This window comes from Streptomyces sp. TRM70350 (assembly GCF_019219825.1).
Lineage (GTDB): Bacteria > Actinomycetota > Actinomycetes > Streptomycetales > Streptomycetaceae > Streptomyces.
In genome coordinates, this window is record NZ_JAHUXH010000016.1 from 112,572 (window position 1) to 161,121 (window position 48,550).

General features: G+C 71.3%; 50 protein-coding genes, 1 other RNA gene and 2 pseudogenes (1 of these 53 running past the window's edge). 26 read left to right on the forward strand and 27 right to left on the reverse strand.

The genetic code is table 11. The annotated features are described in order from the left end of the window. Positions 1-219: the 3' end of a prenyltransferase gene (locus tag KWI83_RS23385; protein ID WP_218516341.1), read on the forward strand. 852 nt of this gene lie to the left of the window's left edge; 219 of the gene's 1,071 nt are visible here — the last part of the coding sequence; its start codon lies beyond the left edge, outside the window; it ends in the stop codon at positions 217-219. A gap of 1 nt (position 220) precedes the next feature. Here KWI83_RS23385 and KWI83_RS23390 read toward each other — a convergent pair whose 3' ends face one another. Then, positions 221-517 (reverse strand): hypothetical protein, encoded by a 297-nt coding sequence (locus tag KWI83_RS23390; RefSeq protein WP_218516342.1) that lies wholly within the window; start codon positions 515-517, stop codon positions 221-223. A gap of 158 nt (positions 518-675) precedes the next feature. On the opposite strand from KWI83_RS23390, the gene KWI83_RS23395 reads away from it, so the two are divergent. The 3 genes from KWI83_RS23395 to KWI83_RS23405 are packed head-to-tail and all read left to right on the forward strand — an operon-like array spanning position 676 to position 4,260. Further along, complete coding sequence (locus KWI83_RS23395; RefSeq protein WP_218516343.1) at positions 676-1,947, forward strand: hypothetical protein; 1,272 nt, start codon at positions 676-678, stop codon at positions 1,945-1,947. After that, positions 1,944-3,521, forward strand: coding sequence for a VWA domain-containing protein (locus KWI83_RS23400; RefSeq protein WP_218516344.1), 1,578 nt, complete (start codon positions 1,944-1,946; stop codon positions 3,519-3,521). The genes KWI83_RS23395 and KWI83_RS23400 overlap by 4 nt, the downstream gene beginning before the upstream one ends. After that, positions 3,508-4,260: a hypothetical protein gene (locus KWI83_RS23405; protein WP_218516345.1), complete on the forward strand. Its 753-nt coding sequence runs from the start codon at positions 3,508-3,510 to the stop codon at positions 4,258-4,260. Before KWI83_RS23400 ends, KWI83_RS23405 begins: the two co-directional genes overlap by 14 nt. A 4-nt stretch (positions 4,261-4,264) precedes the next feature. Here the strand turns inward: KWI83_RS23405 and KWI83_RS23410 are convergent, their stop codons facing one another. The 6 genes from KWI83_RS23410 to KWI83_RS23435 form a co-directional block, all read right to left on the reverse strand. Beyond that, complete coding sequence (locus KWI83_RS23410; protein ID WP_218516346.1) at positions 4,265-5,275, reverse strand: LLM class F420-dependent oxidoreductase; 1,011 nt, start codon at positions 5,273-5,275, stop codon at positions 4,265-4,267. A 97-nt stretch (positions 5,276-5,372) separates the two neighbouring features. Further along, a complete protein-coding gene (locus tag KWI83_RS23415; RefSeq protein WP_218516347.1) occupies positions 5,373-6,176 on the reverse strand; it encodes a DUF5336 domain-containing protein in 804 nt (267 codons plus the stop codon). A 255-nt stretch (positions 6,177-6,431) separates the two neighbouring features. After that, complete coding sequence (locus KWI83_RS23420) at positions 6,432-7,397, reverse strand: N-acetylmuramoyl-L-alanine amidase (RefSeq protein WP_218516348.1); 966 nt, start codon at positions 7,395-7,397, stop codon at positions 6,432-6,434. Positions 7,398-7,446: 49 nt separating this feature from the next. Then, on the reverse strand, positions 7,447-8,115 hold the full coding sequence (locus KWI83_RS23425; RefSeq protein ID WP_218516349.1) for a class I SAM-dependent methyltransferase: 669 nt from the start codon (positions 8,113-8,115) through the stop codon (positions 7,447-7,449). Positions 8,116-8,665: 550 nt separating this feature from the next. Then, positions 8,666-9,868 (reverse strand): GDSL-type esterase/lipase family protein, encoded by a 1,203-nt coding sequence (locus KWI83_RS23430; RefSeq protein WP_218516350.1) that lies wholly within the window; start codon positions 9,866-9,868, stop codon positions 8,666-8,668. Positions 9,869-9,935: 67 nt separating this feature from the next. Continuing rightward, complete coding sequence (locus tag KWI83_RS23435) at positions 9,936-10,505, reverse strand: TetR/AcrR family transcriptional regulator (protein WP_218516351.1); 570 nt, start codon at positions 10,503-10,505, stop codon at positions 9,936-9,938. Positions 10,506-11,014: 509 nt separating this feature from the next. On the opposite strand from KWI83_RS23435, the gene KWI83_RS23440 reads away from it, so the two are divergent. The 3 genes from KWI83_RS23440 to KWI83_RS23450 are packed head-to-tail and all read left to right on the forward strand — an operon-like array spanning position 11,015 to position 13,923. After that, positions 11,015-11,872: a MaoC/PaaZ C-terminal domain-containing protein gene (locus tag KWI83_RS23440; protein ID WP_218516352.1), complete on the forward strand. Its 858-nt coding sequence runs from the start codon at positions 11,015-11,017 to the stop codon at positions 11,870-11,872. Positions 11,873-11,899: 27 nt separating this feature from the next. Then, positions 11,900-12,976: a Zn-dependent alcohol dehydrogenase gene (locus KWI83_RS23445; protein WP_218516353.1), complete on the forward strand. Its 1,077-nt coding sequence runs from the start codon at positions 11,900-11,902 to the stop codon at positions 12,974-12,976. A gap of 14 nt (positions 12,977-12,990) precedes the next feature. Beyond that, positions 12,991-13,923: a 3-oxoacyl-ACP reductase gene (locus KWI83_RS23450; RefSeq protein ID WP_218516354.1), complete on the forward strand. Its 933-nt coding sequence runs from the start codon at positions 12,991-12,993 to the stop codon at positions 13,921-13,923. Positions 13,924-13,992: 69 nt separating this feature from the next. On the opposite strand, the gene KWI83_RS23455 is transcribed toward KWI83_RS23450, so the two are convergent. Then, positions 13,993-14,148, reverse strand: a complete 156-nt coding sequence (locus tag KWI83_RS23455) for a hypothetical protein (RefSeq protein WP_218516355.1) — start codon at positions 14,146-14,148, stop codon at positions 13,993-13,995. Between the two features lie 107 nt (positions 14,149-14,255). Further along, positions 14,256-15,485 (reverse strand): hypothetical protein, encoded by a 1,230-nt coding sequence (locus KWI83_RS23460; RefSeq protein WP_218516356.1) that lies wholly within the window; start codon positions 15,483-15,485, stop codon positions 14,256-14,258. A gap of 267 nt (positions 15,486-15,752) precedes the next feature. Here KWI83_RS23460 and KWI83_RS23465 point away from each other — a divergent pair, with 267 nt between their 5' ends. Genes KWI83_RS23465 through KWI83_RS23475 form a run of 3 tightly spaced genes read left to right on the forward strand, consistent with a single transcriptional unit; the run spans position 15,753 to position 18,568 of the window. Continuing rightward, positions 15,753-16,610: a Nif3-like dinuclear metal center hexameric protein gene (locus tag KWI83_RS23465; RefSeq protein WP_218516357.1), complete on the forward strand. Its 858-nt coding sequence runs from the start codon at positions 15,753-15,755 to the stop codon at positions 16,608-16,610. Further along, the gene (locus KWI83_RS23470; RefSeq protein WP_218516391.1) at positions 16,607-17,350 is read left to right on the forward strand and encodes a zinc ribbon domain-containing protein; all 744 of its coding nucleotides are present in this window, start codon (positions 16,607-16,609) and stop codon (positions 17,348-17,350) included. The genes KWI83_RS23465 and KWI83_RS23470 overlap by 4 nt, the downstream gene beginning before the upstream one ends. Before the next feature lie 12 nt (positions 17,351-17,362). Then, positions 17,363-18,568, forward strand: coding sequence for a bifunctional RNase H/acid phosphatase (locus tag KWI83_RS23475; RefSeq protein ID WP_218516358.1), 1,206 nt, complete (start codon positions 17,363-17,365; stop codon positions 18,566-18,568). Here the strand turns inward: KWI83_RS23475 and eda are convergent. From eda to KWI83_RS23500, 5 genes are all read right to left on the reverse strand, one after another. Continuing rightward, on the reverse strand, positions 18,543-19,178 hold the full coding sequence (eda, locus tag KWI83_RS23480) for a bifunctional 4-hydroxy-2-oxoglutarate aldolase/2-dehydro-3-deoxy-phosphogluconate aldolase (RefSeq protein ID WP_218516359.1): 636 nt from the start codon (positions 19,176-19,178) through the stop codon (positions 18,543-18,545). The two genes, KWI83_RS23475 and eda, sit on opposite strands and share 26 nt — an antisense overlap. Positions 19,179-19,264: 86 nt before the next feature. Continuing rightward, positions 19,265-20,047, reverse strand: a complete 783-nt coding sequence (yaaA, locus tag KWI83_RS23485) for a peroxide stress protein YaaA (RefSeq protein WP_218516360.1) — start codon at positions 20,045-20,047, stop codon at positions 19,265-19,267. Positions 20,048-20,118: 71 nt separating this feature from the next. Then, positions 20,119-23,124: a CHAT domain-containing protein gene (locus tag KWI83_RS39790; RefSeq protein WP_218516361.1), complete on the reverse strand. Its 3,006-nt coding sequence runs from the start codon at positions 23,122-23,124 to the stop codon at positions 20,119-20,121. Positions 23,125-23,246: 122 nt separating this feature from the next. Then, entirely contained in the window at positions 23,247-23,849 is a 603-nt protein-coding gene (locus tag KWI83_RS23495) for a hypothetical protein (protein ID WP_218516362.1), read from the reverse strand. Beyond that, positions 23,846-24,595, reverse strand: a complete 750-nt coding sequence (locus KWI83_RS23500) for a MerR family transcriptional regulator (protein WP_218516363.1) — start codon at positions 24,593-24,595, stop codon at positions 23,846-23,848. Before KWI83_RS23500 ends, KWI83_RS23495 begins: the two co-directional genes overlap by 4 nt. 167 nt (positions 24,596-24,762) lie before the next feature. Between KWI83_RS23500 and KWI83_RS23505 the strand changes: the two genes are divergently transcribed. Then, complete coding sequence (locus KWI83_RS23505; RefSeq protein WP_218516364.1) at positions 24,763-25,341, forward strand: Uma2 family endonuclease; 579 nt, start codon at positions 24,763-24,765, stop codon at positions 25,339-25,341. A gap of 41 nt (positions 25,342-25,382) precedes the next feature. After that, positions 25,383-25,787: RNase P RNA component class A (rnpB, locus tag KWI83_RS23510), an RNA gene on the forward strand. A 508-nt stretch (positions 25,788-26,295) separates the two neighbouring features. On the opposite strand, the gene KWI83_RS23515 is transcribed toward rnpB, so the two are convergent. After that, positions 26,296-26,859: a transposase gene (locus tag KWI83_RS23515; protein WP_218516365.1), complete on the reverse strand. Its 564-nt coding sequence runs from the start codon at positions 26,857-26,859 to the stop codon at positions 26,296-26,298. Positions 26,860-27,129: 270 nt separating this feature from the next. Between KWI83_RS23515 and KWI83_RS23520 the strand changes: the two are divergent. Continuing rightward, positions 27,130-27,511 (forward strand): annotated as a pseudogene (locus KWI83_RS23520) (alpha/beta hydrolase family protein); the annotation flags it as partial. A 16-nt stretch (positions 27,512-27,527) separates the two neighbouring features. Here the strand turns inward: KWI83_RS23520 and KWI83_RS23525 are convergent. Together KWI83_RS23525 and KWI83_RS23530 are read right to left on the reverse strand one after the other, a co-directional pair. Continuing rightward, positions 27,528-28,130 (reverse strand): DUF1360 domain-containing protein, encoded by a 603-nt coding sequence (locus KWI83_RS23525; protein ID WP_218516366.1) that lies wholly within the window; start codon positions 28,128-28,130, stop codon positions 27,528-27,530. Beyond that, a complete protein-coding gene (locus KWI83_RS23530) occupies positions 28,105-29,061 on the reverse strand; it encodes a Rieske (2Fe-2S) protein (RefSeq protein ID WP_218516392.1) in 957 nt (318 codons plus the stop codon). The genes KWI83_RS23525 and KWI83_RS23530 overlap by 26 nt, the downstream gene beginning before the upstream one ends. A gap of 246 nt (positions 29,062-29,307) precedes the next feature. On the opposite strand from KWI83_RS23530, the gene KWI83_RS23535 reads away from it, so the two are divergent. The 4 genes from KWI83_RS23535 (at position 29,308) to KWI83_RS23550 (ending at position 31,232) form a co-directional block, all read left to right on the forward strand. Then, positions 29,308-29,448, forward strand: a complete 141-nt coding sequence (locus KWI83_RS23535; RefSeq protein ID WP_218516367.1) for a hypothetical protein — start codon at positions 29,308-29,310, stop codon at positions 29,446-29,448. Between the two features lie 20 nt (positions 29,449-29,468). Then, entirely contained in the window at positions 29,469-29,726 is a 258-nt protein-coding gene (locus tag KWI83_RS23540) for a hypothetical protein (protein WP_218516368.1), read from the forward strand. Positions 29,727-29,854: 128 nt separating this feature from the next. Then, a complete protein-coding gene (locus tag KWI83_RS23545; protein ID WP_218516369.1) occupies positions 29,855-30,589 on the forward strand; it encodes a YqjF family protein in 735 nt (244 codons plus the stop codon). A gap of 70 nt (positions 30,590-30,659) precedes the next feature. Beyond that, positions 30,660-31,232 (forward strand): hypothetical protein, encoded by a 573-nt coding sequence (locus KWI83_RS23550; protein WP_256362689.1) that lies wholly within the window; start codon positions 30,660-30,662, stop codon positions 31,230-31,232. Between the two features lie 519 nt (positions 31,233-31,751). On the opposite strand, the gene KWI83_RS23555 is transcribed toward KWI83_RS23550, so the two are convergent. Then, positions 31,752-32,285 carry a hypothetical protein gene (locus tag KWI83_RS23555; protein ID WP_218516371.1) on the reverse strand — a complete coding sequence of 178 codons (534 nt, stop codon included), beginning with the start codon at positions 32,283-32,285 and terminating at the stop codon, positions 31,752-31,754. A gap of 273 nt (positions 32,286-32,558) precedes the next feature. Between KWI83_RS23555 and KWI83_RS23560 the strand changes: the two genes are divergently transcribed. After that, positions 32,559-33,215 carry a Rho termination factor N-terminal domain-containing protein gene (locus KWI83_RS23560; protein ID WP_102910208.1) on the forward strand — a complete coding sequence of 219 codons (657 nt, stop codon included), beginning with the start codon at positions 32,559-32,561 and terminating at the stop codon, positions 33,213-33,215. Positions 33,216-33,416: 201 nt separating this feature from the next. Here the strand turns inward: KWI83_RS23560 and KWI83_RS23565 are convergent, their stop codons facing one another. Continuing rightward, positions 33,417-34,130 carry a GAF and ANTAR domain-containing protein gene (locus KWI83_RS23565; RefSeq protein WP_218516372.1) on the reverse strand — a complete coding sequence of 238 codons (714 nt, stop codon included), beginning with the start codon at positions 34,128-34,130 and terminating at the stop codon, positions 33,417-33,419. 833 nt (positions 34,131-34,963) lie between these two features. Here KWI83_RS23565 and KWI83_RS23570 point away from each other — a divergent pair. Then, positions 34,964-36,343: a cytochrome ubiquinol oxidase subunit I gene (locus tag KWI83_RS23570; protein WP_308122144.1), complete on the forward strand. Its 1,380-nt coding sequence runs from the start codon at positions 34,964-34,966 to the stop codon at positions 36,341-36,343. A gap of 29 nt (positions 36,344-36,372) precedes the next feature. Next, positions 36,373-37,419 (forward strand): cytochrome d ubiquinol oxidase subunit II, encoded by a 1,047-nt coding sequence (locus KWI83_RS23575; protein WP_218516373.1) that lies wholly within the window; start codon positions 36,373-36,375, stop codon positions 37,417-37,419. Positions 37,420-37,580: 161 nt separating this feature from the next. Here KWI83_RS23575 and KWI83_RS23580 read toward each other — a convergent pair whose 3' ends face one another. Continuing rightward, entirely contained in the window at positions 37,581-38,339 is a 759-nt protein-coding gene (locus KWI83_RS23580) for a succinate dehydrogenase iron-sulfur subunit (protein ID WP_218516374.1), read from the reverse strand. A 359-nt stretch (positions 38,340-38,698) separates the two neighbouring features. Between KWI83_RS23580 and KWI83_RS23585 the strand changes: the two genes are divergently transcribed. Then, positions 38,699-39,292, forward strand: a complete 594-nt coding sequence (locus KWI83_RS23585; RefSeq protein ID WP_218516375.1) for a hypothetical protein — start codon at positions 38,699-38,701, stop codon at positions 39,290-39,292. A 419-nt stretch (positions 39,293-39,711) separates the two neighbouring features. Here KWI83_RS23585 and KWI83_RS23590 read toward each other — a convergent pair whose 3' ends face one another. The 5 genes from KWI83_RS23590 to KWI83_RS23610 form a co-directional block, all read right to left on the reverse strand. Further along, a complete protein-coding gene (locus tag KWI83_RS23590; protein ID WP_218516376.1) occupies positions 39,712-40,542 on the reverse strand; it encodes a cytochrome c oxidase assembly protein in 831 nt (276 codons plus the stop codon). Next, entirely contained in the window at positions 40,539-40,964 is a 426-nt protein-coding gene (locus KWI83_RS23595; RefSeq protein WP_218516377.1) for a DUF2243 domain-containing protein, read from the reverse strand. The genes KWI83_RS23590 and KWI83_RS23595 overlap by 4 nt, the downstream gene beginning before the upstream one ends. A gap of 172 nt (positions 40,965-41,136) precedes the next feature. After that, positions 41,137-41,400, reverse strand: a complete 264-nt coding sequence (locus KWI83_RS23600; protein WP_218516378.1) for a hypothetical protein — start codon at positions 41,398-41,400, stop codon at positions 41,137-41,139. A gap of 83 nt (positions 41,401-41,483) precedes the next feature. Continuing rightward, complete coding sequence (locus KWI83_RS23605; protein WP_218516379.1) at positions 41,484-42,158, reverse strand: hemerythrin domain-containing protein; 675 nt, start codon at positions 42,156-42,158, stop codon at positions 41,484-41,486. Between the two features lie 153 nt (positions 42,159-42,311). After that, complete coding sequence (locus KWI83_RS23610; RefSeq protein WP_218516380.1) at positions 42,312-43,976, reverse strand: RecQ family ATP-dependent DNA helicase; 1,665 nt, start codon at positions 43,974-43,976, stop codon at positions 42,312-42,314. Positions 43,977-44,239: 263 nt separating this feature from the next. Between KWI83_RS23610 and KWI83_RS23615 the strand changes: the two genes are divergently transcribed. The 5 genes from KWI83_RS23615 (at position 44,240) to KWI83_RS38950 (ending at position 47,163) form a co-directional block, all read left to right on the forward strand. Further along, complete coding sequence (locus KWI83_RS23615; protein ID WP_218516394.1) at positions 44,240-44,815, forward strand: hemerythrin domain-containing protein; 576 nt, start codon at positions 44,240-44,242, stop codon at positions 44,813-44,815. 265 nt (positions 44,816-45,080) lie between these two features. After that, positions 45,081-45,548 carry a hypothetical protein gene (locus tag KWI83_RS23620; protein ID WP_218516381.1) on the forward strand — a complete coding sequence of 156 codons (468 nt, stop codon included), beginning with the start codon at positions 45,081-45,083 and terminating at the stop codon, positions 45,546-45,548. Further along, entirely contained in the window at positions 45,545-46,720 is a 1,176-nt protein-coding gene (locus KWI83_RS40040) for a zinc-dependent alcohol dehydrogenase (RefSeq protein WP_218516382.1), read from the forward strand. Before KWI83_RS23620 ends, KWI83_RS40040 begins: the two co-directional genes overlap by 4 nt. Before the next feature lie 66 nt (positions 46,721-46,786). Then, entirely contained in the window at positions 46,787-46,915 is a 129-nt protein-coding gene (locus tag KWI83_RS38945; RefSeq protein ID WP_256362690.1) for a hypothetical protein, read from the forward strand. Then, positions 46,903-47,163: a hypothetical protein gene (locus KWI83_RS38950; RefSeq protein WP_256362691.1), complete on the forward strand. Its 261-nt coding sequence runs from the start codon at positions 46,903-46,905 to the stop codon at positions 47,161-47,163. The genes KWI83_RS38945 and KWI83_RS38950 overlap by 13 nt, the downstream gene beginning before the upstream one ends. Positions 47,164-47,295: 132 nt before the next feature. On the opposite strand, the gene KWI83_RS23635 is transcribed toward KWI83_RS38950, so the two are convergent. Both KWI83_RS23635 and KWI83_RS23640 read right to left on the reverse strand, forming a co-directional pair. After that, positions 47,296-47,886, reverse strand: coding sequence for a hemerythrin domain-containing protein (locus KWI83_RS23635; protein ID WP_218516383.1), 591 nt, complete (start codon positions 47,884-47,886; stop codon positions 47,296-47,298). Between the two features lie 11 nt (positions 47,887-47,897). Further along, positions 47,898-48,482 (reverse strand): annotated as a pseudogene (locus KWI83_RS23640) (hypothetical protein); the annotation flags it as partial. Positions 48,483-48,550 lie beyond the last annotated feature (68 nt).

The following is a 48,550-nucleotide window of genomic DNA, read 5'->3' on the forward strand; positions in this document are numbered from 1 at the left end:
ATCCTGCAGTCGATCCAGCATCTGCGCGATCCGGCGACCGGCCTGTACTGGACGGGCTACGTGTTCGAGGACGACGCGATCTGGCCACGCGAGCTGACCACCTGGACGGCGGGTTCCCTGCTGCTCGCGGTCGCCGCGCTGGGCGGCCATGAGGCGACCTGCGCGGTGTTCGGCGGCGAGCTGCTGCCCACGGGACTCGACCCGGACTGCTGTACGTGAGTCAGTGCGGGCGGTGCATACGGCCCGCGATCGCGTGGCCCACGAACAGGTACACGACCGCCGCCAGCCCGTAGCCCGCGACGACGCGCGCCCAGGCCTCGTCGAAGGTGAACAGGTCGTGCGACCAGCCCGCCAGCCAGCGCGCGGCGTCGTGCACGAACTGCACGAAGTCGTTGCCGGGGTTGGCGTCCAGCAGGTACATCAGGATCCACAGGCCCAGGATGAGGGCCATGATGTCGGCGACGATCGCGATGACCGTCCCGGCCTGGTGCGCACCGTTGCGATATCTGGGGGACATGCCCTACGGGTTGCCGCTCGGACATGGCTGAAACCCGAAAGCCGCGCTCTCACAACAGGCGGCCGTTTGCCTCATGTTCGGGTGGAGTCGACCACTCCGGGGGATGATGTTCCACGGGGTCTCTGATGATCCTGCCCCCTTGAGCGGCAGGAGGGCCGTTGTCCGAGGAACCCACACTCACCACCCGCAGAACGACGCACCGCCGCGTCCCGCGCCTCGTCGTCGTCGCGCTGCCGCTCGCCCTCGCCGGCCTGCTGTCCCTGCTGATCTCCGGCAACGCGCTCCGGCCGTTCGAACGCATCACGGTCATCGAGTCGCGGATGGCGTCCAAGTCCGACTACTTCAAAGACCCCGAAGTGAAACGGCTGTTACTCAAGCACGGCATCCGCGTGGACATCCGCCGCCTCGGCTCCCGGGGCATCGCCACCCGCTCCCTGAAGGGCCTGGACGTCGTCTTTCCGTCCGGTCAGCCCGCCGCGAAGCTGATCCTGGACCGGCCGGACGACACCGGGCAGACGGTGCGCCCCTTCGTCTCCCCGCTGGTCCTCGGCACCTTCCGCGACTACGCGGAGACCCTGGTGAAGGCGGGCGTGGCCACGCCACAGCCGTCGACGGGCGGGGATCCGACCCTCTACTACGACCTCGACATGCCGAAGTTCATGACCCTGCTCGACGGCGTGGACGACCGGGGCAACCCCAACGACGGCGAGGGAGACGAGGCGGACACCTGGAACGGCATCGGCTTCAAAGCCGTCACCGGCGGCGAGCGCAGCAACAGCGGCAGCGTCCTGGTGCGGACGTCCAACGTCTGCGAGTCCAACTCCGCGGGCACCTATCTGAGCCTGCTCGCCTTCGTCGCCAACGGCGAGAAGACCCCGGGCTCCAGCCACCCCAACGACCCCCGGCGCCTCAAGGAGGAAGTGGACCGGATCGCCGCGAAGATCAAACCCCTCGTCAGCCTGCAGGGCATGTGGGCCGACGAGCAGGCCGACAGCTACTTCTCCGCCCTCGGCGAATCCATAGCCTCCATCGCCCTGATCTACGAGCACCAGTTCCTGGCCCACCAGATCGCCCACCACGACCAGCACCGCGAGCAGGACACCCGCCGCGTCCTGCTCTACCCCAAGCCCTACGCGCTCACTGAGCCGCAGCTCATCTCCCTGAGCCCGAACGGCGACAGGCTGGTCGAGCTGATCGAGGAGGACGAGGAGCTCCGCCAGCGGGCACTGGAGCTGGGCTTCCGCATCCGCTTCTCCGGTGAGGGCGGCGCCAGCGAGGAACTGGACAAGTACCTTCAGGACCACGGCATACAGAAGCCGGTCCCCAACCCGGACCAGACCAAGGCGCTCGAACCCGACCTGGACATCCTGCAGGACATCATCAACTACGTCGGCGACTGCCCGCCGCCCAACCCGGACGACGTCACATGACCCGGCTCGTACGCGCCCTGACCGCCGCGCTCACCCTGGTCCTCCTCGCGGGCCTCACCACCTCCTGCACCCAGGACCAGGACCCGGTCACCCTGCGCGTCCTCGCCAGCCCCGAACTCGCCGACATCGAGCCACTGCTGGACGAGCTGGAGGAGGACACGGGGGTCGAGCTGGAGATGGAGTACGAGGCGGGCGCGGACCTCGAAGGGCAGTACCCGGGCGGCCCGGCGTACGACCTGGCGTGGCTCGCCTCGGACCGCTCCTTCCTGCTGCGCGTCCAGGACTCCGGGGGCCGCCTGACCCGGCCCGAGACCACCCCGATCATGCGCTCCCCGGTCGTCGTCGGCCTCGAACCCGACGTCGCCGACAAGCTGAGCGAGGCCGCCCCCGAGGGCCGGATCTCCTGGGCGGACGTGGCGGACGCCGCCGCCGACGGCACCGTACGGTTCGGGATGGCCGATCCCCGGCGCAGCGACACCGGCCGCGCCGCGCTCGTCGGCGTCGCCACCGCCGCCGCCGGCACCGGACGGGCGCTGCGCGAGGAGGACGTCTCCTGCGACCGGCTGCGCGGCTTCCGCTCCGGCCAGAGCCTCACCGCGGACAGCTCCCGGGACCTGATCGACGCCTATCTGAGCAAGCCGGGCGGCGCCAACGCGCTGATCGCGCACGAGGCGGAGCTGCTGTCGCTGAACGCGGACGACCGGCGGGGCGAGCCGTTGCGGATCGTGCACCCCGACGACGGCATGGTGCTCTCCGACTTCCCGCTGCTGCTGCTCGACCAGGAGCAGCGCTCGGCGTACCGCAGGGTGGTGGACTGGCTGCTGAGCGCCGACACCCAGCGCGCGCTCATGGAGCGGACCTTCCGGCGCCCGGTCAACCAGGACGTCGAACCGTCCGAGCCGCTGCGCACGGACGTCGGCAACGCGCTCTCCTTCCCCGACCGCCTCTCCATCGTGGAGCAGCTGATCACCGACTACGGCGACCCCAGGAGCCGCACCGCCGACCAGGTCGTCTTCGTGCTCGACTTCTCCACCTCGATGCGCGGCGAGCGGATGGCCGACCTGCGCGCCGCCTTCGCCGGGCTGAGCGGCGCCGACGAGACCTCCACCGGCAAGTTCGCCCGCTTCTACCGGGGCGAACGGCTCACCGTCGTCCGGTTCGGCGGCCGGATCCTGCAGGAGCGCACGGTGACCGTGCGCGGCGACGCGGACCTTCGTGCCCTCAACCGGCTGGTCGCCGAAGGCGGTTACGACGACGCCACCGCCGTATGGACCGCCCTCGACCGGGGCTACCGCATCGCCACCGAAGCCGTACGCGACGACCCCGCGCGGCCCGTCGCGATCGTGCTGATGACCGACGGCGAGAACAACGCGGGCATCACCTACGAGGAGTTCCTGCGCCGCCACCGCTCCCTCGGCAGCGACGCGAAGGCGGTGCCCACCTTCCCCGTCCATTTCGGAGAGGCCGACGCGGACGCCCTGAAACGCGCCGCCGCCGCGACCGGCGGCCGCATGGTCGACGCGGGCCTCTCCTCCCTCTCCGACGCGTTCAAGGAGATCCGTGGGTGTCATTGATGGTCAGTGGTGGGGCCTGTGGTGGCCGTGGCTGCTCGTCTGGGCCGCCACGGCGGTGTGCTTCGGCATCGTGCTCGGATACGGGTGGCGGCGGCTGCGCAGTCGGCGGGGGCCGGGCGGGACGCACCTCGACATGTGCTTCTACCTGCACAAGCAGCGCGTCATGGACATCTACGAGGTCGGCGGATTCGCCCAGTCCCTGAGCCAGGAGGTCGCCCACCGGCTCCAGGTGCAGAACAACTACGGGCTGTGGGGCAGGCTCTTCTTCTGGATGGGCCGGGCGGAACGCGGCGTCACCCGGGAGCAGGTCACCACCTACCTCCGCGAGGCCAACCCCATGAACGTCATCGGCGTCGTCATGGACGCCATGCGCAAGGAGGACCGCGTGGTGGACGCCGACCTCATCGAGGGCGACCTCGTCCTCAACCGGGAGAGCGCCGACCGGCTGATGGACAGATACCCCGACGGGGAAATCCCCCTCAGCGCACTGGGGTTGGCGTACGTCTCCGTCACCGGCGGCTTCACCGCGAAACGGGAGGAGAACGGCGTACGGCTCAGCGCCCCGTACGGCGGCGGCGCGCATGTGGAGATCATGTGCTTCGAGGCGCAGGGCCGTGGCGACTTCCACGAGGAGCACTACTACACCGGCAAGTTCACGGCCCGCTGCCTGGGCAAGGTCCTGGCCTGGGACGAGGAGAAGAGGAAACTGACCCTCGACCCGGTCGCCATCTTCCGCTGAGCCGTCAGGAGTTCAGCTCGGCCAGCACCCGCAGGGTGTGCGGGTCCGGCGCCAGCACCAGCAGGTCGGTCACCGGGCCCTTGCGCCACAACTCCAGCCGTTGCGCGATGCGTTCACGCGGCCCGACGAGGGAGATCTCGTCCGCGAACGCCTCCGGCACGGCCCGCACGGCCTCCTCCCGCCGCCCGGCGAGGAACAGCTCCTGGATCCGCCGGGCCTCCTCCTCGTACCCCATGCGCGCCATCAGCTCGGCGTGGAAGTTGCGCCGGGCGTGCCCCATGCCGCCGATGTAGAAGCCGAGCATCGCCTTGACCGGCAGCAGCCCCTCGGCGACGTCCCGGCAGACCCGCGCCTGGGCCATGGGGGCGACGAGGAAACCCTCCGGAGCGCCGGTGAGGGAGGGCTCGTACACGTCGGTGCGCAGCGGCGACCAGTACAGCGGCAGCCAGCCGTCGGCGATCCGGGCGGTCTGCGCGATGTTCTTCGGGCCCTCGGCGCCAAGGAGGATGGGCAGGTCGGGGCGGAGGGGGTGGGTGATCGGCTTCAGCGGTCTGCCGAGGCCGGTGCCGTCCGCGCCCCGGTACGGGTGGGAGTGGAACCGCCCGTCGACCGTGACCGGGGCCTGCCGCGTGAGCACCTGCCGTACGACATCGACGTACTCCCGGGTCGCGGTCAGCGGCGAGGACGGGAACGGCCGCCCGTACCAGCCCTCCACCACCTGCGGCCCCGACAGCCCCAGCCCCAGCATCATCCGGCCGCCGGAGAGGTGGTCGAGGGTGAGGGCGTGCATGGCGGTGGTCGTGGGCGACCGGGCGGCCATCTGGGCAACGGCCGTGCCGAGTCCGATGGTTGACGTGTGGGCGGCGATCCAGGTCAGCGGGGTGAAGGCGTCCGAGCCCCACGACTCGGCGGTCCACACGGAGTCGTACCCGAGCCGCTCGGCCTCCCGCGCGAGCGCCACGTGGTCGGGGGAGGGGCCGCGGCCCCAGTAGCCGAGCGCGAGACCGAGCCGCATGCCACGCCTCCTGACGGTCCGTCAGCCGAGAGGCGTCGACTGTACGACAACGGCCCCCCGCCCGGAAGGGCGAGGGGCCGTGCGTACGGCGGGCAGGTCAGCCGCGCTGGATACCGGTCGTGTCCTGCAGGACACCCCGGCGGCCGTCCTGCGTCTGCGCGACCAGCGCCGGGCCGCGCTGCTCGACGGCCAGGTACCAGGTGCCCGGCGCCAGCTCGGCGATCGGGGTGGGGGAGCCGTCCTCCGCGAACAGCGGGCGCGGCACCGGCACCGCGAACCAGAACGGGGAGAAGTCGGCGGCGGGCGGCTGCGGCTGGCCGTAGGGCTGACCGGGCTGGCCCGGCTGCGGCTGGCCGTAACCGGCGGGCTGCTGGGCGCCGGGGTAGCCGTAACCGCCCTGCGGCTGGCCGCCGTAGGGCTGGGGGGCGGCGGGACGGGGGGCCGGGATGAGGGCGCCCTTGAGGGCGGGGACCAGCGGGGTGGCGATCGCGGCGGCGGCCATGACGAGGGTGGCGACCAGGGCGAGGATCAGGCCGATGCCGGCGTCGGGGCCGTCGGAGGAGCCGGTGCCGAAGTTGTTGGCGGCGCTCGCCGGGTCGAAGACGTTGCCGAGCGCGCTCCACGCGGCGAACACCGTGAAGGCGACGCCGAACTGACCGAGGTCGAGCCCCGCGACCTTCGGGGCCTGCGGCAGCCCACGGCCGACGATGACGAGTGCGGCGCCGATGACGCCCGCCAGCACGACGCCCATCAGTACCGGACCGCTGCCCCACAGGCTGGGCATGTCCAGGCCCTCCGGCGCGCCGTCGGACGAGTAGAAGTCGAGGAACGACGCGATGAACAGCAACACCGCTGCTCCGATCACCACGCCGTCGCCTCGAGTGAGGGAGCGGATATTCACTTCAGGTCCTTCGTAGGTCGTCTCGTCGTCGGTAGAGGCGTCGCTGTCACCATGTCGCCGTAAGGCCCCGGTGTGAAGCGCGGGGGTGACCCCTCATCGTACGAACGGACCTTATCGTCCACCCGACCACGGTGTCCGCCCGGATCAGCCCGCGAACCGCTACCGCGCAGGAAACTCACGATTCCGTTACGTCGACACCCGCGTCGGCGATGGTGAGCAGGGAGTTCGCCGATGAGCAAGCTCGGCAGGTGTTGTCTACTGCCGCAGGAAGCTTGTAATGCCGTCCGAGATGCCCTGGGCCGCCTTCTGCCGCCAGGCTCCGCTGATCAGCAGGGCCGCGTCCTTGCTGTCGCGCATGTTGCCGCACTCGATGAAGACCTTCGGAACCGTTGACAGATTGAGACCGCCCAGGTCCTGACGCGTGACGAGACCGGTGCCGCCGCCGACATAGTCGGCGGGCGCGCTGCCGGTGACGCGGACGAAGCTCCCCGCGATCCGCTCGCCGAGGTCGCGCGACGGCGCGACGATCGGCCGGGTGTCGGCGGCGCCCGCGTGCACGGACGCCGGGAGGATGACGTGGAACCCGCGGTTCCCGGGCCCGGACCCGTCCGCGTGGATGGAGACGGCCGCGTCGGCCTGCGCCTCGTTGCCGATCCGCGCCCGCTCGTCGATGCACGGCCCGTACGTCCGGTCGCCGTTCTGCGTCAGCTTCACCGTGGCGCCCTGCTCTTGCAGGATGGCGCGCAGTCGGCGGGCGACGTCGAGGGTGAACTCGGCTTCCGTGTAGCCCGCGTTGGTCGCCGTGCCGGTCGTGTCGCACTCCTTCCAGTTCGTCCCGATGTCCACCTTGCGGTTGATCTCGGCCGTGTGCTGGAAGTTGTGCGGATTGTGGCCGGGGTCGATGACGACGACCTTGCCCGTGAGCGGGCCTGCGGCGGAGGGCGCGGGCGCGGGCTCGTTGCCGGTGGAGGTCGAGGTGGAGGTGGAGGAGGCGGTGGGGTTCGCGCTCGACGGGGACGAGGGCGACGGGGACGCCTGGGCAGTCGAGGGCGTCTTGGCGTCCGCACGCGCCGACCCCGGTCCGCCGGTGTCACCCACCGCCTCGTACACCAGCCAGCCGAGCAGCGCGCCGGGCACCAGGGCCGCGACGGCGACGGTCATCGCCCCGCGGCGGGGGCGGCGGGGCGCGGGCGAATCGAACTCCGGACCTGTGTACGACACGACAGCCACCCTAGCGGCCGGGACGGCGACACCTGGTTCTCTGTACGTCTCAATGGGTGGCGCCGGGTCGGATCCCGGCGCCGGTGCGCCGCAGCACCCGCAGCGAGTCCGTCGCCGAGACCTCCGTGAAGGCGCCCGAGGCGAGGGCGCGGAGGTAGACGCGGTACGGGGCCTGACCGGTGAACTCGTCGGCCGGGTCGGGGAAGACGTCGTGGATGACGAGCAGGCCGCCGTCCGCGACATGGGGCGCCCAGCCCTCGTAGTCGGCGGTGGCGTGTTCGTCGGTGTGGCCGCCGTCGACGAAGACCAGGCCGAGGGGGGTCCGCCAGATCTTCGCCACCTGAGGGGACCGGCCGACCAACGCCACCACGTGCTCCTCCAGTCCCGCCCGGTGCAGGGTGCGGCGGAAGGTGGGCAGGGTGTCCATCAGGCCGACCTCGGGGTCGACCGTCTCCGGGTCGTGGTAGTCCCAGCCCGGCTGCTGCTCCTCGCTGCCCCGGTGGTGGTCGACGGTGACCGCGGTGACACCGGCGGCGCGGGCCGCGTCGGCGAGCAGGATCGTGGAGCGCCCGCAGTACGTGCCGACCTCAAGGAGGGGCAGCCCGAGCCGGGCCGCCTCCACGGCTGCCGCGTACAGGGCCAGTCCCTCACCCGTGGGCATGAACCCCTTCGCCGCCTCGAACGCGGCCAGGATCTCGGGCTTGGGTGCCGCGGTCATCGCAGGGCCCTTTCCGGTCGTACGTATGTTTCGCTGTTCGGCGGCCCATGCTGCCGCACGCCCGGTTGGTGGGGTGAGCGGGGGTGGGAGAGGGGGCTCGGGCTGGCTCGGAGTGTGATCGGACGAGTCATGTTGCGGTGCCTGCGGTCGGTGCGGTGGCCGGGGTGGGCGGAGAGGGGGCTGGGGCTGACTCGGGGTGTGATCAGATGGGGCATGTTGCGTTGCCTGCGGTCGGTGCCGTGACCGGGCGGTGGAGAGGGGGCTGGGGCTGGCTCGGGTCGTGATCGCCTGGCCCATGCTCGCCCCGCCCTCGGTCGATGCCGTGATCGGGCGAGGGTGGAGGGGGCTCGGGCGTGATCAGGCCGCGACTGGCTCGCCGGGGAGGGAGAGGGAGCGGTCCAGGTCGATCGGGTGGGCGTCGTGCGCTGCGGCCGTGGCCGGTGGCCCGGGCGGCGAGGAGGTAGGAGCCCTCGGCCGGGACCGTGAGCGTGCAGCTGCCGTCCTCGGCGTAGACGGTCGCGCCCGCGTGACATGGGTAACTGAGGCGTCATCAGTTCCCTGTCAGTCCCCTGACCTCTCTTGGGGCGAGGGGCCCGCCGGTGGTGAAGGCGAGTGCGGCGAAGCGTTCGCCGATGCGGCGGTGGGCGGCCGCGTCCGGGTGGAGCTGGTCGGGCAGCGGCAACTCGGCGAAGTCGGCCTCGCCGTAGAGGTCACGGCCGTCGAGGTAGTGAAGGTGAGGGTCGTCGGCCGCGCGCTGCTGGACAATCCGGGACAGTTCGGTGCGGATGACGTTCAGTGTGAGCTTCCCGGCGGCCGTCTCCGCCGGGTCGCCCGCCGCCCGGAAGCGGAGTCGACCGGCGCCGAGGGCGCTGAAGTCGAAGGCGCACGGGCCGGGGGTGTCCTCGTGGATCGGGCACAGGATGGGGGAGACCACCAGCAGCGGCGTGGCGGGGTGGCCCTCGCGGACGGTGTCCAGGAAGCCGTGGACGGCGGGGGTGAAGGCACGCAGGCGCATCAGGTCGGCGTTGACCAGGTTGATCCCGATCTTGACGCTGATCAGGTCGGCGGGCGTGTCGCGGATCGCGCGCGCGGTGAACGGGTCGAGCAGGGCGCTGCCGCCCAGGCCCAGGTTGATCAACTCGACACCGCCGAGCGCTGCGGCCAGGGCGGGCCAGGTGGTGGTGGGGCTCGCGGCGTCCGAGCCGTGGCTGATGGAGCTGCCGTGGTGCAGCCAGACCTTGCGGCCGTTGTCCGGGGCGGGTTCGACGGGGGCGTCCGTGCGCAGGGCGACGAGTTCGGTGGTCTCGTTGTGCGGCAGCCAGATCTCGACCGTCTTGGCGCGGTCGGGCAGGCCGCCGAAGCGGACGGTGCCGGGCGGGCCGGGGCGGTGCTCGGCGGTGCCGGTGGTCATGTCGATGGTGACGGTGTTGCCGCCGGTCGCGGTGGCCTGGTCGGTCAGGCGGCCGTCGACGAGCAGGTCGTACACGCCGTCCGGGCGTGGTGGGGCGCCGGCGTAGACCCGCTTGGTGGGGAGGGTGTCCAGTTCGACGGCGGTGGCGCGGGTGCGGAAGACCAGGCGTACGCCGGAGGGCTGGGCCTCGGCCATGGCGAGCTGCGCGTCGGTGTTCTGGGCGCGGGCGGCGGCGGGCAGCCGGTGCGGGAGCAGGCCGTGCGCGGTGCGCTCGACGTCGAGGGCGCCGCGCAGGAGGGCGGGGGTGAGGGTGGTGATGATTTGGGGGTTGATGGGGTGCATGGGGTTCCTGGGGTGCATGGGTGTATGGCCTCTGCCTGTTGTTTCGGGGTGTGTGTCCGCGGGCGGGTCAGGCCGTGGGCCAGTTGCGCAGGAGGGCGTCGAGGGCGTCGAGGATCCGGGACCAGGAGTCCTGTGCGTCGGGGGCGCTGTGGCTGAAGCCGCCGGCCAGCTCCAGGCTGACGTAACCGTGGAAGACGCTGCCCAGCATGCGGACCGCGTGGGTCTGGTCGGGTTCGGTGAGGTCGTAGCCGCGCAGGATGGCCCGGGTCATCGCGGCGTGCCGGACCCCCGCGCCGGCGGCGGCCGTCTCGGGGTCGAGTCTGAGCTGGGCGGCGGCGTAGCGGCCGGGGTGCTCGCGGGCGTAGTCGCGGTAGACGTCGGCGAAGGCGGTCAGCGCGTCCTTGCCGGCCCGTCCGGCCAGGGCGTCGGCGGCGCGGTCGGCCATCTCCTCCAGGGCGAGCAGGGCGATCTTGGTCCTGAGGTCCTGGGAGTTCCTCACGTGGGAGTAGAGGCTCGCGACCTTGACGTCGAAGCGGCGGGCGAGCGCGGAGACGGTGACCTGGTCGAACCCGACCTCGTCGGCGAGTTCGGCGCCGGCCTGGGTGAGGCGTTCGGTGGTCAGTCCCGCGCGTGCCATGAGCTTCCTTCCGTTTGCCGAATATGATTGTGCCTACTAAAGCTTTTAGGCAAACGCCTAGGTCATACGGCGGGAGGGAGGGCGTGCCGACACCGATGCTCACGGCGGCGGCGCCGGAGGGGGCGGCGCGGGCGGGGGCCATCGCGACCTGGGCGGCGGCGCGGTGGCGGGGCCGCGGGTGGGCTGGTCGGCGGGCTGCTGGTGGACGGGATGCCGTGGCGGCGGGTGCTGCTGATCAACGTGCCGGTCGGGGCGTCCTCCTGCTCGGCGTGGCGCCGTGGCTGCCGGGGAGTCGCGTCGGTGTGCCGCTCGCGCGGACGGTGCGAGGGGCCCAGCTGACGTACCGTCAGGAGTCTTCCCAAGTGCGACGGGCTCGGCTATACAGAGTTCGCCGTACTGGAACGCGTTCTAGAACGGGCGGGTTTCACGGCCTCGTGACGACCTCGGTGCGGCCGACGGTGCGGACGGTCGCACCGAGGTTCCCAGCCCCGCGAGCATTCAGGAGCCGCATGCCCATCGACGCAGCCAAGGCGCTCGCCGCCGAACCCCGGACCGGCGAGATCTCCTGGGCCCCCAAGGACGTCCTGCTCTACCACCTCGGCATCGGCGCCGGCCGCCCGGCCACCGACCCCGACGAGCTGCGCTACACCCTGGAGTCCCGCCTGCACGTCCTGCCCAGCTTCGCCACCGTCGCCGGCGCGGGCTCGCCCGGCGTGATCAGCGGACTGTCCATGCCGGGGGTCGAGGTCGACCTCGCCCGCGTCCTGCACGGCGGCCAGGCACTCCACGTGCACCGGCCGATCCCGGCGACGGGCACCGCGACCGCCACCTCACGCATCGCCGCCGTGTACGACAAGGGCAAGGCCGCCGTCCTCGTCCTGCGCACCGAGGTCGCCGACGCCGAGGGCCCGTTGTGGACCAACGACGCGCAGATCTTCGTACGGGGAGAAGGCGGCTGGGGCGGCGAGCGCGGGCCGTCCGCGCGCCTCGGAGAACCGGCCGGGCCGCCCGACCGGACGGTGGAGCGGGCCGTCCGGGAGGACCAGGCCCTGCTCTACCGCCTCTCCGGGGACTGGAACCCGCTGCACGCCGACCCCGAGTTCGCCAAGGTCGCCGGGTTCGAGCGGCCCATCCTGCACGGGCTGTGCACCTACGGCATGGCCCTGAAGGCGGTCGTGGACACGCTGCTCGGCGGGGATGTCGCCCGGGTGCGCTCCTACGCCACGCGGTTCGCGGGGGTGGTGTACCCGGGCGAGACCCTGCGCATCCGCATGTGGCCGCAGGAGCGGGCGGCGCGGGTCGCCGTGAGCGCGGTCGACCGGGACGACGCGCCGGTCCTCGCCGACACGGTCGTTCAGCACACGTAAGGACGGACTCTTGAGGGGAGCCGCACCATGCGCGCAGCCGTACTGCACGAGATCGGCCAGGAGAAACTGGAGATCCTCGACGACGTCGAGGCGACGGGTTTCGGCCCCGGCAAGGTGAGGATCCGGGTGCGCGCCACGGGGCTGTGCCACTCGGACCTGTCCGCGATGAGCGGGGTGCTGCCGCAGCCGGCGCCCTTCGTGCCGGGGCACGAGGGGGCGGGCGAGATCGTCGAGGTCGGGGAAGGCGTCACCGGCCTGAACCCGGGCGACCGGGTCGTCATCTGCTGGCTGCCCGCCTGCGGCGCCTGCCCCGCCTGCACACGCGGCCAGACCCAGCTGTGCCTGGCCGGTTTCATGAACGCGGGCACCCCCAACTACCGGCGCACCGCCGGAGACCTCTTCGGCTTCGCCGGCACCGGCACCTTCGCCGAGGAGGTCGTCGTCGACGCCCGCTGCGCGGTGCCCGTCCCGGACGACGTGCCCTTCGACATCGCCGCCCTCATCGGCTGCGGGGTCACCACCGGGCTCGGCGCCGCGCTCAACACCGCCGACGTGGAGGCCGGTGCCTCGGTCGCCGTCATCGGCTGCGGGGGCGTCGGCATCTCCGCGATCCAGGGCGCGCGGCTGAAGGGCGCCGCCGAGATCGTCGCCGTCGACCCGGTCGCCGGACGCCGGGAGGCGGCGCTGAGGTTCGGGGCCACCAGGGCCGTGTCGCCGGACGAACTGGCCGACGCCAAGCAGCAGATCACCGGCGGCGAGGGCTTCGACTACGTCTTCGAGGTCGTCGGCAGGTCGGCCACGGCCCGCACGGCCTACGAGACCACCCGGCGCGGCGGCACCCTGGTCGTCGTCGGCGCGGGCGCCATGGACGACTTCCTCCAGCTCAACATGTTCGAGCTGTTCTTCGACGAGAAGCGGATCCTGCCGTCGATGTACGGCGGCGGCGACGTGCTGCGTTCGTACGAGCGGACGATCGCGCTGTGGCGCGCGGGCCGGATCGACCTCGCGGGCCTGATCACCCACCGGGTGCCGCTCGCCGGGATCAACGAGGCCCTCGACCAGATGCGCACCGGCACCGCGCTGCGCACCTGCATCGAGATCTGAGCCGAAGGGGCCGTATGTCACTGCCACTTGAGGGGCTGTCCGCGATCGTCACCGGCGCCGGGCGCGGTCTCGGCCGGGCCGAGGCACTTCAGCTGGCCCGGCTCGGCGCGGCCGTCGTCGTCAACGACTACGGGCAGCCCGGCCGGGACGGCACGGGCGAGGCCTCGGCCGGCCCCGCCGAGGAGACGGTCGCCGAGATCCGCGCGGCGGGCGGCACGGCCGTCGCCCACACCGGCGACGTGGCCGACTTCCAACAGGCGGGTGCACTGGTCGAGTTGGCCGTCAGCAAGTTCGGCAAGCTGGACATCCTGGTCAACAACGCGGGCATCCTGCGCGACCGCATGGTCTTCTCCATGACGGAGGACGAGTGGGACTCGGTGATACGGGTCCACCTCAAGGGCCACTTCAACACCACCCGCTTCGCCGCCGCGCACTGGCGGGAGCGGAGCAAGGCGGCGGGAGGGCCGGTGTACGGGCGGATCGTGAACACCTCCTCGGAGGCGTTCCTCGCGGGCTCCGCCGGGCAGCCCAACTACGCGGCGGCCAAGGGCGGCATCGTCGGCCTGACCACGTCCACCGCCCACGCCCTCGCCAAGTACGGCGTCACGGCCAACGCCATCTGCCCGCGCGCCCGGACCCGGATGACGGAGGACGTGTTCACCGACGTACCCGCCACCGGCCTCGACCCCCTCGCCCCCGAGCATGTCGCCCCGCTCGTCGGCTGTCTGGCCGCACCGGCCGCCGGGCGGATCAACGGGCAGTTGTTCGTCGTGCACGGCGGCATGGTGGCGGTCGTGGAACGGCCGCGGGTGGGCGCGAAGTTCGACAGCAAGCAGGACACGTTCACCCACGACGAGCTGGACACGCTGCTCACCGCGCACTTCGCCGGGCGAGGGCCGGGGGAGACGTTCGCGGCGGTGGAGGTGCTGGGGCTGCGGCGCGCGTAGCCGTCAAGCCGCGAGGCCCCGCTCACCCATCGGTGAACGGGGCCTCCTGTCCAGCCGACTGACGTACCGTCAGGCCGCCGACTCGGTCTGCTGCTCGACCGGCTTGCGGTGCCGGCCGCGAGGAGCCGACTCGGTGTCCTGTGTCGAGACCGGACCCCGGTGCCGGCCGTGACCGGCGGTGTCCTGGACGTCGGGCAGCGGCTGGGACGTGATGGCGTCGCTCATCGGAAGAAATTCACCCCGTCAAGATGATCTGTTGCTCACAGCCGGGCGAGTTTAACCAGGACACCTCGGGCCGAATCCAGGCGCACCCGCCAACCGCCACTACTTCGTTACCTACTTGCCATACGACCGCCCAACGGCGCCTGCTGCAACGGCACCGGACGCGGTGCGGCAGGCGCCGGAGGACCCGGTTCCGACAGCTCCGCGGCTGCCCGAGCCGTCGAAGCCGCGCCGTCCGGAACCGGATCCCCCGGGCTCGTGTCCCCCCTGCCCCCCGCCTGTGTGCCCCCGGCGCTCGCGCACGGCTCCTCCCGGGGCACCGCCCACTCCGCCACCCCGCACGGCACCCGCTCCGTGGCGTACGGCAGCCGCAGCACACCGTCCCTCGTCCAGAGCCCGGCGCCCGCCAACCACCCCTGCGGCGCCGGAAAATGCCGTACCTGACGCTCGCTCGGCCGCCACACGCCCACCCAACTGCCGACCGGGCCGTCGATGCGCAGCGCCACCCCGCAGCTCTCCGGCGTCAGCACCTGCCCCGGCTGGATCGCGAACGGCGTCACCGCGCAGTCCCCGGCCGCCCGCAGACACTCCGGGAACCGCACCGGCAGCGTGCTGCCCAGCACCCCCCAGCCCAGCCGGCCCTCGGCACCGGGGCAGGGCGCGTCGGAGCGGATCAGGAGCAGTCCGCTGTCGGGGTCGGCGAGCAGCAGCCGGTCGTCGCTGTCGGCGGCGATCTGCAGCAGCGGCGACACCTCGCCGCCGCGCCCGAGGTCCACCACGACCGTCTTGGTGCGGCCGCCGGACTCCCGGTCCAGGGCCAGCATCCGCCCCGCCCGGTCCAGCCACACCCCGCCCGAGCAGTGCCCGGGGATCTGCGCGACGTGCTCCGGCCCGAAGGCGCCGCCCGCCACCAGCCACACCGTGCTGGAGTGCCGGTCGACGGCGAGGGCGTAGGACTTGTCGCCGCCCGGCGCGGGCGGCAGCAGCCGCAGCCGGGTGCCGGGGTCGGCACACTCGACCGCGCCGAGCGGCAGTTCGCCGGTGCCGGGGCCGGTCGGGTAGAGCAGCGAGAAGGCGTGGCGCCCGGCGGCGAGGCGGTGGATGAGCACCCGGCCGTCGCCCATCGGCTGCACCTCGGTGCCGGGTTCCTCCGGCTGGTTGCCGGGCAGCGGCACGGCGTAGGGCTCGGGACCGTCCAGCGTCCAGCGCTCCGGGAACCAGGAGTCGCCGCTGCGGGCGAGGCGTGCGGCGTACGCGCCGTCCACCGTGATCACGCAGCCCGGCGGCGGGGAGGGCGCGTCCTCGTTCCCCGCCGCGGGCTCGACAACACAGGCAGTCATCGTTCGGTCACCTCCAGCGACGAAGCTAGTTTTCGTACGCACAGGCGGGGAACCGGCCGACGGCTGCTTCACACGTAAGGGTGGCGGTCCGGCGGTTCCAGTGAGGAAACAGGGGTGGGTGTGCTGGGAGGGGCATCGGCCGACAGCTGCGAAACTTCTCGCGAAGATCGCCGCAACCATCGATTGAGGAACCACGGCGGCGAGCAACCACGTCCGCGAGAGCGGCGCCGGTTCAGGCGCAGAGAGGGGCCAGGTAGCCTTTCTTCCGTGCCCCGTCTGTCTGAAGTCATCGCCGCGCTGGAGAACCTGTGGCCCGCCGAGCGGGCCGAGTCCTGGGACGCGGTCGGCACGGTCGTGGGCGACCCCGGCCAGGACGTCACCCGGGTGCTGTTCGCCGTCGACCCGGTGCAGGACATCGTCGACGAGGCGGTGAAGCTGGGCGCCGACCTGCTGGTCACCCACCACCCGCTCTACCTGCGCGGTACGACGACGGTGGCGGCGACCCACTTCAAGGGCCGAGTCGTCCACACCCTGATCAAGAACGACATCGCGCTGCACGTCGCCCACACCAACGCCGACACCGCCGACCCCGGCGTCAGCGACGCGCTCGCCGGGGCGCTGGACCTGCGGGTCGTACGGCCCCTGGTGCCCGACGTGAGCGACCCCGACGGGCGCCGCGGCCTCGGCCGTATCTGCGAGCTGGACCATCCGCTGACCGTCCGCGAGCTCGCCGCCCTCGCCGCCGAGCGGCTGCCCGCCACCGCGCAGGGCATCCGGGTGGCCGGCGACCCCGAGGCCCCGGTCCGCACGGTCGCCGTGAGCGGCGGCTCCGGCGACAGCCTCTTCGACGCCGTACGGGCGGCCGGGGTCGACGCCTTCCTCACCGCGGACCTGCGCCACCACCCGGCCTCAGAGGCGCGCGCCGCCCACAGTCCCCTCGCGCTGCTCGACGCGGCGCACTGGGCCACCGAATGGCCCTGGTGCGAGCTGGCCGCCGCCCAGCTCGACGAGATCTCCGACCGTCACGGCTGGGACCTGCGCGTCCATGTCTCGAAGACGGTCACCGACCCCTGGACCGCCCACGCGGCGTCCAACCCGACACGAACTCCTGGAGCCCCCAACTGAACGCCGCGCCCGCCGACCAGATCCGACTCCTCGACGTCCAGGCCCTCGACGTCCGCCTCCAGCAACTGGCGCACCGGCGGAGGTCGCTGCCCGAGCACGCCGAGATCGAGTCGCTGACCAAGGACCTCACGCAGCTGCGCGACCTGCTGGTGGCCGCGCAGACCGAGGAGAGCGACTGCGCCCGCGAGCAGACGAAGGCGGAGCAGGACGTCGACCAGGTGCGCCAGCGCGCCGCCCGCGACCAGCAGCGCCTCGACTCCGGGGCCGTCACCTCCCCGAAGGACCTGGAGAACCTCCAGCGGGAGATCGCCTCCCTCGCCAAGCGGCAGGGCGACCTGGAGGACATCGTGCTGGAGGTCATGGAGCGCCGGGAGTCCGCGCAGCAGCGGGTCGCCGAGCTGACCGAGCGGGTCGGCTCCGTCCAGGGGAAGATCGACGACGCCACCGCGCGCCGGGACGCCGCGTTCGAGGAGATCGACGGTGAGGCGGCGTCGGTGACGAAGGAGCGCGAGGTCGTCGCGGGCTCGGTCCCGGCGGATCTGCTGAAGCTCTACGAGAAGCTGCGCGAGCAGCAGGGCGGCATCGGCGCGGCCAAGCTCTACCAGCGGACCTGCCAGGGCTGCCGCCAGGAGCTGGCCATCACCGAGCTGAGCGAGATCCGCGCGGCGGCGCCGGACACGGTGGTGCGGTGCGAGAACTGCCGCCGCATCCTGGTGCGCACCGCCGAGTCGGGCCTGTAGGGGGCCGCTGCGGTGCGGGAGTTCATCGTCGAGGCCGACGGCGGTTCCCGGGGCAACCCCGGGCCCGCGGGCTACGGGGCCGTGGTGATCGACGCGGCGACCGGCGAGACGCTGGCGCAGACGGCGGAGTACCTGGGCGTCGCCACGAACAACGTCGCCGAGTACCGGGGACTCCTGGCCGGCCTGCGCGCGGCCCACGCCCTCGATCCCGCCGCGACCGTGCGCGTCCGGATGGACTCCAAGCTGGTCGTGGAACAGATGTCCGGCCGCTGGAAGATCAAGCACCCCGACATGAAGCCGCTGGCCATGGAGGCGGGGCGGGTGTTCCCGGTGGGCCGGGTGACGTACGAGTGGATCCCACGCGAGGAGAACCGACGGGCGGACGGCCTGGCCAACGAGGCGATGGACGCGGGGGCGCGGGGGGAGACGTGGACGCCGTCCCCGGCGGCCCGCGCGGCGCCGGCGGGGCGGTCGCCGGTGGGTACATCTTCCTCTCCGGAACCCTCTGCTTCCGCCCCTGTCGCTTCCCCCGCCGACGTGAACGCCGCCCGCAACGTCGCCACCCCCCGCGTCGGATGGGGCGCCCCGGACCTCGGCGCGCCCGCGACCTTCGTGCTGCTCAGGCACGGCGAAACACCCCTCACGCCGGAGAAGCGTTTCTCGGGCAGCGGCGGCAGCGACCCCTCCCTCTCCGACGTCGGCCGGGAGCAGGCCGAGCGGGTGGCCGTGGCGCTGGCGAGGCGCGGGACGATTCAGGCCGTCGTCGCCTCACCGCTCGCCCGGGCCCGCGAGACCGCCGGTGTCGTCGCCGCGCGCCTCGGGCTGGAGGTCGGCATCGACGACGGGCTGCGCGAGACGGACTTCGGCGCCTGGGAGGGCCTCACCTTCGCCGAGGTGCACGAACGCCACCCCGACGACCTCAGCGCCTGGCTGACCTCGCCGGACGCCGAACCCACCGGCGGCGGCGAGAGCTTCGCGGCGACCGCCACCCGGATCGCCGCCACCCGCGACAAGCTGATCGCGGCGCACACCGGCCGCACGGTCCTGCTCGTCACGCACGTCACCCCGATCAAGACCCTGGTACGCCTCGCCCTGGGTGCCCCGCCCGAGTCCCTGTTCCGCATGGAACTCGCGGCGGCCTCCCTGTCGGTCGTGGCGTACTACGCCGACGGCAACCCCAGCGTCCGCCTCCTCAACGACACCTCTCACCTGCGCTGAGCGCGGCCGCCTCCCGGGCCAGCCCCTCGATCCGCCCCCAGTCCCGCGCCGCCACCGCGTCCGCCGGGACCATCCAACTGCCGCCCACACACCCGACGTTGGGCAACGCCAGATACTCGGGAGCCGACGCGAGCCCGATCCCGCCCGTCGGGCAGAACCGCGCCTGCGGCAACGGCCCGGCGAGCGACTTGAGATACGCCGTACCCCCGGCGGCGGCCGCCGGAAAGAACTTCATCTCCCGCACCCCGCGCTCCAGCAACGCCACCACCTCGGACGTCGTCGACACGCCCGGCAGACACGGCACCCCGGACCGCCGCATCGCCTCCAGCAGTACGTCCGTCCAGCCCGGGCTCACCAGAAAACGCGCCCCCGCCGCCACGGCATCCTCGACCTGCCCCGGCGTGATCACCGTCCCGGCCCCGACCACCGCGTCCGGCACCGCCCCACTGATCGCCCGGACCGCGTCGAGCGCGCCCGGCGTCCGCAACGTCACCTCGATCGCGGGCAGCCCCCCGGCGACCAGCGCCCGCGCGAGCGGTACGGCGTCGGCGGCGTCCGGGACGACGACCACGGGGACGACGGGAGCGAGATCGAGCACGGAGTCGGTCATGCGCCTGATCGTGCCCGGGCAGTGCAGCACCCGCAAAGGGTGTTGCATATGCTGCAATGCACGCCCGTTCGGTCTCGGTCTCGGCCTCAGTGGATCTCGTCCACCAGCACATCCAGCGACCAGGCCCGCCCCGCCCCCGCGGGCGCCTCGGCCTCCACCACGTACCCGAGTTCCCGCAGCACCTGTACCAGCTCCGCGGGTCCCTTCGGCGCCGCTCCCGCCGTGAGCAGGCTGCGCACGATCCGCCCCTTCGTCGCCTTGTTGAAGTGGCTGACCACCTTCCGCGTCGGCGCGTGCAGCACCCGTACCGTCGCCGTCCGCCCCGCGACCTCGCCCTTCGGCCTCCACGCCGCCGCGTACGCCGACGACCGCAGGTCCAGCACCAGCCCGCCCCCGGCGGCCTCGGGCAACGCGGCGGCCATCGCCGTACGCCAGTGCGCGCCCAGCGCACCAAGACCCGGCAGCCGCACACCCATCGAGCAGCGGTACGACGGGATCCGGTCCGTCACCCGGACCGCACCCCACAACCCCGAGAACACCAGCAAGGAGCGCGCGGCACGCCGCTTGGCGGCCGCGTCCAGCGAGGCCAGGCCCAGGGCGTCGTACAGCACCCCCGTGTAGATCTCCCCGGCGGGCCGTGCCCCGGCGGTGCGCAGCCCGGCGTTCTTGGCGACCTCGCCGCGCAGTCCCTCGCTCAGCCCCAGCACCTCGCGTGCCTTGTCCTCGTCGCCGGCGCACAGCTCGACCAGTTCGCCGAGGACGGCTTCCCGGGCGGCGTTCAGCTCCGGCAGCGCGAGCGACTCCAGCTTCAGCGGTGCGCCCCGGCCGGAGGACGCCTTGCCCTCCGAGGGCGGCAGCAGGACCAGCACGGATTCTCCTTCGGTAGACCTCCGCGACAGGGTACGGCGTGCCGCTTCCCCGCCGTTTCCCACCGGACCCGTCATGGACCTGCGTGGACGTACGGCGCCCAGTTCGCGACGGCATGCGGACGCCGGGCCCGCACCGTGTGCAGCGCGGCGTGCAGTGCGGCCGCCGGGTCGCGGGTGCTCCGGCGGGACAGATTCTCGTACACGAGGTCGGCGATCTCCGGTGCGAGGGTGTCGTCGATCGACCACAGGGTGCCGATGACGTCCCGGAATCCGGCGAGCTGGAGGGAGGCGGCGAAGCTGATCGCCTCGTCGGCCAGGACGACGCCGCCGCGCGCGGTCTCGCAGGCGGACAGGAACGCGAACTCCGCGTGCGGCAGCCGGAGCCGCACGATGTCCCGCAGCGTCAGCGGACCGTCGTGCAGGATGACCGCACCGCGCGACGGCCGGCCGAGATCCTGGGCGCCGTGACAGGCGAAGTGGGCCCAGGAGCAGCCGGCCAGCGCCTTCAGCACCGTCTGCGTGGTGGCGGCGGCGCCGGTGACGAGCTCGGCGTCCGGGTGCCGCTGGTGCAGCGCTCGGGCTTCGTGTTCCGCGGCGGGCAGGTCGGAGCAGCCGGGCGTGGTGGGCAGGGACACGATGAGGCCACGGGTGTGCGGCCCGGCCGAGGGGCGGGGGCGTTCGCGCGTGTGGAGCAGGGCCCGCAGCGTGGGGGTGTAGGAGGAGACGACCCGGTCCAGCACCGTGTCACTGCCACCGTGAACACGGTGCCGCCCCGCGGCGTGCAGCGGCAGCAGGGTGAACAGCCCGGTCGGACACCACCACAGGCGGGGCCAGGTGCCGCCGGGGCCGACCGGTCGGGTGTGGCCCAGCTCTCTCAGCACCGGCTCGGCGACGTCGTCCCACAGCCGGGCGAGGGTCGTCATGACGGCCGCATGGGCTTTCACCGGTCGCCCTTGGGCCATGGCGACTTGTAGAGAGTGCACGAATGCGACGAGCTGCTCGGCCAGTCTTTCGTGGGGGATGCGGTCGAGGTCCACCACCCGCACTCCTGCCGTGGTGAGCAGCAGGGCGGAGCAGCCGTACTCGCTCGCGTTGAGGAGCACGACCGGGCCGCGCGCGGCGGCGGCGCGCAGCGCGGCGAAGGACGGTGGGCGCAGGAAGCCGGAGAGCTTGGGCAGCGCACGGATGTCGGCGAGGAGCGCGTCACGCTGCCGGGCCAGGTGAGCTCGTCGCTCGTTCGCACGCCGCCGCTCCCGCACCTCGACCGGGTCGCCACTGGACGGGGCGTGCGCCAGCCGGTCCAGCTCGCCGAGCACCTGCCCGAGCTGCTCGGCGAGCTCTGGAGCCCGGGACTGGAGCTCGTGGTGGTCGGCGCGGGTCTCCAGGGCCTGCGCGAGCAGGATGCCCCGGCCCTGTTCGAGGAGTTCCACCGCACGCTCCGGCTGTCCGGCTCGTACGGCGCAGGCTGCCGCGTCCGTGACCAGGTTGGGGAAGGCGGCGAGCAGGCGTTCCTGGTCGTCGCGCTCCAGACCGCGCCAGGCGGTCAGCTCCAGCTGGTCGAGGGCGAGGGCGAAGGACTCGGTGGCGTCGGCGAAGTCCTGGGCGCCTGCCGCGAGGTGTCCGGCGACGGCGGCCGCACGGGCGCGGTCCCGGGCGGGCGCGGTCTCGACGGAGGCGGCTTCGCGCATCGCATGAAGGGCCTGTGCACGGTCTGCCGGGTCCTTCCCGGTCCGGAACCGTTTCCACAGCACGAACCCCAGGGTGATCAAGGTGCCCGTGCGGTCCGGGTGGTCCTCGGGAAGCAACGCCATGGCCTCCCCGAGGGCCTCGACGGCCTCGGTGAGGGCCTCGGGTGCGGAGAAGTGATCGGCGTATGCCTGCAGCGACCGGGCGAACCCTGCCAACCGGTTCGGCCGGAGGTAGTAGACGGTCGCCCCGGCCCCGACCGAGGACCGGCCGGCCTCGACCGCCTCGGTGAGGTCCTTCGCGTCACCCTTGCGCCCGAACCGCGCGCGCAGGACACCGGCCAGCAGATGCAGGCAGTCCGGACGGTCGGGATGGCCGTCGGGGGTGAGGGACAGGGCGTCCCGTAACAGATCGACGGCCCGATCGTCGCCCTCGGCGGCGTCGGGGTGGTTGATGACAGCGCTCGCCAGGTTGATCAACCGGCTCGGCAGGTCGGGATGGCCGCGCGGAGTGATCCGGACCGCCTCGTAGCACGCTTCCAGCGCCTCGTTGCGGGCCTCGTCCAGGCCGATGTGCCGGTACTGGCTGTTCAGCGCCGAGCTGAGGTTGGTGAGGTAGGCGGCGCGGTGGGGGTTGTCGTCGGGAGCCCTGTACGCCGCCTGACGCAGTGCGTTGATCGCCAGGTCGAGCGTGCCGAGATCCCCGGTGCGCTGATACATCCGGATCGCCACGTGCCCGAAGCCGGAACAGCATTTCAGGAAGTGCGGGTCGTCCGCCGCGGTCACTTCGGCCGCTCTGACGGTGACCACATAGGCCCTGTCCAGGTCGGCGGCGTTCCCCGTGTACTCGTATCTGCGCGTGAGGACGTTTCCGAGGGTGGTGAGCGCTTCCGCCCGGGTCACGTCCTGCCGGGGGTTCGCGCGCGCGGCGAACAGGCTCAACGCGACGGCGTCGTCGAGGAGTTGTGGATCGCTGGTCGCCTCCGCCTCCTTGAGCCGGTTGACGGCCTCCGCCGCGTACGCCGCCAGGTCACTCGAGGACAGCGTGTCGACCCGGTCCCCCTGCTCCGCCAGGATCTGCGGCAGCCCCTCGGGGAGGCAGTGCGAAGCCACCTGGCACACCTGCCGATAGAGGAACACGGCCCGAGTCGCGTCCTCCCTCGAACCATCGTGCTCGTAGCGGTGCCAGTAGAAGGGCGCCAGCAGCATGGCGAAGTTGATCCTCCGAGCCATCTCCACCGCATCCAGGCAGGGCGCCAGCCAGTCCACGGCGTAGTACAGGCGGTCGGTCAACTGCTGTGCGCCGGGCTCCTTCAGCAGCGCGGGGTCCCCGCTGGAGCCGTAGGCGTCAAGCAGCTCCTCCATGGCGAAACCGAGATCCTCGACGGTCATGACGCCCCCCTGAGCGGCCGAATGGACTGCCGCCGACATCATGGCCCGCGCATACGAAGAATGGGACGATTTTGTGAAGAGTCGGGTGGCCGTGACTGGGTGCTCGCCGTTCCGTGTCCGGCTCAGGCAGGCAGATCCGGAAGCGGCGATGGTGCGCTTCGCGCCCGCGTGACGGCCTGTACGAGGGCGTCGGCCTCGTCGGCGTACACGCGCACCAGGCTCACGTCCCGCCGCCGCCCCAGGAGGGTGACGTGCGTGACGGGCTCGGCGAGCTCCAGCGTGACCGTCGTCTGCCCGCCGACCTCGACGTCCAGGACGCCGTCGGCCTTCTCGTGGCTCATGCGCAGCTCACGCCGGACGGCCGCGATCCGCTCCAGCGGGATCCGCAGATCGAGGTGGGCGGCCTTGCGGATCCGCAGCGCTCCCGGCTCCAGCACGTGCGGCCGTACGACGGACGCGGCATGCAGGCCGATCACGAAGAACACGGTGTACACGTCGAGGAACAGCACCACGTGGTGCACGGTCGGCCACCGGTACAGCAGCACGGACATCACGACGGTCTCGACCACGCACACGAACGTGAACCCGAACAGGATCGCGCTCTGCCCGCGCGCGTACCCGAACGCGCGCCCCTGCCGCGTGCCCCGGGTCCGCCGGGCCACCCACAGCACCAGGCACGCGGAGAGCCGCAGCTCGTGCAGTACGAGCCGGTACGCCGTCCTCATCGCCGCCCCTGCGAGGCGAGCCGCAGGGCCTGGCGGATCGCCTCCGCCTGGGCCGGGGCCAGGTCGGCGTAGAAGGCACGCAGGAAGCCGTGGTCGTCGTCGAAGGGTTCCGCCGGGATCAGCTCGCGGGGCATCAGCCCGGAGAGGGCGCGGGCGGCCTCGCCGACGCGCGGGTCGTCCGGTCCGGCGTCGGCGAGCGCGTCGAGCAGGGCGTACGCCTCATGGGCCCGCGCGGCTGCGTCGGGGCCGCTCAGGGCCCCGCCGACGGCGGCCAGCAGCCGCTCCCGCTCCTCGGGGCTCGCCGCGGTCTCCAGCAGCGCGAAGATCTCGCGGTCCTTGGCGGCCATGGGGGAGCCGGAGGCGGGCGCCAGCCCCGCGAACAACTCGGCCAGCTCGGGCGAGACCGGCCCCTCGGCGGGCAGCTCCGCCGCCTCCAGCAGCGCCCGCAACCGCGCCCGGCGCTCCTGGATCGCCGCCTCCTGCCGTGCCAGGTCCGCGTCCAGCTCCTCCAGCACCTCGGCCAGCTCCCGCCCCGCGTCGTTCGCGAGCACGTCCCGCACCTCGGCCAGCCCCAGCCCCAACTCCGTCAGCCGCCGAATCCGCGCCAGCACGACGGCGTGCCGCAGGGTGTAGTCCCGATACCCGTTCGCCAGCCGCTCCGGCTCGGGCAGCAGGCCCAGGTGGTGGTAGTGCCGCACGGTCCGCGTGGTGACGCCGACGGCAGCGGCGAGTTCTCCGATCCGCATGCCTTCAGTAGAGACGTTGACGTTGCGGCAGGGTCAAGCGAGCCGTGCGCTGATGCGCTGACTGCGCGCGTGCTCGTGTGCCACGATCGAGGGAACGGTTCCCGATCTCTTGGACAGGTGATCAGCCGATGTCCCACTCTGGCGAGCGGCCGAAGGAGGGGCGCGACATGACTGCCATGGCCCATGAGCCGCTCACGCAGGAAGAGGTCCTGCTGGAGGGCTTTCTCGCCCTGGACACCCCGGAGGGCTTCCGAGCCGAGCTGATCGAGGGGGAGATCGTTGTGACGCCGCCGCCGGACGGGGATCACGAGGACTGCATCGCGCTGGTCGTTGAGCAGGTGTACGGGCGGTCCCGGACCAGGATGCAGTTCTCCGGGAACAAGGGACTGATTCTGCGGAGCGGGGGGGATTGCCCAAAGGATCGCGTGATCCCTGATGGCACGTTCACTCCCAGGGAGCTACGGCTCTACCGGGGCGCCGACTCCTGGATGCCCTGCGACGGCGTCGCCATGGTGCTGGAGGTGACGTCCACCAAGCCCCAGGCCGACCGCGAGGCCAAACGCCGCTGCTACGCCCGCGCCGGCATCCCGCTCTACCTGCTCGTGGACCGCGAAGCCTCCTCGATCACGTTGTTCAGCGATCCGGAGAAGGACGACTACCGCGAGCACTGCACGCGTCCTTTCGGAAAGCCGATCGCCCTGCCGGAGCCGTTCGGCTTCGAACTGGAGACGGGGGACTTCCTCTGAGGTCATCGATGTCGCACCTGTAGCATGGTCGACACGGCAGACGAGCCGGGCGGACGGCCGCGTGGAGGTTCTTGTGGATCTCCCCGAGGAACGTCCGGGCTCCACAGGGCAGGGTGGTGGCTAACGGCCACCCGGGGCGACCCGCGGGACAGTGCCACAGAAAGCAAACCGCCGGGGGTCTTGGCCCTCGGTAAGGGTGAAACGGTGGTGTAAGAGACCACCAGTGCCCAGGGTGACCTGGGCAGCTAGGTAAACCCCACCCGGAGCAAGGTCAAGAGGAGCCGCTGTAGAAGGCGGCTCTGCGCGGACGCTTGAGGGCTGCCCGCCCGAGTCCGCGGGTAGACCGCACGAGGCCGACGGCAACGTCGGTCCTAGATGGATGGCCGTCACTCCACGGGCCGCGAGACCCTGGAGCACAGAACCCGGCGTACAGCCCGACTCGTCTGCCGCTCTTTATTTCCGCAGGTCAGAGGACATGTTTACTCGCTGAACAAACTGCTCGGGTCGAATCCGGGTCGAATTCGGGCCTTAAGTATTGTCGTCCCCGTCTACTATCCGTGCCGCATATCCGGGCATTCCGGGTGTCAAATGTGATCCAGTGCCGTTCTGGAGGAGACATCTCGGATTCGATGCACTCGGAAGTACATGCACGAGGTGTCCCCTTGTCGACCTGCTCTAGCTGAACTTGAGCACCGATGGTGCGTCCTCCAGCGAGCCGTGCCCGGGCCGGGGTAGGTGACACTGCTCGCTGGCATGTCGAGACAGCTGCCAATGGCGCCCTCTCGGTGTCGCGGGACGCGCCGGACTGAACCCCCGTGTGGCGGTGAAGGCTGCCGTGAATGGGCATGGGCGCTTGTGCGCGGCACAGGCTTGGTACGGCGGTGGTGGTCAGGCTCTCCTTATGCGACCGCCGAGACCTGCCCGTCTCGACGGCGGCCGAACGCTGGTTCTGGATCACTTTTGGTGCCGGAGCCACGGAGGGTCACCCCAACCGCGATCATGAACGGCCTCATGTGTCGAGGAGGACGCGTTTGCGGAGCAGGTCAAAGTTGGCGCGGCCTGCCGCTTCAGCATCTTGATCTTGTTGTTGTGGCCCTCGACCGCGCCAGAACTGTAGGGCAGGCTGAGCCTGGTGACGACGGTGTCGAGGTCCTGGCCGAGGCCGGTGACGAAGGCGTGCAGCACAGGCAGGTCTTCGGTCTGGACGCGCTCGATCCACACGTGGGTTTGTGTAGCTTCGCGCCGGTCGGTTTCGTCGTTTCTGCGGCTGCTCGACATCCGTGCCCGGCGCACGCGTAGTGGTTGTCTACGCGTGCGGCTCGATGTCCGCTTCGGCGACTTGATCATCGCCCAAAACCCGGTGACCATCGCCTGTGCGCCGACCCGTACGGCCGAGAGCACTCGCCCCGTCACCGCCGACCTGGCCGTGAGATCATCCGGACGCTGACCATCAGGTACGAGCGGCTCCTGGAGCAGGACGCCGCCTTCCACCGTCAGGTTGAGGACATCGCCGGTCATATGCGTATCTGATCTGGTCGGCGGTGAACCCGGCCGTTTTGAGGTTCTGCATGGTGAAGCAGCGGCAATACGACGGGCGGTCAGCGCCCCCGCGGATGGCGCCTCTCATGCGGACCGGGCACCTTGGAGGAGGCGGCGCGGTCGCTGGACCACGGCCCGGCGGACGGCCTGCTCGCCAGGGCGCCCGGCGGCCGACTGGGCGGACCGGGGACGGTCACGCAACGCTCCTGGGTCCGGCCGCGTACGACGCCACGTCGAGGATGGCACCGAACGGGACTCTTCCGCACCGGAGTCGCCGTCTGGGGCATGTCGGACTTGCGGACCTTCTTCGCCGGTACGGAGCCATGGCTCGCGGAGTCCGCGGCGCACAAGTACGGTCACCCGGAGCGCGAGCTCCTGCGAGCCCCTGTCACCGATGAGCCGTATAGAAGCGCTTCGTGTTCCGCTGCTCGTCGCCCACGGCGAACACGACACCAACGTGCCCGCCGGGGGAGTCCCAGCAGTCCGTACGGGCGGCGCGGGAACGGGGCATCCGGCCGAGCTGCTGACCTGCGCGACGAAGGTCAGGACTTCCTGCGCCCGGACAACCGGTGCCCTGTTCCGCCGGGCCGCTGTGGACTGGATGGAACGGCACCTCCAGGTGTGTCCTTGACCGGTGGCGGGCCAGGTCAGTCGTCCCCGGTGGTCCGGCTCACCAGTGCGCCGTACGCCAGTTGCAGCGCGTCCGCGCCGGCCAGTGCCGCGAGCGCGCCCATGGCGGTCCGGGTTGCCCTCGGCCACAGCAACTGGCCAGCGGTCAGGGTGGACACCACCCAGACGCTCGTGCAGAAGGGGCAGGTCACCAGCTCGCCGACGGTGTCCCTGCCGCCTTCCGGCTCCGCCTCCTCGTGCAGCTCGGCGGGGCCCTGCGGGCCGACGTACCGCGTGAAGGGCGCGCGCAGCGGACTGGTGACGGACGCCTTGCTCAGGAGCCTGCTGAGCCGGAAGGTGGCGACCGAGGTCAGGACCACGTCCCAGGGCTGGGGCCGGTCGGGCACGGGGCTCCCGCGCAGCCGTACCGCCGTGGCCCAGGCCGCCGTGTACGCCCCGAATCCCGTCATGGACGCGAGATAGCCGCCCAGCGGCCGGTCGTGCCCTGCGGAGTACCGTCGTCCGGTGCGCCGGGCAAGCTCGCGCAGACGTGGTGCGAGGCGGTTGTCAGCCGTCTTGTCAGCTACGGCGTCATCTGTGGTCTCAGCCCTGTTGTCAGGCGTGGTGGCCAGGGGATCCATGGGTCACACCCTCCTCCGCGGCGCCCGGTTCCCGCTCTGTCTCCCGGCTGTTGTCCGCGTGCTCCGCCCGGTCGTCCTGGCGCAGGCGTATCTCGACGTGGCCGTCGGTGATCCGAGTGTCGAAGGCGGGCTGGGGAGCGGTGGCGGGGCCGCGTACGTTCCAGCCGTCGGAGAGGCGGAAGACGCTTCCGTGCCAGGGGCACTGGACGCATCCGTCGGCGATCGTGCCCTCGGACAGTGGTCCGGCGAGGTGGCTGCACCGGTCGGCCAGAGCGTGGACGGTGCCGCCGGTTTCGCGCACGACCAGGACCGGTACGTCGTCCACGCTGCGCCGCACGGGCTGGCCGGCCGGGAACTCGTCCACGGTGCCGATCTGGTGCCAGCCCTCCGTGACCACGTGCGGCACCTCTTCGGCGTGGTTGGCGCCGGATGCCTGACGGTAGGCGAGGTGGCCGCCGAGCATGCCGCCGACTCCGACCGCCGTCAGTCCCAGCAGGCCGTAGGCTCGGCCGGCCACGTGGCGTCCCTTGAGGCGGCAGGTGAGTGAGGTGGCGTACAGCGCGACGGCTGTCACGTTGCTCAGGGCGTGCACCAGGCCCACGCGTTTTTGCTGGCGGTGCAGTTCCGCCCAGTCGACCCAGCCTGCCAGGGCCGCGGGGGCGGCGGCGCTCAGGCCGACACCGATGAGCACTTCCGCTTCACGGGAGCGGCCGGGCCGTAGATCGAGCAGGGCCGCGGACAGCCAGCTGCCGATCGGCACCTGCACCATCAGCGGATGCACGGGGTGGCCCAGCCACCTTCCGTGCAGCGCGTCCCGGCCGCGACCGAGCGGCAGGGCACGCACACCCCGGCCGATCGCGTCGATCACCGCATCGGCCCGGGGGGCACGTTCCAGGCGGTCCAGCAGCCACAGGACCCGGTTCTGCCGCATCCGACGGCGTGGCGTCGTGGTCATGCGCAGCCGGGTCCCCACCTGCGCATACCGCAAACGGCCGACCAGGCCGGATGAACCCCGGCAACGGCCCCATGTCACGAGCCGGCGGGCGAGGACGCGCCGCGGTAGGGCGGCATGGACTGCCTGTTCCTGAGGGACGGCCACCGGGGTCGCGGAGTGGGCCCGAGGCTGATGGAGGCCGCGCTGGCTGAAGCGCGCGCACTCGGCCCTCAGCCAGGTGCAGTGGCAGACCGCGAGGAGAAGCGACGCTACTTCCTGTTCCTCGACCAGAAGGCCGTCGTCTGGAAGCCGGTCATCAGACGCGACTGGGATCCGATGACGGGTACCTGGGAGGGACGACTGGGCTGCTCGTCCTCGGCCTGAGGGGAACGAAGGAGGAGACCGTGCAGCGGCCTGATGAGGAACTGCTGGATTTCGATACCGGCGAGCTGGAGGACTGGGACGAGGAGCGCACACGAGCGGCCCTCGACGGCGAACACGGCACGCTCTACCGCAACCACCTCGACATCGCCCTGCACCTCGACCAGTGGGCGGAGGCCGAAAGCCGGCGCACCGACACCGACGCGCGCTACAAGGCGGGCTATGCCCAGGCCCTGCGGGACACGGCCGCGTTCCTGCGGCAGACCTACTACCTGCCCTGAGCCGGGCGAGGTGTTCCGGCCGGACGCCCGGCGTCCTGGCCCTCTTCCATGACCTGGCCGGCGTCGTTCCGCCCGCCCTGCCGGGGCCCGCGGGTTTCCTTCGATCGTGCGACGGGGACCCGACACCGGTGGTGGCATACGGAGCAGAGCAGCGGGTGCGCCTGCCGGCGCTGCGGGCGGGCTGGCTGACGCAGACGTTCGTCCACTGGCCGTTCCGGCCTGACGCGGTCCAGGCGCTCCTGCCCGGGGGACTGGTCGTGGACGAGTATGAGGGGGCCGCCTGGGTGGGGCTCACCCCCTTTGTCATGGCGGACGTGCGACCACCCGGCGTTCCCGCCTCGCTGCCCGGCCTGCCCACGTTCGCGGAGACCAACCTGCGCACGTACGTACGGCACCGCGACGGCCGGGACGGGCTCTGGTTCCTGTCCATCGAGGTCGCCTTCCCCCCGATGGTGGCGGCCCGCGCCATCGGCGCACCGTACAACCCGGGCACCCTCCGCGTGTCCCAGGACGGGGACACCGTCTCGTACTCCGGTTCCCGATGGCTCGGTGACGCCTCCTACCGCCTGGTCGTCCGGCCTGGCGACCCGATCGATCCGACGGAGCGGGACGTGTGGCTGACCTCGCGCTGGCGGGCGTACACCCGCAGGCTCGGCATGCTCTGGGAGACGCCCGTCGAGCACGAGCCGTGGCCGCTGGCCGACGCAGGCGTCGATGTACTGGAGGAGACACTGACCGTCGCGGCGGGCCTTAAGGAAGCCCCCCTCGGTGAGCCCCTGGTGCACTTCTCGGAAGGAGTCAGGTATGTACGGCTCGGGCCCTCCAGGCCGTGCGTCCCGGAGCGTGTCTCCCAGCCTTCCTGACACCCCTCGCCGGAATTCCGGCGCCGTCACCCGACACCCGCGCGTGCGCTTCGACGGCTGGATCGCGGGCATGGGTACCTCCTCCGGCACACGGATCGTGCTCGGACACTGGCAGGGTTCGCCCTTCGGAGCGTTCAGCGACGTGATGCTGGAGCGGGCCGACGGGGACAGGCTGCTGCTGGCCCCCACGCGCGAGACAGTGGACTTCATCAGCGGCACCTACATCTTCGACACGGTCCGTGTCGTCCTGGTCGAGGTAAGCGTCACGGACGACGCCTGGACCGTCACCGCCGGGCCACTCGACCTGCGTTTCACCACCGGCCGGCGAGGGCTTCTGGGCTTCGCGCTGCGGACTGTGCCCGGCGCACTCGCCCGCCGTCCGGCATGGAGCGCGCTGACGGACCGGCCCGCCCGCCTGCTGCTGCCCGGCGTGCGCACTCGCGGCAGCGCCGGCCGGGGCCGCCGGGAGTGGTACGGCGCCCGGGACCTGCTGCCGATCCGTGCCGTCGCGGCCGCCTACGGAGGCGCGGACCTCGGGGCGATGGCACCCGTCGAGCCGCCCGTGCGCTTCGGGTTCGGTTCGGCGCCGAGGAACCCCTCCGTCGCCCGGGTCACGACGACGGTCGAACTCGGCCCGGAGTGACGGCGCCTGGGCAGGGGTACCCGGCCGGAACCTACGAAGGGATGTCCCTTGAGCAGAACCCGAGTGCGAGAGCCCGCCCACACGCTCGCGGTCGCGCACGGTGCCTTCAACATCGTGGGCGGACTGTGGCCCCTACTGCACCTGCGCAGCTTCGAGTGGGTCTTCGGCCCGAAGACCGACGTGTGGCTGCAGATGACGACGGGCGGACTGCTCGCCTCCGCCGGCGCCGCCCAGCTCGCGGCGGCCGGGGACGCGCAGGGCCCGGCTCACGCCCGCCGTGTCGGTCTGGGCACCGCCGTGACGCTGCTGGCCGTCGACCTGGTCTACGTACCCAAGGGGCGGATCCGGCCGACGTACCTCCTTGATGCCGCGATGCAGACCGGATGGATCGCCGCCTGGCTGCGTTCGTCCCCAGCGCGGAGTACGGGGGACGTCAGGAACGGCCGACGTGAACGAGCGGCTCCCGTTATCACCGCCCGGACGGCTGCTCCCGACGCGCCGTTCGGTCGATTGCCGGATTCATGCCCCGTAGGCATGCCTGCGGGGCAGGGGTCCGACGTGGGCGTGGCGGCCGGGGCGGGCGGCGGCGTGGCGCTGTCCGGGGCCCGGGCCGCCGCGGGCGGCCAGGGCGTCGGCGACGGCACCCGTGGCGAAGGCGTAAACGGCCTTGTGCAGCAGGTCCACGACGAGTTCCTTGCGGGGCCAGGTCTGCGGTGGGGCGCCGACGCCGGTCGCGTTCTCCAGGATCTGGTCGTTGGTGAGGCGGACGACGGCGAACTTGGCGGAGGCGACCGGTCCGCGCAGTCCGGCCTGGGCCATGACCGACCGGAGCACCCCGAGGAGGGCGGCCTGGCCGTAGTGCATGCCCCAGTTGACCGGCAGCGGCTGGGGGCCGGGTCGTTCGGGCAGGCCGGTCAGCCGCTGCAGGACCCGCGCGGGCACATGGGAGTCGGGCCGGCCGGTGATGGCCTGCTCGATCTTCTCGCCGAGGGTCATCACGACGCCTCCGGCGGTACCGGCGAGCAGTCCCTGCCACAGCGCGCGCTTGATCATGCCCTGGCGAGTACCCGGTACGACCGCCTTCACCCACCGGTCGCGCGGCGGTCGGCGTCCCGGTGGGCGCCGGTGGGCGGGAGGACCCCCACTGTGCCGCCAATCTCTTGCATATCGCCCGGGCCCGGCACATGGGCCGCGCAAAGTACCGGCGAGATCCGCGGCCCGCTACAACGCCATCGGAGTGGGTGGCGAGCGCAGGTGCGGGTACCCGTGGCGCGAATCACGCGAAACGGATATTTCCGACCCCACTCCTGATGTACGGAGGATGCCATGTCCTTGGTCGAGAAGCTGCTCGACGCCTACCCCGCCGAGACCGGGATGCCGCCCAAAATGCTGGGTGAGGCGGTCGACAAGCTGTACGAGTGCGCCGGCGTCTGCCTGACCTGCGCCGACGCGGCCGCCGCCGAGCAGGACCCGGAAAAGATCGTGATGTCCATCAAGTGCGTGCGCCTGGACAACGACTGCGCCGACCTGTGTACGGTCGCGGCCCGGATCCTGGCCCGCCAGACGGGATACGACGCGCCGACGACGATGGCGATCATCGAGGCGACCCGCACCGTCCTGCGCGCGAGCGCGGACGCTGCCGAGGAGTTCAAGGGCACTCCGTACTTCGAGCTGTCCGCGAAGGAGTGCCGCGAGACGGAACAGCTGCTGGGTCGGCTGGCCGAGCAGATGGGCTCGAGCGACGCCGGCGAGGGGTACCCCACGTCTCCGCCCAGCGCGACGACGCCTGCCGGAGCCTCCATGGGCGGCGGGGCAGAGACGTCTGGAACGTCCGAGGCGTCCCAGGAGGTCTCCGAGGAGCAACTCCGCGAGATGAACATGGACGAGCTGCGCGACATGGCCCGCGACAAGGGTCTCAGCGGTGTTCACGACATGCGCAAGGAAGAGCTCATCGACGCGATCAGCGGGAAGCGCGGGTCCTAGCGCAGCGAATCGGTGGCCAGGACGGACCGGCATGATCACGCCTTAACAGGTCAAGGCCCTGCTGGAGTCCAACGCCGACCTTGGTCGTCGTGTCCGGCGCCGCCGCCTCGAGCAGGTCGGCTCCAGGACGCTGTCCCTGGCAGCTGTCCGGGAGCACGACCTGCTGACGGGCGCCTGAGCAGTTGCTCTGGACCCGCGCGCCTACGACGTACCGGGCGGGTCGCGCAGGATGTCCGTGGTGATGTCCGGCAATGACCTGCCGGTGCGGAGGGCCTCGGCGCGCATGAGGGCGAGGGCGTCCTCAGGGCTGATCCGCCGTCGGGCCGCCAGGGCTCCGACGGCACGCCAGGTGTCGAACCAGTGGGCACGGACCACCTGCTCCGGCTCCCACGCCGGGGCGTCATTCCCCGTGAGCAGCATCTCGCGGGTGGGCATGAGCGCTGCCGTCACCGCGTCGGCCACGTGGGACGCCTGCTCCAGGGCGTCCTCATCGAGAGCGCGAGGCCGTGTCGACAGCAGGTCTACCGACCCGAGGACGTAGTCGCCGAAGAACAGGGGGAGCGCGTACACCGAGCCCACTTCCGGGAGTTTCTCGCGCGCCATCGCCCCGAACAGCGGCCAGGGCGTCAGTTCCTGCCCCAGGTCGTCCACGGCCACGGGCTCGCCGGTCTGCGCGGCACTGATGCAGGGCCCCTCCAGCACCGTGAACTGGATCTCCTCCAGCAGCAGGGCGGCATCGTCCGACGCGGCGAGCAGCTGGCGGGAGGGTGTGTCGGTGAGCAACGACAAGGTGGCACCGTCCACGCCGAGTCCCTCGCACACCGCCGCGCACACCCGCCGGGGAACCTCCTCGCCGGGGGTGCCCGCCGCGGCTTCCGCGACCAGCCGCACCGCCTTCGTCGCCTCGGCCGTCATCCGGCCCTCCGCAGCCCTGACGCATGTGCCCCGATGCTCACCGTCACGTGTCTCCCTGTGTCATCCGAGCGGACGGCCACCGCCGACTCACCGCCCCTGTGCCCGCGGCGGACGCCGATCCGCGCATGTCGGGTGCCCTGTGTCGCCGCGTGCAAGCCACGTATGGCACACGAGACCCGGTCGACTCGGGGGAGGGCAAGCGGCGGGGCCGCCGCTCCCACGGCTGCCGCAGCCGCAGCAGATGCGGGGGAAACAAACGAGCTTGCCAGCTGGTGGTGCCCAAAAGAGGCAATTAAACGACTCGCCTGCTCACCTGCCCCTGACACCCCGGCACGACCGGACCTCCGGGATCTCCCGGACGAGTCTCCCGCTGGTGTTCCCGATGCGGACTGCTCAGGTCGCTACTGGGGCGGCTCCGACGACCCGGACCGCCTTGACGGGGACGGTGACGTCATGGGCTGCGAGGCCAAGTGATCCACCCTGTACTCCACCACTCCGCTGGCAGGCGGCCAGCCCCGCCCGCGGTCGGTGCCGCGGCCTTGGCTTCGCCGGCCGGGACGTGACGGCTCTGCGGGCAATCGGAGCCTGTGCCGATTGTGGCTGACGTCGCGTCGCTGCTGTGACATGCCTGTCGGGTGCCATACCTTGGCGGCGTTGCCTGGCGGCGGCCAGCCGGTTCTACCCGGGTGTCGTGGACGTGAGGTTCTCCACCGGGCGCGTTCCTGCACGTTGGCGCGGGGGGCAGCCTGGTGGCTGCCGGGTTGCGGGCCATGGCGGTCTCATGCCCCGCGTGCCGGGTCTGCGCCCGATGTCTGCCGTGAGGAGGAATTCGGGTGAGCAGCACCGCGCTTGTGGGGGACGTGCTGTCCGCTGCCGAGGCAGGCGGCTTGGGGGCGGCGCGGTCGCAGATGGCGTTGTCGCTGGGCTGGCACATCATCGTCGCCTGCCTGGGGGTGGGGATGCCCGCGATCACCGTGTTCGCCGAGTGGCGCGGTCACCGCACGGGGGATGTGCACTACCGGCTGCTGGCGCGGCGGTGGGCGAAGGCGATGGGGCTGCTGTTCGCGGTCGGAGCGGTGTCCGGAACCATCCTGTCGTTCGAGATGGGCCTGCTGTGGCCCGGGATGATGGGCACCTACGGACAGGTCATCGGCCTGCCGTTCTCACTGGAGGGCATCGCCTTCTTCATCGAGGCGATCTTCCTCGGCATCTACCTGTACGCCTGGGACCGGCTGCCGCCCCGCCAGCACATGCTCACCGCACTGCCGATCCTCGTCGCGGGAGTGGCCAGCGCCTTCTTCGTGGTCGCCGCCAACGCCTGGATGCAGCAACCCGTGGGCTTTCAGATGCGGGGCGGTCGGGTCGTCGCCGTCGATCCCTGGGAGGCGATGTTCAATCCGGCGACTCCGCCGCAGACCGTTCACATGATCCTCGCCGCGTTCATGGTCGCCGGTTTCCTCATGGCCAGTGTGTACGCGGTCGCGATGCTGCGCGGCCGCCGCGACCGGTACCACCGGCTCGGCTTCCTGGTGCCGTTCACGATCGCCGCCCTGGTGACCCCGGTGCAGATCGGGGTGGGCGACTGGGCGGCGCACTTCGTGGCGGACAACCAGCCCGTCAAACTCGCCGCCATGGAAGGCGTCTTCGACACCGAGCGCGGTGTTCCCCTGCATGTGGGCGGTATCGCCGTCGACGGCGAGATGCGCTATGCCCTGGAAATCCCCCGCGGGCTGTCCCTGCTGGCGCACTTCGACCCAGACGCGCAGGTCGCGGGGCTGAACGAAGTGCCGGCGCGCGACCGCCCACCCGTCAACATCACCCACTGGGCTTTCCAGATCATGGTGGGCTGCGGCTTCGCGCTGCTGGCCCTGTCCGCCTGGCTCGGCCTGGTGTGGCGGCGCCGCAAACGGCTTCCGGGCACCCGGTGGTTCCTGCGCGCCGCCGCGCTCTCCGGCCCGGCCGCGGTCCTGGCGCTGGAGTCCGGGTGGGTCGTCACGGAGGTGGGGCGCCAGCCCTGGATCGTCTACCGCGTCATGCGCACGTCCGAGGCGGTCAACCCCGCACCCGGAGTGGTGTGGGGATTCGTGGTGGTCAGCGTTGTGTATCTGGTGCTGACCGTGGCCACGGTTTATGTGCTGCGCCGCCTGGCCCGTGACCAGCCGGTGCCGATCGCCCCGCAGGAGCGCGATGTCGCCGAGTTCAAGGTCGTCTGAGACGCCGAGCGGAAGGGAAGACACCGGTCATGTCACTGCCCGAGACCATGCTGGCGGTGCTGTGGATCGGTCTGACCGCCTACGTGTTGTTCGGCGGCGCCGACTTCGGCGGCGGGGTATGGGACCTGCTCGCCGGAACCACCCGACGCGGCAGGCCCCAGCGCGACCTGGTGGAGCACTCCATCGGTCCCGTCTGGGAGGCCAACCACGTCTGGCTGATCTTCGTCATCGTGCTGCTGTGGACCGGCATCCCGCCCGTCTTCGCCGCCATCGCCTCCACTCTCTACATTCCGCTGACCCTGGCCGCCCTGGGGATCATCGCCCGCGGTGCGGCCTTCGCCTTCCGCAAGGTCAGCGTCGAGATCTGGCAGCAACGCCTCTTCGGCGCCACCTTCGCCTTCTCCTCCCTGGCCACGCCCTTCTTCCTGGGCACCGTGGCGGGCGCGGTGGCCTCCGGCCGGGTCCCCGCAGGCATCACCCAAGGCGACACCGTATCCAGCTGGCTCAACCCCACCTCGCTGATCAGCGGGGCTCTTGCGGTGGGAACCGCCGCCTACCTCGCCGCGGTCTATCTCACCCGAGACGCCCAGCGAGCCGGTGATGCGCCGCTGACCGAAGCGTTCCGCCGCCGCGCACTGCTCACCGGCCTCGTCGTCGGTGCCCTGTCCGCGGCAGGGCTCGTCGTCCTGCACGCCGACGCACCCGCGCTCTACTCCGAACTCACCTCCGGCAGCGCCCTGCCCCTGCTGATCCTCTCCGTGGCATCGGGGCTGGTCTCCCTGGCCCTGCTGATGTGGGGCCGGCACCTGTTGGCCGTGCGGCTGACAGCCGCCCTGGCCGTCGCCGGCCTGCTGTGGGGCTGGGGAATCGCCCAGTACCCCCGGCTGCTGCCCGGCGTCACACTCCAGGACGCCGCCGCCACCGACACCGTCCTGTCGGCCAGCCTGATCTCCCTGGCCGTCGGAGCAGTCCTCCTGCTGCCGTCCCTGTGGTGGCTGTACGCCACCTTCCAACGCGACCATCCCCAGCCGGCCGAACACGCTGACGGACCGACCCACGGAGACAGCAGCACGTGACGGCGCTCATCGCAGGCTGCATCAACGGCAGCCCGTGACAGCGCCCGTCGCCGGCCGGACGCACCGACACCGAGTCGGCTGGAAAGCCTCCCAGCGCAGGTACCAGCGCAGCCGAACGGGTCCTCGCCCAGCCCTAGCAGGTGGCGTCGGCGCGCTGCCGGTCAGATGCGGCGTGTGATCAGCGCCCGCTTCACTTCCTGGATCGCCTTGGTGATGGCAATGCCACGCGGACACACGTCGGTGCAGTTGAAGATTGTGCGGCAGCGCCACACTCCGTCATTTCCGTTGAGTATCTCCAGCCGCTGCTCACCGCCGTCGTCCCGGCTGTCGAAGATGAAGCGGTGCGCGTTGACGATCGCCGCCGGACCGAAGTACTGCCCGTCGGTCCAGAAGACCGGGCACGACGATGTGCACGCGGCGCACAGGATGCACTTGGTCGTGTCGTCGAAGCGCTCCCTGTCCTCCGCGGACTGGATGCGCTCCCGGGTGGGCTCGTTGCCAGTCGTGATGAGGAACGGCATCACGTCCCGGTAGCCCTGGAAGAACGGCTCCATGTCCACGACCAGGTCCTTCAGCACGGTCAGGCCCTTGATGGGCTCGACTGTGATGGGCTTGCCCGGCTTGATGTCCTTGATCAGTGTCTTGCACGCCAGCCGGTTGCGGCCGTTGATCCGCATGGCATCCGACCCGCAGATGCCGTGCGCGCAGGAACGGCGGAAGGTCAGCGAGCCGTCCTGCTCCCACTTGATCTTGTGCAGACCGTCGAGGACGCGCTCCTTCGGATCGATCTCGACCAGGAAGTCCTGCCAGGTCGCCTCCGCGGAGACCTCCGGGTTGAACCGGCGGATCCGGAAGGTGACCGTGATGTACGGGAATGCGGCGGAAGTCTGCTCCGCCTTGTCCATAACCGGCGTGGCCATCGGAACGGCCCTCCAGCGCTCGCTGTGGTGGCTGCCTGCCGAACCGGTCGACGGCCGAGGCAGGCGCGCGGTGAAACCCCCCTCCCCGCAGAACGCTACGACGCTCCGCCGGTCCACCGTACGCCCGGTGCTGACCCGGCGCCGCGCGCCAACGCATGCGGTAGATCCGCGATCATCAGCCGCCGGGTATACACGCGAGGGCCAGTGGGTGGCGCGCGCGGCTCTGGGTACCCGCGACGGCAACGACACCAGGGCAGCGAGCCGGTGCGACCCACACCGTCGGACCGATGCCGCCCGCACCAGGGCGGCCATGAGCAGGACAGCAGGCGGAACGCCCGGAGGCGGAGGAGGTGACGGCGATGAACCGGACGGCGCGCCGACGGCGGCCCCTGACCAGGGTCACCGCAGCCGCGACGGCCGGACACGCCTTCTTCGAACTGGCCGCAGGCGTCGGGATGCCCTTGGCGTCCCTTCTCGGACCATTCACCGCTGCGACCGCGTGGGCCATCGGTACGGCAACGGCCTGGCGCGCGGGGGGCACCCGGCCCTCGCAGGACGATCCGGCCTTCGCCGTGCTCAACAGCGTGAGCCTGGCTGCGGTGATCGCCCACCTGACGGGCTGGCCGCGCAGGCGGACGCGGCTGGGTCTTCCGTGGCTCACGGACTGCGAAGGGCTTGGCCCGCGGCTCATGCCGTACTACAACCCGATCCTCTACGTCTCCGGTACCGCGGCCGTGGCAGCCCTGCTCCTGGAGAACGACTCCGCTCCGCGACGCCTGCCGCTGCTGACTCCTGCGCTGGTTCCCCTCCTCGTCGCCGCCCAGCGTGCGGAACACCGCCGGCTGAAGGCGATCGCGGCAGCCCGCCCCGGCTGGTGGAACCGCCGTCTTGTTGAACCGGATATTTCGCTCGATACCGCGGCTGATCAACGCCGTGTGGCGCCGAATGGCTGATGAGGCGCTGGCTCGTTGACGTCCCGCCCGGGCCGTCAGCGCAGAGGTCCCCGGGCGGCGAAGTCACCCCGACATTGTGCTGGCAGGGCCTGCTTTCCGAAGTCCGGCAAGTGTCGGCAAGTCCGATAAGTGCCCTCGTGGCCGCCTCGCCGACCGCGTTGACCTCTTTACGTGCTCACGGCCTGTGGCGCTCAGGCAGGTACGGTGCCGTTCCAGGACTCACCGCTGCCTGCTCCCGCATCAAGCATGCGGGCACACCCGCTGCAAACTGGCATCAGTCGCCATACCCTTCGGCACGCGGCGGGAAGGCCGAGACTCCCCGCCTCAGCGACGTGCACAGCGAGCTGGAGGGAGCACAACTTGCTCTGCCTGCTTCAGCAACTGCCCGGCACGGCCGTGGCATTGCTCATGCCCGGTCCTCACAGTTTGCGTGGCTCAGCGCTTCTGGCCGGGTCAGTGATATCGAGGCCCGCCGGAATGAAGCCGCGCTGTCCCTTAGCGGCCAGTTCCTTGAGGTGCTGCTGATAGCGATCAGGGGTGACGACTGGCCCGCCGCTTGTCCCCGGTGGTCTTCTCCACCTCGTCGAACCGATTGCGGATGTCGCCGTACTGGCGCCCTGCCGACGGTCACCGAGTGCCCCGGCTGCACCGGTCAACCTCTGTTTGGTGGCACCGCGTACGGCGACACTCCAGCGACGGCGCACCGGATCGAGTTGGCACACGGCGAAGGTGAACACGAGCCCTGTCGCCAGCATGTGTGCGTGCACCACGCCGTGCAGCAACGGCTGGTGCCGCATGGCCGCGAACAGCTCCGTCCGATACAGCAGCCAGAGGCCGCCCACGTCCAGCAGGGCCGCCAGCGGTGGGAGGACGAGCCAGCCGACGGGATGGGATCGCGCGAGGACCAGCAGGCGTCGTCGTGCCCGGCCGGGCCTGAGGGCTCGCAGGGCGAGGGTGAGGGGGCGGGCCGCGACGAACAGCAGCGGGGCGGCCATGCCCACGACGAGGTGCTGGATTATGTGCCCGGTGAACGGTCCTCCCGGCACAGTATCCCCCGACGCCCAGGCCGTTCCGATGCCCCCGGCGGTGAACGACACATCCCGCCATCGGGGCCAGGCATCTCCGCGGCGCCGCAGACGCCCCGCGGCCAGCAGATACGCCACCGCCACCAGCAGCGCGGCCACGACGGTGAGCAGCTGGCCCGTCCCAGGTCCGGTGGCCGGGCCGGGGTGGACGTGCGCGAGTGTCACGACGCCGGCCCGGCCCCGCTGCGGCGGGCCGCACGCAGGGCCAGGATCACGCCGATGAGCAGCAGGACCAGGCCGGCGATGTTCCACGCCCAGTCGTACGGAGTGACGTCCACCCCGTAGCGGATCTGGTGCAGGCGCAGCAGCTTGTGGTCCACGATTCCGTCGAACAGCTGGAAGGCGCCCAGCCCGAGGAAGAAGCCCGACCAGGCGTGGGCCGGCGCCAGGGCCCTGCGGCGGCGCAGGTCGGCGTAGAGGAAGAACCCCGCGACCAGCGCCAGCAGTTCGGCGGTGTGCAGCAGTCCGTCGGACAGCAGTCCCACGCCGGAGGTGGAACGATCGTAGAAGTGGTGCCAGCCCAGTACGACGACGTCGGCTGGGGATGCCGGCGCCCGGGTACCCGCCAAAACTGGATCAAGCACCATTGCACCGGCCCTCAGGGGAGAGGAGAACACGCTTCGGGTGCGCGCCCACCGGCACCGCGATGGTCACTCAGCCGGCGGCTCAGCGAGGACATTGGCGGATTCGGCACGCGGACGGCCAGTCGTCCGGCCGGGACGCCTGATGGGCTATCACCGATGCCGGGTGGTTTCTTCCCTACGTCGATGTCGTGGTCTCGTCGCTCTCTCCGGTGTCCGGTTCGGCGCGCTTTTCGGCGCCCGTCTCCAGGTAGCCGGGGTCGTCGCCCGCGACCCGGCCCACGAAGACGTCGTTGGGCGTCGTCCCCGTCGTGCTGTGCCGGTCCGCCGCCTCGGTGTCCGGCTTACCGCCCGTGTCCTCCGACCGACCCGAACGGACCTCGGCGGAGGGCTCGGTCGTGCGACCCCCCAGGTGTTCGCGGACCCACGACCACACGGCCATGATGCCTCCCGATCAGAAGATGTGTGCCGACGTCGACGGCCTGCCCGTGGTGCCCTCGGCACTCAGCGCCGCACCCGGTTGGTTCAACGTCGTTTGCGGCGCATCGCGACGGCCACGACCAGCACCAGGACCCCGGCGAGCCCGGTGAACACCTTCTTGGCAGCGGCCACGGACGTGCTCAGTCCGAAGGCGTCGCGCAGCCGGTCGTAGAGACCGAGCGGCACACCCAGGACCGCGTTGCCGGGCGGGCGCCGCGGGATGATGGGGTGGGGGTGGGTGGGCGCGCTGCGTCGCACCGTGTCCCATGCCCTGCCGAGCCGGCGCAGCTGCGCAGCAGGCAGCGCTTCCTGCAGCCGGGGCAGCACGAGGTCCTCCTCGTCGCGGATGTCCTGCCGTATCAGCGCGAAGACCCGCCGCACCTTATCCTCACGCTCGGGAGAACCCGGACTCAGGCGTTCGATGTCGGCGACAAGATCGTTGATCTGCTGGTGTTCCTCCTCGACCCGCAAGGTCAACTCGTGCCCCTCCTCGACCGAGCGCCGGACGGCCGGCCACAGCACGGTCTCCTCGGCGAAGGCATGGCTGAAGACCAGCTGGACGGTCTCCCGCAGGACCCGTTCGCGGTCCTCGCCGTCCGCCAGGGTCTGATACCGGTCCATCAACCTGTCCATCTCGGCATGATCACGGCATTGCCGGGCCAGCACGCTGCTCGGGCCGCCCAGTTGCTCAACCGTCTGCTCTTTGATCGTCTCGGGCATGGATCTCTCCTCTGCGCAGACCGGCCGCAACGCCCGTCCGCTCCAGCGGCTGCCGGCAGTGTCCGGTGGCGGGTACCCCGACACGGCGCGGCACACCGTTTGTGGTGTTTTCACCCGCTGCTCGGCCCGGTCACGGCCCGGTCGCCAGGCGCGTCAGGTGCCGGTCAGCAAGTCGCCCTCCTGTACTGCTGTCAGGGACAGCGTCTTGTAGCCGACCTGCTCGAACAGCACGACGAGGCGGTCCTCCTCCGTGCGCATCACCGTGCCCGCACCCCACTCCGCGTGGCGCACCCTGTCGTTCGTCTCATAGGGCCCGCCGCGCCAGGGCGGGGGAGCGGCGTCCCGGTGCCCGGCTCCGGTGGCGGGGAGCCCGTCCTCGCGGTCGCACACGTCGCACTGCCCGCACGGTGCGTCCAGCTGCTCGCCGAAGTAGCCCAGAAGGTACTGGCGGCGGCAGGCGGGCGTCTCGGCGTAGCCGCGCATCATCTCGATGCGCGAGTGGTCGACGCGGCGCCGCCGCTCGAACGCCTGTGCCGCCTCTTCGGCGGCCTCCTCCGCCATGCGGCCGGGCAGAGCCCGGACTGCGCGGCGCCTGCCCTCGACGGTCACCGCTCCCGCCTCTTCCAGCAGGTTCAGCAGATCGCTGGTCTTCCGGCGCGACAGGCCGCACAGCTGCGCGATCCGGCTACGGCTCTGCGGGACGTCCTGGCCAAGCAGCGTGGTCATGATTCGGCGCAGTGCGTCGGCGTCCAGGGCTCGGGCGGTGAGGAACTTCTGCAGTCCCAGGTCCTCGGGGCGGTAGAACAGCACCGCGCGGGCCGGCTCCCCGTCCCGGCCGGCGCGCCCGATCTCCTGGTAGTAGGAGTCCAATGACTCCGGGACGGACGCGTGGGCGACGAACCGTACGTCGGGCTTGTCGATGCCCATCCCGAACGCGGAGGTGGCCACGACCACGGCGGGCGAGCCGGCCATGAAGCCGTCGTGGATCCGGCAGCGGTCGGCTGCCTTCATGCCCGCGTGGTACGCCTCGGCGTCCACGCCGTCCTGCCGAAGTCGCCCCGCGTACGTCTCGGCGTCCTTGCGGGTGGCGGTGTAGAGGATGCCCGGGGCGCACGTCTGGGCCGCCCAGCGTGCGACGGCCTCGCGTTTGGCGGGGTCGTCGGTGAAGGTGCGCACCGCCAGATGGATGGTGGGCCGGTCGGTCCCGGTCGTCACGACGTGGGCCTCGCGCATGTGCAGGTGCTCGACGATGTCCGCCCTGACCGGGGCCGCGGCCGTCGCCGTCAGAGCGAGTACCGGCGGGCGGCCCAGCCGTTCGGCGGCCTCGCCCAGGTTCAGGTAGTCGGGACGGAAGTCGTGTCCCCAGGCGGAGACGCAGTGGGCCTCATCGACGACGAACAGCGAAGGGCCCAGTTCCCGCAGCTGTTCCACGACACTGTCTTTGGTCAGCTGCTCGGGGGACAAGAACAGGTATTGGGCATCACCGTCCCGGATCGCCCGCCAGCCCCTGTCGGTGGCCGACCGGGGCTGTGCGGAGTTCACGGCCACGGCGTCCGGTGCCGCGCTCTTCCGCAGGCCGGCGACCTGGTCGCGCTGCAGGGCGATCAGCGGCGACACCACGACTGCGGGACCACCGAGCATGACGGTCGGCACCTGATAGATCGCCGACTTGCCGGAACCGGTGGGCATGACGACCAGCACGTCGCGGCCCTCGAGCAGTGCCTCCATCGCCTCCGTCTGCGCGGTGGCCAGGTCGCTCCACCCGAACCGTTCCCGGGCGACGCGGCGCAGCTCGGCGATCCGGTCGTGCACGCGCATCGCGACGCCCCCTTCACGGCCGGCACTCCTGCGACCCGGCCCGGGTACCCCCGTGGCCGGCCGCGATGCGGAGCGGCGCGCGGCAGCCGTGCGACGTCAAGATCCCGGCTGCTCAGTCTGGGTGATCACCTGCGCCGTTCGGCCCCGCGCGGTCGTGGCCGCCCGTCACCAGGGAGAACCTGGACGAAGCCCAGGTGCCCGCTGTCTGCGGGCCGACGCCGCTTCGGGATCGCACCCCAAGGGAGAATCTCTTGACCGACGCCATGCCTCACCTCGACGACGCCGGCGAGAACGACGACGTCGTGGCACTGCTGATGCAGCAGCACAACCACATCCGTGATCTCTTCGCCGAGGTCGAGAACGCCACGGCCGACGACCGGGAGGAGGCATTCCGCAGACTCGTCCGCCTGCTGGCGGTCCACGAGACCGCCGAGGAGGAGGTGGTCCACCCCTCAGCCCGTCGTCTCCTGCAGGACGGTGAGCAGGTGGTCGACGACCGTCTGGAGGAGGAGCGGGCCGCGAAGGAGAAGCTGAGCCGACTCGATGACATGAACCCCGACGACCCCGGGTTCATGCCCGCGTTGCGGGAACTGCGCGCGGACGTGCTTCAGCACGCGGCTTCGGAGGAACAGTACGAGTTCCCCGGGCTGCGCGAGAAGGCCGGAGCGCAGCAGCTTGCCATGATGGCCACGGCTGTCCGTGCTGCCGAGGCCATGGCGCCCACCCGCCCGCATCCGGGAGTGGAGACGGCGGCGGAGAATGTCGCCGTCGGACCCGTGGCAGCCGTGATCGACCGGACTCGTGACGCCGTCCGCAAGGCGATGGGCAAGGACAGCTGATCAGGTCGGAACAGAGTGGCCCACACCGGCCCGCGCCTGAGTAGCTCAGCGTCGTGCTCGTCCCGGACACGGACGAGGGCCGGCGGATCGGCATGACGTGAGCATCGGCCGTCGGGGAGATTGCACGCCTGAGTGGGGGTACTCGCCGCGCACCGCGACGCGCTACGAGGGAGAAGGCCCCCATGACCACGCGCACACGCATGGGCCTGATCGCCCGGGGCGCTGCTCACCCGTCGTACCTGATCATCCGAGGATGTGATTGTCCATGACGCTCCGGAAATCACTGTGGGCAGCCGCCGCGGGACTCACCGCGGGTGCTGTCGTCGCCCTACGGCGCTCGACGGCACGTCCGGCGGACCCGGCCGCCGCGAACCGCTGGCTCACGGTGACGATCAACCGTTCACCTGCCGACATCCAGGCCGACAAGCTGCCGACGCCGCTGCAGGAGTACGGCGACCGGATCCAGACGCGGATCCGCCCCGCACCCGGCGACCGGGGCACCGAACTGGCGGTGCGCCTGAAAGACGTGCCGTCGGATGCCTCGTCCGTGCCCGCACGGCTCACGGGCCAGGATCCGCGTCAGGATCTGCGCCGTTCCCTGCGTGAAGCGAAGGCGCTCCTGGAAGCGGGCGAGGTCCTGCTGCCCGACACACCGCCCACCACGCACGACACACCCGGCGGGAAGCTCGTGGGGCTGCTGAGCCGCCGCGCGAGCGGGGAGGGAGTGCTGTGAAGGCGCTGTGCTGGGAAGGCGTCAACAAGCTTGCCGTGGAGCAGGTGCCGGATCCCGTCCTGCGTAACGACCAGGACGTGATCGTACGGCTCATAGCGGGGACCACCTGCGGTTCGGATCTCCATCTCATCGGCGGCTACATCCCCTTCATGCGGTCCGGGGACGTCATCGGTCACGAGTTCCTGGGGGAGGTCGTCGAGGTCGGTTCCGAGGTACGCCGGCACAAGGTCGGGGACCGGGTGGTGGTCTGCTCGTTCGTCGGCTGCGGCCGCTGCTGGTACTGCGCCAACGACCTGTGGTCGCTGTGCGACAACACCAACACGAACCCGGGGATCGGACAGGCCCTGTTCGGCGCCGACACCGGCGGGATCTTCGGCTACTCGCACGCCATGGGCGGTCTGCGGGGAAGCCACGCCGAGTACGTGCGCGTGCCCTTCGCCGACTACGGAGCCTTTCCCGTCCCGGAGGGGATCGACGACACCAGCGCCCTGTTCGTCTCCGACTCGGTCCCCACCGGATGGATGGGCGCCGACCTGGCCGGAGTGAAGCCGGGTGACGTGGTGGCCGTGTGGGGCTGCGGGGCCGTGGGGCAGATGGCGGCGCGTGCGGCGATCCTGCTCGGCGCGGAGCGGGTGATCTCCATCGACCGGATCCCCGAGCGGCTGGAGATGACCGAGCGGCACATCGGCAGCGAGGTCATCGACTACACGGCCACCGACATCGGGGCGGAACTGCGGGAGCGCACCGGTGGCCGGGGCCCGGACGTGTGCATCGAGGCGGTCGGGATGGAGGCGCACAGCGACAGCCCGGTGCACCTCTACGACCAGGTCAAGCAGCAGCTGCGGCTTCAGACCGACCGTCCCACCGCCGTACGGCAGGCCATCCACGCCTGCCGCAAGGGCGGCACGGTCTTCATCCTCGGCGTCTTCGCCGGCGCCGTCGACAAGTTCCCCCTCGGCGCGGTGATCAACAAGGGACTGACCGTACGGGGCGCCCAGCAGCACGGCCAGCGCTACATCCCGATGCTGCTGGACCGGCTGGCGGCCGGCGAGCTGAGCACGGCCCACCTGGCGACCCATACCGTGCCCCTGGACGAGGCGCCGCGGGCATACGAGATGTTCAAGGAGAAGAACGACGGCTGCGTGCGCGCGGTGATCCGGCCGGGCGGCTGACCGTGGTCCACCGCAGGCGGCCCCTGCTCCTGTTTTCCGTCTGCGCAGGGGGTGATCCGGCCCACTGTGAGCACGACGCCACGCCGCCGCCCCCGGATGCGGCAGAGCCGGGCGCTGCGACTGCTGGACCACCTGGAGCGTGAGCCCAGGGCCCGCGCGGTGATCGACGAGGTCCGCAAGGGGTGCGGGCGCTGAGGCATCCGGCGTATCCGCTGATGGTGCAGGTGCCGATCGGCAGCTGGTTGTCGACGGCGGTATTGGACCTGTACTCCGGCTCCTCCCGTGAGGCGGTCCTGCTGGTCTGCGTCGGTCTGGCCTCCGACGACGAGCTCGGCGAGGACCTGCTGGCGCGATACCGCGCCAGCAGGTCCTCGCCGAGCAATATTCCGCCCGGATGCCCCATGCTTCGATCGCTCGGTGATGGCCCAGAGACTCACTTCTGACGCCGGCCCGTTGCAGCCCTGTCTCGTGACGCGGCTGCTGTCATGTTCGGCGCATTACCGGCTGGGAACCCCTTGAGACTGGTCCCCCCTTGGCGATCTTGAGGTCGGCCGACTTGACGACTCCCGGGTATGTCAGGTCTTTCCCATGGCCTTGCGGACGGCGTCATTCGTGCGGTCCACAAGTGCGGCCACCGGACCGAGGGCCACGTTGGCGGTGGCCGACTCGACACCGGGGTGCGGCCGGGTGGGAGCCATCGCCTCGGCGGCTTTGACGGCCTTGGCCATGGCGGCGAGGTTGGTGACGTCGGTGCTGCGGCGGATGTGGGCGAACTCGTAGCGTTCCTCCGCCCGCGCGTGCTCCTGCACCTCGGTGCGCAGCTGCATCAGCCGGGGCATGAACTTGGGGTCGTCGGTGTCCATGTCGTCCAGGGCCGCCAGCGTTTCCTTCGCCGACTTTTCCTCCGCCAGGCGATCCCTGACGACTTGTTCGCCACCTTCGACCGCCCTGCGGACGAAGGGGTGGACGACCTCTTCTTCGGCGGTCTCGTGCACGGCCAGCAGGCGTACGAGGCGACGGAAAGCGTCCCGGCGTTCCTCACCCTGGCTCTGCTCGACCTCATCGAAGAGGTTGCGGATGTCGCCGTGCTGACGCATCAGCAGAGCCACTACGTCGATGTCCGGTGCCTGGTCGTCGCCGGCCTGAGGTGTTCGCAGTTCGGACATGTGCGGCGTCCTCACTTCTCGCGCTGGGCGGGGTCGGGGTGCTCGCCCTCGGTCTGGACGCGGTACTCGCGGCCAAACATCTCGTCGTGCTCGGTCATCACCCGGTCGCTCGGCGGGGCCTCGCCGCCGTGGATCTGCTCCTGCATCTTCTCGAACCGTTCGTGCGCCTCGCGGACGTAACCCGCGCCGAGGGTCGTGAGGTCCGTCTGGGTGTCCAGCAGTTCGCGCAGGTACTGCTTGTTCGGCTCGAAAGTGAGCACGTTGGGCAGCTCCGGCGCCAGGACCTCCTGCGGCTCGCGTCCGTCGTGGCGGCGCATCAGGTCGCATGCGGTGTGCAGGTGCTCCAGCTCCATGTTCAGGTGGAGCTCCCAGATCGCCTTCACCTTCGGGTCGCTCTCCTGCTCCATGAAGGAGTAGTAGAGGTAGCACTCGTTGTACTCGTGGTTGACGAGCTGCTCCAACCACGTCTCGCCCGGGTCCACGAGGGACTCGTAGTGGGTGACGTGCTCCTCCTCGATGAGGCCGATCTCCTGGTAGAGCTGACGGGCGATCGGCTCCATGTAGGTGGGGCCGGTGTTCATGTAGAAGTTCATGGTCGCATAGGGGGAGTGATCAGGCATGAGAGCTGCTCCGGTGCCCGCTAGGCGGATAGCTATCCGCCTAG

Excerpts from the sequence above, each read along its gene's own strand:
- KWI83_RS23390 (WP_218516342.1), bottom strand. The coding sequence starts at position 517 with ATGTCCCCCAGATATCGCAACGGTGCGCACCAGGCCGGGACGGTCATC.
- KWI83_RS23400 (WP_218516344.1), top strand. The coding sequence starts at position 1,944 with ATGACCCGGCTCGTACGCGCCCTGACCGCCGCGCTCACCCTGGTCCTC.
- KWI83_RS23410 (WP_218516346.1), bottom strand. The coding sequence starts at position 5,275 with ATGCGGCTCGGTCTCGCGCTCGGCTACTGGGGCCGCGGCCCCTCCCCC.
- KWI83_RS23425 (WP_218516349.1), bottom strand. The coding sequence starts at position 8,115 with ATGACCGCGGCACCCAAGCCCGAGATCCTGGCCGCGTTCGAGGCGGCG.
- KWI83_RS23430 (WP_218516350.1), bottom strand. The coding sequence starts at position 9,868 with ATGCACCCCATCAACCCCCAAATCATCACCACCCTCACCCCCGCCCTC.
- KWI83_RS23435 (WP_218516351.1), bottom strand. The coding sequence starts at position 10,505 with ATGGCACGCGCGGGACTGACCACCGAACGCCTCACCCAGGCCGGCGCC.
- KWI83_RS23440 (WP_218516352.1), top strand. The coding sequence starts at position 11,015 with ATGCCCATCGACGCAGCCAAGGCGCTCGCCGCCGAACCCCGGACCGGC.
- KWI83_RS23445 (WP_218516353.1), top strand. The coding sequence starts at position 11,900 with ATGCGCGCAGCCGTACTGCACGAGATCGGCCAGGAGAAACTGGAGATC.
- KWI83_RS23450 (WP_218516354.1), top strand. The coding sequence starts at position 12,991 with ATGTCACTGCCACTTGAGGGGCTGTCCGCGATCGTCACCGGCGCCGGG.
- KWI83_RS23455 (WP_218516355.1), bottom strand. The coding sequence starts at position 14,148 with ATGAGCGACGCCATCACGTCCCAGCCGCTGCCCGACGTCCAGGACACC.
- KWI83_RS23460 (WP_218516356.1), bottom strand. The coding sequence starts at position 15,485 with ATGACTGCCTGTGTTGTCGAGCCCGCGGCGGGGAACGAGGACGCGCCC.
- eda (WP_218516359.1), bottom strand. The coding sequence starts at position 19,178 with ATGACCGACTCCGTGCTCGATCTCGCTCCCGTCGTCCCCGTGGTCGTC.
- KWI83_RS39790 (WP_218516361.1), bottom strand. The coding sequence starts at position 23,124 with ATGACCGTCGAGGATCTCGGTTTCGCCATGGAGGAGCTGCTTGACGCC.
- KWI83_RS23495 (WP_218516362.1), bottom strand. The coding sequence starts at position 23,849 with ATGAGGACGGCGTACCGGCTCGTACTGCACGAGCTGCGGCTCTCCGCG.
- KWI83_RS23500 (WP_218516363.1), bottom strand. The coding sequence starts at position 24,595 with ATGCGGATCGGAGAACTCGCCGCTGCCGTCGGCGTCACCACGCGGACC.
- KWI83_RS23505 (WP_218516364.1), top strand. The coding sequence starts at position 24,763 with ATGACTGCCATGGCCCATGAGCCGCTCACGCAGGAAGAGGTCCTGCTG.
- KWI83_RS23515 (WP_218516365.1), bottom strand. The coding sequence starts at position 26,859 with ATGACCGGCGATGTCCTCAACCTGACGGTGGAAGGCGGCGTCCTGCTC.
- KWI83_RS23525 (WP_218516366.1), bottom strand. The coding sequence starts at position 28,130 with ATGGATCCCCTGGCCACCACGCCTGACAACAGGGCTGAGACCACAGAT.
- KWI83_RS23530 (WP_218516392.1), bottom strand. The coding sequence starts at position 29,061 with ATGCGGCAGAACCGGGTCCTGTGGCTGCTGGACCGCCTGGAACGTGCC.
- KWI83_RS23550 (WP_256362689.1), top strand. The coding sequence starts at position 30,660 with ATGGGTACCTCCTCCGGCACACGGATCGTGCTCGGACACTGGCAGGGT.
- KWI83_RS23555 (WP_218516371.1), bottom strand. The coding sequence starts at position 32,285 with ATGATCAAGCGCGCGCTGTGGCAGGGACTGCTCGCCGGTACCGCCGGA.
- KWI83_RS23560 (WP_102910208.1), top strand. The coding sequence starts at position 32,559 with ATGTCCTTGGTCGAGAAGCTGCTCGACGCCTACCCCGCCGAGACCGGG.
- KWI83_RS23565 (WP_218516372.1), bottom strand. The coding sequence starts at position 34,130 with ATGACGGCCGAGGCGACGAAGGCGGTGCGGCTGGTCGCGGAAGCCGCG.
- KWI83_RS23575 (WP_218516373.1), top strand. The coding sequence starts at position 36,373 with ATGTCACTGCCCGAGACCATGCTGGCGGTGCTGTGGATCGGTCTGACC.
- KWI83_RS23580 (WP_218516374.1), bottom strand. The coding sequence starts at position 38,339 with ATGGCCACGCCGGTTATGGACAAGGCGGAGCAGACTTCCGCCGCATTC.
- KWI83_RS23585 (WP_218516375.1), top strand. The coding sequence starts at position 38,699 with ATGAACCGGACGGCGCGCCGACGGCGGCCCCTGACCAGGGTCACCGCA.
- KWI83_RS23595 (WP_218516377.1), bottom strand. The coding sequence starts at position 40,964 with ATGGTGCTTGATCCAGTTTTGGCGGGTACCCGGGCGCCGGCATCCCCA.
- KWI83_RS23600 (WP_218516378.1), bottom strand. The coding sequence starts at position 41,400 with ATGGCCGTGTGGTCGTGGGTCCGCGAACACCTGGGGGGTCGCACGACC.
- KWI83_RS23605 (WP_218516379.1), bottom strand. The coding sequence starts at position 42,158 with ATGCCCGAGACGATCAAAGAGCAGACGGTTGAGCAACTGGGCGGCCCG.
- KWI83_RS23610 (WP_218516380.1), bottom strand. The coding sequence starts at position 43,976 with ATGCGCGTGCACGACCGGATCGCCGAGCTGCGCCGCGTCGCCCGGGAA.
- KWI83_RS23615 (WP_218516394.1), top strand. The coding sequence starts at position 44,240 with ATGCCTCACCTCGACGACGCCGGCGAGAACGACGACGTCGTGGCACTG.
- KWI83_RS23620 (WP_218516381.1), top strand. The coding sequence starts at position 45,081 with ATGACGCTCCGGAAATCACTGTGGGCAGCCGCCGCGGGACTCACCGCG.
- KWI83_RS23635 (WP_218516383.1), bottom strand. The coding sequence starts at position 47,886 with ATGTCCGAACTGCGAACACCTCAGGCCGGCGACGACCAGGCACCGGAC.